At 33.9% G+C, this 57671-nt stretch carries 48 protein-coding genes (2 of these 48 only partly in view); 31 read left to right on the top strand and 17 right to left on the bottom strand.

From position 1 onward, the window contains the following. The 3 genes from Q0828_RS02930 to Q0828_RS02920 all read left to right on the top strand — a co-directional run. Nucleotides 1-996 carry the 3' portion of a BatD family protein gene (locus tag Q0828_RS02930; RefSeq protein WP_298417526.1) on the top strand. It extends 774 nt beyond the left edge of the window, so 996 of the gene's 1770 nt are visible here — the last part of the coding sequence; its start codon lies beyond the left edge, outside the window; the stop codon is at nt 994-996. A 10-nt stretch (nt 997-1006) separates the two neighbouring features. Then, a complete protein-coding gene (locus Q0828_RS02925; protein ID WP_298417524.1) occupies nt 1007-1768 on the top strand; it encodes an SH3 domain-containing protein in 762 nt (253 codons plus the stop codon). Between the two features lie 87 nt (nt 1769-1855). After that, nucleotides 1856-3796: a SulP family inorganic anion transporter gene (locus Q0828_RS02920; RefSeq protein WP_298417522.1), complete on the top strand. Its 1941-nt coding sequence runs from the start codon at nt 1856-1858 to the stop codon at nt 3794-3796. Nucleotides 3797-3981: 185 nt separating this feature from the next. Here Q0828_RS02920 and Q0828_RS02915 read toward each other — a convergent pair whose 3' ends face one another. The 4 genes from Q0828_RS02915 to Q0828_RS02900 form a co-directional block, all read right to left on the bottom strand. Beyond that, complete coding sequence (locus Q0828_RS02915; RefSeq protein ID WP_298417520.1) at nt 3982-4407, bottom strand: hypothetical protein; 426 nt, start codon at nt 4405-4407, stop codon at nt 3982-3984. 15 nt (nt 4408-4422) lie between these two features. After that, nucleotides 4423-7185 carry a hypothetical protein gene (locus Q0828_RS02910; protein WP_298417517.1) on the bottom strand — a complete coding sequence of 921 codons (2763 nt, stop codon included), beginning with the start codon at nt 7183-7185 and terminating at the stop codon, nt 4423-4425. A 613-nt stretch (nt 7186-7798) separates the two neighbouring features. Beyond that, complete coding sequence (locus Q0828_RS02905; RefSeq protein ID WP_298417515.1) at nt 7799-8218, bottom strand: hypothetical protein; 420 nt, start codon at nt 8216-8218, stop codon at nt 7799-7801. Nucleotides 8219-8353: 135 nt separating this feature from the next. Continuing rightward, complete coding sequence (locus tag Q0828_RS02900; RefSeq protein ID WP_298417514.1) at nt 8354-8890, bottom strand: CvpA family protein; 537 nt, start codon at nt 8888-8890, stop codon at nt 8354-8356. Between the two features lie 120 nt (nt 8891-9010). Here Q0828_RS02900 and Q0828_RS02895 point away from each other — a divergent pair, with 120 nt between their 5' ends. The 4 genes from Q0828_RS02895 to Q0828_RS02880 all read left to right on the top strand — a co-directional run bounded on the left by Q0828_RS02895 (nt 9011) and on the right by Q0828_RS02880 (nt 12902). Then, on the top strand, nt 9011-9367 hold the full coding sequence (locus Q0828_RS02895) for a hypothetical protein (protein WP_298417513.1): 357 nt from the start codon (nt 9011-9013) through the stop codon (nt 9365-9367). 160 nt (nt 9368-9527) lie between these two features. Then, nucleotides 9528-11249 (top strand): alkaline phosphatase D family protein, encoded by a 1722-nt coding sequence (locus Q0828_RS02890; protein WP_298417511.1) that lies wholly within the window; start codon nt 9528-9530, stop codon nt 11247-11249. Between the two features lie 117 nt (nt 11250-11366). Further along, complete coding sequence (pheS, locus tag Q0828_RS02885) at nt 11367-12386, top strand: phenylalanine--tRNA ligase subunit alpha (protein WP_298417510.1); 1020 nt, start codon at nt 11367-11369, stop codon at nt 12384-12386. A gap of 120 nt (nt 12387-12506) precedes the next feature. Continuing rightward, nucleotides 12507-12902 carry a hypothetical protein gene (locus Q0828_RS02880; protein ID WP_298417508.1) on the top strand — a complete coding sequence of 132 codons (396 nt, stop codon included), beginning with the start codon at nt 12507-12509 and terminating at the stop codon, nt 12900-12902. Nucleotides 12903-12933: 31 nt separating this feature from the next. On the opposite strand, the gene Q0828_RS02875 is transcribed toward Q0828_RS02880, so the two are convergent. Continuing rightward, the gene (locus Q0828_RS02875; RefSeq protein ID WP_298418210.1) at nt 12934-13941 is read right to left on the bottom strand and encodes an NAD(P)H-dependent glycerol-3-phosphate dehydrogenase; all 1008 of its coding nucleotides are present in this window, start codon (nt 13939-13941) and stop codon (nt 12934-12936) included. Between the two features lie 128 nt (nt 13942-14069). On the opposite strand from Q0828_RS02875, the gene Q0828_RS02870 reads away from it, so the two are divergent. The 3 genes from Q0828_RS02870 to Q0828_RS02860 all read left to right on the top strand — a co-directional run bounded on the left by Q0828_RS02870 (nt 14070) and on the right by Q0828_RS02860 (nt 16369). Then, a complete protein-coding gene (locus Q0828_RS02870; protein WP_298417506.1) occupies nt 14070-15014 on the top strand; it encodes a nicotinic acid mononucleotide adenyltransferase in 945 nt (314 codons plus the stop codon). Nucleotides 15015-15336: 322 nt separating this feature from the next. Continuing rightward, entirely contained in the window at nt 15337-15843 is a 507-nt protein-coding gene (gene lysM / locus Q0828_RS02865) for a peptidoglycan-binding protein LysM (RefSeq protein WP_298417504.1), read from the top strand. A 136-nt stretch (nt 15844-15979) separates the two neighbouring features. After that, nucleotides 15980-16369, top strand: coding sequence for a hypothetical protein (locus tag Q0828_RS02860; protein WP_298417503.1), 390 nt, complete (start codon nt 15980-15982; stop codon nt 16367-16369). Here the strand turns inward: Q0828_RS02860 and nadD are convergent, their stop codons facing one another. The 3 genes from nadD to Q0828_RS02845 are packed head-to-tail and all read right to left on the bottom strand — an operon-like array spanning nt 16370 to nt 18385. Further along, nucleotides 16370-16951 carry a nicotinate (nicotinamide) nucleotide adenylyltransferase gene (gene nadD / locus Q0828_RS02855; RefSeq protein WP_298418209.1) on the bottom strand — a complete coding sequence of 194 codons (582 nt, stop codon included), beginning with the start codon at nt 16949-16951 and terminating at the stop codon, nt 16370-16372. Between the two features lie 4 nt (nt 16952-16955). Next, the gene (gene gmk, locus Q0828_RS02850; protein WP_298417501.1) at nt 16956-17537 is read right to left on the bottom strand and encodes a guanylate kinase; all 582 of its coding nucleotides are present in this window, start codon (nt 17535-17537) and stop codon (nt 16956-16958) included. Further along, nucleotides 17537-18385, bottom strand: coding sequence for a YicC/YloC family endoribonuclease (locus Q0828_RS02845; RefSeq protein ID WP_298417500.1), 849 nt, complete (start codon nt 18383-18385; stop codon nt 17537-17539). Before Q0828_RS02845 ends, gmk begins: the two co-directional genes overlap by 1 nt. A gap of 292 nt (nt 18386-18677) precedes the next feature. Here Q0828_RS02845 and Q0828_RS02840 point away from each other — a divergent pair, with 292 nt between their 5' ends. Both Q0828_RS02840 and Q0828_RS02835 read left to right on the top strand, forming a co-directional pair. Then, nucleotides 18678-19070, top strand: coding sequence for a hypothetical protein (locus Q0828_RS02840; protein WP_298417498.1), 393 nt, complete (start codon nt 18678-18680; stop codon nt 19068-19070). A 104-nt stretch (nt 19071-19174) separates the two neighbouring features. Continuing rightward, on the top strand, nt 19175-19852 hold the full coding sequence (locus Q0828_RS02835; protein WP_298417496.1) for a PrsW family glutamic-type intramembrane protease: 678 nt from the start codon (nt 19175-19177) through the stop codon (nt 19850-19852). Here Q0828_RS02835 and Q0828_RS02830 read toward each other — a convergent pair. Then, complete coding sequence (locus tag Q0828_RS02830; protein WP_298417495.1) at nt 19839-20801, bottom strand: alpha/beta fold hydrolase; 963 nt, start codon at nt 20799-20801, stop codon at nt 19839-19841. The two genes, Q0828_RS02835 and Q0828_RS02830, sit on opposite strands and share 14 nt — an antisense overlap. A 32-nt stretch (nt 20802-20833) precedes the next feature. Here Q0828_RS02830 and Q0828_RS02825 point away from each other — a divergent pair, with 32 nt between their 5' ends. After that, nucleotides 20834-21310, top strand: a complete 477-nt coding sequence (locus Q0828_RS02825) for an acyl-CoA thioesterase (RefSeq protein WP_298417493.1) — start codon at nt 20834-20836, stop codon at nt 21308-21310. A 65-nt stretch (nt 21311-21375) separates the two neighbouring features. Then, nucleotides 21376-21807 carry a DUF1761 domain-containing protein gene (locus Q0828_RS02820; RefSeq protein ID WP_298417492.1) on the top strand — a complete coding sequence of 144 codons (432 nt, stop codon included), beginning with the start codon at nt 21376-21378 and terminating at the stop codon, nt 21805-21807. A gap of 48 nt (nt 21808-21855) precedes the next feature. Here Q0828_RS02820 and Q0828_RS02815 read toward each other — a convergent pair whose 3' ends face one another. The 3 genes from Q0828_RS02815 to Q0828_RS02805 form a co-directional block, all read right to left on the bottom strand. Beyond that, nucleotides 21856-22563 carry a hypothetical protein gene (locus Q0828_RS02815; protein ID WP_298417489.1) on the bottom strand — a complete coding sequence of 236 codons (708 nt, stop codon included), beginning with the start codon at nt 22561-22563 and terminating at the stop codon, nt 21856-21858. Nucleotides 22564-22719: 156 nt separating this feature from the next. After that, a complete protein-coding gene (locus tag Q0828_RS02810) occupies nt 22720-24024 on the bottom strand; it encodes an ammonium transporter (protein WP_298417487.1) in 1305 nt (434 codons plus the stop codon). A gap of 25 nt (nt 24025-24049) precedes the next feature. Beyond that, complete coding sequence (locus tag Q0828_RS02805; RefSeq protein ID WP_298417485.1) at nt 24050-25036, bottom strand: outer membrane beta-barrel protein; 987 nt, start codon at nt 25034-25036, stop codon at nt 24050-24052. Nucleotides 25037-25474: 438 nt separating this feature from the next. On the opposite strand from Q0828_RS02805, the gene gltB reads away from it, so the two are divergent. The 9 genes from gltB (at nt 25475) to Q0828_RS02760 (ending at nt 42240) form a co-directional block, all read left to right on the top strand. Next, nucleotides 25475-29977 (top strand): glutamate synthase large subunit, encoded by a 4503-nt coding sequence (gene gltB / locus Q0828_RS02800; RefSeq protein ID WP_298417483.1) that lies wholly within the window; start codon nt 25475-25477, stop codon nt 29975-29977. A 3-nt stretch (nt 29978-29980) separates the two neighbouring features. Continuing rightward, a complete protein-coding gene (locus Q0828_RS02795; RefSeq protein ID WP_298417482.1) occupies nt 29981-31447 on the top strand; it encodes a glutamate synthase subunit beta in 1467 nt (488 codons plus the stop codon). Nucleotides 31448-32464: 1017 nt separating this feature from the next. Beyond that, nucleotides 32465-33358, top strand: coding sequence for a branched-chain amino acid transaminase (locus Q0828_RS02790; RefSeq protein WP_298417480.1), 894 nt, complete (start codon nt 32465-32467; stop codon nt 33356-33358). After that, entirely contained in the window at nt 33355-35034 is a 1680-nt protein-coding gene (gene ilvD / locus Q0828_RS02785) for a dihydroxy-acid dehydratase (RefSeq protein ID WP_298417478.1), read from the top strand. Before Q0828_RS02790 ends, ilvD begins: the two co-directional genes overlap by 4 nt. 90 nt (nt 35035-35124) lie before the next feature. Next, a complete protein-coding gene (ilvB, locus tag Q0828_RS02780; protein WP_298417477.1) occupies nt 35125-36858 on the top strand; it encodes a biosynthetic-type acetolactate synthase large subunit in 1734 nt (577 codons plus the stop codon). Between the two features lie 116 nt (nt 36859-36974). After that, on the top strand, nt 36975-37508 hold the full coding sequence (gene ilvN / locus Q0828_RS02775; RefSeq protein ID WP_298417475.1) for an acetolactate synthase small subunit: 534 nt from the start codon (nt 36975-36977) through the stop codon (nt 37506-37508). 104 nt (nt 37509-37612) lie between these two features. Further along, nucleotides 37613-39115 carry a ketol-acid reductoisomerase gene (gene ilvC, locus Q0828_RS02770; RefSeq protein ID WP_298417473.1) on the top strand — a complete coding sequence of 501 codons (1503 nt, stop codon included), beginning with the start codon at nt 37613-37615 and terminating at the stop codon, nt 39113-39115. A gap of 271 nt (nt 39116-39386) precedes the next feature. After that, complete coding sequence (gene ilvA / locus Q0828_RS02765; protein ID WP_298417472.1) at nt 39387-40652, top strand: threonine ammonia-lyase IlvA; 1266 nt, start codon at nt 39387-39389, stop codon at nt 40650-40652. Between the two features lie 10 nt (nt 40653-40662). Continuing rightward, complete coding sequence (locus Q0828_RS02760) at nt 40663-42240, top strand: NADP-dependent glyceraldehyde-3-phosphate dehydrogenase (protein ID WP_298417470.1); 1578 nt, start codon at nt 40663-40665, stop codon at nt 42238-42240. Between the two features lie 112 nt (nt 42241-42352). On the opposite strand, the gene Q0828_RS02755 is transcribed toward Q0828_RS02760, so the two are convergent. Genes Q0828_RS02755 through Q0828_RS02745 form a run of 3 tightly spaced genes read right to left on the bottom strand, consistent with a single transcriptional unit; the run spans nt 42353 to nt 44742 of the window. Beyond that, a complete protein-coding gene (locus Q0828_RS02755) occupies nt 42353-43495 on the bottom strand; it encodes a peptidogalycan biosysnthesis protein (RefSeq protein WP_298417468.1) in 1143 nt (380 codons plus the stop codon). Further along, the gene (locus tag Q0828_RS02750) at nt 43495-44388 is read right to left on the bottom strand and encodes a DMT family transporter (protein ID WP_298418207.1); all 894 of its coding nucleotides are present in this window, start codon (nt 44386-44388) and stop codon (nt 43495-43497) included. The genes Q0828_RS02755 and Q0828_RS02750 overlap by 1 nt, the downstream gene beginning before the upstream one ends. Nucleotides 44389-44391: 3 nt before the next feature. Further along, the gene (locus Q0828_RS02745) at nt 44392-44742 is read right to left on the bottom strand and encodes an ArsC/Spx/MgsR family protein (RefSeq protein ID WP_298417467.1); all 351 of its coding nucleotides are present in this window, start codon (nt 44740-44742) and stop codon (nt 44392-44394) included. Between the two features lie 104 nt (nt 44743-44846). On the opposite strand from Q0828_RS02745, the gene Q0828_RS02740 reads away from it, so the two are divergent. From Q0828_RS02740 to Q0828_RS02730, 3 genes are all read left to right on the top strand, one after another. Then, nucleotides 44847-45302, top strand: coding sequence for a DinB family protein (locus tag Q0828_RS02740; protein ID WP_298417465.1), 456 nt, complete (start codon nt 44847-44849; stop codon nt 45300-45302). A gap of 1 nt (nt 45303) precedes the next feature. Beyond that, a complete protein-coding gene (locus Q0828_RS02735; protein WP_298417463.1) occupies nt 45304-46545 on the top strand; it encodes a sodium:proton antiporter in 1242 nt (413 codons plus the stop codon). Between the two features lie 145 nt (nt 46546-46690). Further along, nucleotides 46691-48559 (top strand): cystathionine beta-synthase, encoded by a 1869-nt coding sequence (locus Q0828_RS02730; RefSeq protein WP_298417461.1) that lies wholly within the window; start codon nt 46691-46693, stop codon nt 48557-48559. A gap of 105 nt (nt 48560-48664) precedes the next feature. On the opposite strand, the gene Q0828_RS02725 is transcribed toward Q0828_RS02730, so the two are convergent. After that, a complete protein-coding gene (locus Q0828_RS02725; protein WP_298418206.1) occupies nt 48665-50266 on the bottom strand; it encodes a M1 family metallopeptidase in 1602 nt (533 codons plus the stop codon). A gap of 144 nt (nt 50267-50410) precedes the next feature. Between Q0828_RS02725 and Q0828_RS02720 the strand changes: the two genes are divergently transcribed. Then, a complete protein-coding gene (locus Q0828_RS02720; protein WP_298417459.1) occupies nt 50411-51550 on the top strand; it encodes a cystathionine gamma-synthase in 1140 nt (379 codons plus the stop codon). A 443-nt stretch (nt 51551-51993) separates the two neighbouring features. Here Q0828_RS02720 and Q0828_RS02715 read toward each other — a convergent pair whose 3' ends face one another. Next, nucleotides 51994-52782 carry a glutamate dehydrogenase gene (locus tag Q0828_RS02715; RefSeq protein ID WP_298417457.1) on the bottom strand — a complete coding sequence of 263 codons (789 nt, stop codon included), beginning with the start codon at nt 52780-52782 and terminating at the stop codon, nt 51994-51996. Between the two features lie 247 nt (nt 52783-53029). On the opposite strand from Q0828_RS02715, the gene gdhA reads away from it, so the two are divergent. The 4 genes from gdhA to Q0828_RS02695 form a co-directional block, all read left to right on the top strand. Then, a complete protein-coding gene (gene gdhA, locus Q0828_RS02710) occupies nt 53030-54373 on the top strand; it encodes an NADP-specific glutamate dehydrogenase (RefSeq protein WP_298417455.1) in 1344 nt (447 codons plus the stop codon). A gap of 212 nt (nt 54374-54585) precedes the next feature. After that, the gene (locus Q0828_RS02705; RefSeq protein ID WP_298417453.1) at nt 54586-56892 is read left to right on the top strand and encodes a two-component regulator propeller domain-containing protein; all 2307 of its coding nucleotides are present in this window, start codon (nt 54586-54588) and stop codon (nt 56890-56892) included. Nucleotides 56893-56897: 5 nt separating this feature from the next. After that, nucleotides 56898-57617, top strand: a complete 720-nt coding sequence (gene recO / locus Q0828_RS02700; protein WP_298417451.1) for a DNA repair protein RecO — start codon at nt 56898-56900, stop codon at nt 57615-57617. After that, nucleotides 57601-57671 carry the 5' portion of a TonB-dependent receptor gene (locus tag Q0828_RS02695; protein ID WP_298417449.1) on the top strand. The gene runs 2350 nt beyond the window's last position, so 71 of the gene's 2421 nt are visible here — the first part of the coding sequence; its start codon is at nt 57601-57603; its stop codon lies beyond the right edge, outside the window. Before recO ends, Q0828_RS02695 begins: the two co-directional genes overlap by 17 nt.

Raw genomic sequence — 57671 nt, 5'->3', positions numbered from 1 at the left:
TCATCTACACGCCGAACGGTAAATGTTCAAGCATTGCCTGAAGCCGGGAAACCAGCTGATTTTGGAGGCGCTGTTGGTGATTTTGAATTTGTAGTAACTACAAGTAAAAGCTCCCTAAACGCTACAGAATCATTGCAGGCAAAAGTGGAAGTTGCAGGAAAAGGAAATTTAAAACTATTTGAATTGCCAAAGCTAAACTTGCCAAGTTCATTAGAAGTGTACGATCCTGAATTTACAGAAAGAGTTTCTACTCGAATCAGTGGAATGCAAGGGCGAATTTCCGATAGTTACACCGTTGTGCCGCAATACAAAGGAAAATATCCTATTCCTAGTATTTCGTTCTCATACTTTGATCCAAAAGCAAAAAAGTACAAAACATTAAATTCTGACGAAATTGTCATTGATGTTATTGAAGGTCCTGTAAATTCAGCTACAGCTGAAAACAGTACCGCTAAAAATACAACCCAAAAACAGTCGATTACAACCAATGGTGCGCAATTCAGATTCTTAAAAACGAATGCGAATCTAATTTCAGGAAAATCAGAAGATTTCTTTAAATCGAACTTGTTCTATGGATTGTTATTTGGTCCTTTCCTTTTTATTCCAATCATTTTAATTGTTCGAAGAAAAAAGAGAGCGTTTGACAATGATATTCAAGGAAATAAAACAAGAACGGCAAATCGTTTAGCAAAAAAATATCTATCAGAAGCCAAAAAACGTTTAGGAGAAAAAGAAGCATTCTATGAAGTGCTAGAACGTGCATTGCATAATTATTTACGTGCAAAGCTGAGTATAGAAACTTCTGAATTCAGCAAAGAAAAAATCAATCAATTACTTACACAACGTAATGTAAAAGAAGAAACAATAGGTGATTTTATCACGCTTTTAGAAAGTTGCGAATTTGCACGATACACGCCAGCTTCTAACGTAACAATTAATAAAGATTACGAAAAAGCAGTACAAACAATTTCGCAAATTGACAAACAAATAAAGTAATTAGAAAGAAATGAAAATCAAGATAACATATATACTTCTCGTGTTCATTTCTAGTCTTACACTAGCATTTGGACAAGAAAATTCAACGGTATTCAATTCGGCAAACGAAGCGTATAACCAAGGAAACTATCAGGAAGCAATTACACAATACAAATCTATTTTAGATTCAGGAGAATACTCGGCTGAAATCTATTACAACTTGGCAAATGCGTATTACAAAACCAACGTCATTGGTCCAAGTGTGTACTACTTTGAAAAGGCGTTACAGCTTTCGCCAAATGATGAAGATATTTTGAATAACTTGGCTTTCGCCAGAAATATGACGATTGACGCTATTGAGCCTTTGCCAAAAACACAACTCTCAAAATTTGTGGGAAGTATTACGGGGAAATTTTCATACAATCAATGGGCTTGGATTGCGATAATTTTGGGATTTGTATGTGTTATATCGTTTTTATTATATCAATTTGCATATCAAAGCTTGAAAAAACGAATCTATTTCCTCATTAGTTTTATTGCTTTGATTTGTATGTTAGGAACTGTTGTTGTTGCATATCAACAATATGGAAAAGCGAAAAAAGATCGTCCAGCTATTATATTTGCCACAGAAACTACAGTAAAAGCAGAGCCAAATTTACGAAGTGATGTGGTATTTACATTGCATGAAGGGACAAAAGTACAAGTGCTCGATACCGTTGCTGATTGGAAAAAAATCCGTTTGATTGATGGAAAAATCGGTTGGATTATTGCCGAAGATGTCAATGAATTATAAAAAAATATGCTAACTTTTAGCGTTAAAAATATCCCATTACAAAAATATACAGCTAAAATTTAGATGTATAACAACTGAGACTAACACATGAAAAATTTATTTTCAAATTTCAAAGGCGATGCTTTTGGAGGAATTACAGCCGGAATAGTTGCCTTGCCATTAGCCTTAGCATTCGGAGTTTCTTCAGGGTTAGGGCCAAGTGCAGGATTATACGGAGCTATATTTATCAGTTTCTTTGCTGCATTGTTTGGAGGAACCAGTACACAAATTTCAGGACCAACTGCACCAATGACAGCCGTAAGTATGGTAGTTATTGCAGGAATCATTGCTGCTAATGGTGGAGATGTAGAGAAAGCAATGCCAGCTATTTTAACGGTCTTTCTATTAGCAGGAATCATGCAAGTAGGACTTGGCGCATTAGGCTTAGGAGCCTATATAAAATACATTCCATATCCAGTAGTTTCTGGGTTTATGACAGCCATAGGTGTTATTATATTAATCACGCAAATTTTACCAGCAGTTGGATATTATCCAAAAGAAGATGCAGAATATGTAAATCAATTTAAGCCACAAGCAGAAGAAGTACTTTTAGAAGGTATTCTAAAAGATGAAATGGATGAAGGTATTTTAGTTTTAGAAAATTTTAAGGAAACTATAAAAAGATCGGAAGAAATTACACCTAAAGACATAAAAAAAGAATCAGAAACGCTAGCAAAGAAAAATGCTTCAGGTGTTATTGGTGCATTGAAAGTATTGCCGAGAGCTTTTGAAAAATTGTTTGATGAAATAAAAAAACCTTCAGAATATAACTTTATAAAGGTTCCTGAAGAATCTCCTGAAAAAAAGAAGAAGTCCTTATTGCTAGAAGTTATCTTAGCTTTGGGAACTATTTTTATTATCTATGGTTTTAAACGGATTACCAAAGCCGTTCCAAGTACGTTGGTTGCACTAATTGTTATGTCGGGAATCGCATTCGTATTTGGATTAGATTATAAACCTATTGATCAAATTACTGGAAACTTTCCATTGCCTCGCATGGAAATCTTTACTGAATTTAGTTTCGGAGATATTACACCTTACATATTTACTGCGTTAACTTTGGCGCTTTTAGGAGCAATTGATTCCTTATTAACAAGTGTTGTAGCAGATAATATGACCAAAACAAAACACAAGCCAAACAAAGAATTAGTTGGACAAGGAATTGGAAATTCTATCGGAGCTATTTTTGGAGGAATTCCAGGAGCTGGAGCAACTATTCGTACGGTTGTAAATATCAATTCTGGAGGAAAAACACGCTTATCAGGAATGATTGCAGGTGTGTTGTTATTGATCATTCTTTTAGCACTTGGACCTGTGGCTTCACAAATTCCTGCAGCCGTATTGGCAGGAATCTTAATTACAGTAGGAATTGGTGTAATGGATTATAAAGGACTCAAAGCGATTCCGAGTTTACCAAAAGACATGAAGTTAGGACCAATACGATTAAGTTCAGAAGTATTAATTATGTTAATTGTACTTGGATTATCTACATTTTGGGATTTAATCTACGCCGTAGGAATTGGATTGGTGATTGCTTCATTAATGTTTATGAAAAAAATTGGAGATATTACGGCAAGAGGTTCGGATATTAAAACTTTGCGTGAAGAAGCTTGGGATGATGAAATTGATTTTCCAGAAAACTTAAAAGAAGAAGTATTTATCAAACACATAAAAGGACCATTATTCTTTGGTTCTACAAGTGAAATTCAAGCATTAGCAAAGCAATTGCCTGATACAGCACGTACGGTGATCATACGTATGGGAAGAATGCAATACATTGATCAGTCAGGATTATATGCTTTAGAAGACATCTTAGTTGATTTAAAAAGCGACGACCGAAAAGTACTGTTTGTAGATATTCCGAAACAGCCACGATATATGATGGAGCGTATTGATATCATTCCAGATTTAATCCCGGAAGAAGATTGTTTCAAAACCTTTGAAGATTGCTTACTATGGGTTAAGGAAAATGTAGAAGATACGGTTTAGTAAGAATCACATATAATATATACTAAAAACCCACTTAACTTTTATGGTTGAGTGGGTTTTAGTTTTTCATATTTATTTAAAATTCACAATATCCCAAAAACCATCTTCATCTTTTTCTAGCTTTCCAAGCTTCATTTTATCTTTGAGACACGTTATTAAGTAGTTTTAAAATGTTTTTTGTCCATTTACCTAGTTCTCCTTTGAAAATCCCTTATAGGGACATTGTAGTTTGTCTTCACAAATTCGTAAATTTCTTCAATATCATTTTTACTCAATGACGAATTAAATTCTACATGTTCTTCCTTTAACTTGAAAATATAGTTTAGCTCTGGTATTTTTTCAAATACCAGTTTAAATTCTCCAGAGACCTCTTCAAAAACTTCTTGCGACATAAAATCTCTTTCGTAAATTACATACTTATTAGGGTTAAAATCTGGAAGGTTATGTTCTCTTGGATCTATCCAGCCAAATAAAGCCACAACTCGACTATTAACCACACTTATCTCTATTTCTTTTTTAGCTCTTATTAAAGAGTTATCAGGTTTTGCCACTACTCTATAATCAAAGTTATCAATCATATCAGTTAGTAATTTTTGAATCTTTAAGTCCATAATTTATTGTTTTAATTATTTGTATTCTTTTAAAATGAAGCTAACCATTGCAGCTACAGAGTTATAATTCTCATCTAATGCTACTTTAGCTTCAAGTAAAAATTCGCGTTCTGCAATTCTAGCTCTTAATTCAATTACTTGTCCGTCTGTCATTTTATCTACATAGGATTTCATAGAAATGCCATCATGTGTAATTTGACTAGTTTGTTGTCTTAATGCTACAGAATCATCAAATAAGCCAGCTAATTCATCAAGAGCATGCTGTCCTTCATGCACAATTTCACCAAAAGCCTTATTTACTGGGGAATCATTTCTAATGTATATTTTATCTTTTATTTGAGAAGCAACAACTTTATCTTTTTTTAAACTTTCAATGGTTTCACTAGGTTTTTTAATTGTTTTATAGAATTCTTCTTCATCTAACCTAATTAACTTTATTTCTTTCTTTTGTATAGCTAGTGCAACTTTTTCACCAGATATTGTAGTTTTTAGCTCTTTGAGAATATCATTTTTTCTAATTGCTCCAATTTTTCTTTTTGGATTTCGAGCAATAAAATTATCAATTTTATACCTAACTCCACCAATTTCCTCAACTTCCTTAATCACCCTTGCCCTATCCGCTTCATCAATTTGCTTAGCGGCAACCAACTCATCAAGTTTTTTAGCTAACAGATCAGATTCTTTAGATATAATTTTAGCATTGAGTTTTAAGCCGCCAGAAATTGCATCTGTAAGATCTACAGATAAAGTAAGCATTTCTAACCAAAATAGAAAGTTTGTCAACGCTTTGCCAAACTCTGTATCTTCCAATCCTGTTATTTTTAACAAAATATTGATGGTTCCACTAGAAATTTCAATGGCAGCAGCAGCGCCTTTGGCGGCTTTATATACATAAAATGTATTTTTGAGTCGGATACCATTTTTAACATAACCAGCAGCATCTGCCAGTCGCGCTAAATGTCTAAATTTTGCTAGGTTTCCAAATCCTGAAAGCGATGTAAGTATGTCAAATGTATACGAAGCAGCAGTACCTACATTGTTCCAAAAGCCTTTATCTTCACTAGCTTTAATTAAAAGTGCAGGTGATATTTTTTGTAAACGTATTGCATCTTTGTCGGAAGGATTTGGCAAAGACACAGGATACAACGGATGATACGTAATTTGCCAATCACCTTCTATATATGCTCGTATGCCTCTTGCTTTTTCACCATAAAAAAGTGTAAAAATATCACTAAACCAGTGCGCATCAGGAGTGAATACGATATTATCATTTTCATCAAATTCTGCATCTATATTGCTGGTGTAAAAACCAATTGTTTTATCAGCAGTATAAGGGAGCATTTTCCAAGGTTTTTTCTTTTCCTTTTGATCTTTGTCTGTTAGCTTAGTGAAATACGAAGAGTTTTTATATACTTCATGATCACGTTTGAAATAAGAACTCTTTCTCCATATTTTATATATAAAATGGTTGTAACGAACGAAATTATTTGTGTTCATTTTATGGTAGAAATTAAGTAGATAACTTTTTCCTTCAAATGTTTTAGAAAGTAATTGATCTAATAAATAATCGTTTTTTTGTTTATTCTCTGTGTTCTTATATTGTTGAATAAATTGTAAGATTTCAAAGAGTTTTAATGTAATATCTTCTACATTCACCGTAATATTTGTGATAGGTATTTTTAGAACACTATCAATGGCAAACCAAATAAACTGTTCTCCTAATATTGTATTTCTATCCTTTTGCTGTCTAAATAAGTTTTGTTCTTTGATAAAGAAGTCTAATGGGATATAATAGATGATAGCCAGTATGCCTGTGATAGAGAATTTTGACTTAAAATTGTTAACTCTGTTTTCAAGTTCTTTAGTAACAATTTCTATATATTTTTTAAAACAATCTCTTTTTCTAAAACCTGAACCTTCCCAAAGATCTAATGGAGATACACCATTTCTAAAATAAGTAAGTTCCATAAAGGCGAGGAAGCCTTCTATATGGTTAAATGTGAGCTTTATTGCATGTTGAAAACGTCCATCTGTAAAAGGAATTTCAAAATCATCATTTAGAATTCTATGATATTCATAATACAAGGCTATTTTTCCCTGCTCAACAACAATTTTTGGATACCAATATATTTTTGCGGCTTGTTCATATAGATTGATATTTATTTTTCTAAGTAGATTGGCTTTGCTACCTTGCTCTAGCATACCTAATATTTGATCTGAAACAGCGTTTGTGTAACCCGAAGCATTTTTATAATCTAACTCGTATTCTCCATTAGTAAGTCCTCCCAAATCTTTAGGGTTGTAATCCATTGCTTTATGACCAAAAACTCTAATTTCAGGCATTGCAATCTCTACAGAATATATTTTTTGTTGCTCAGGATGATAATAATGCAAATGCTGTAATGCAATAGGGATAAAAGTCAAATCATTATATGGTAGAAAATGACTTTCATTGGTATTAGGTAATAAAGCATCTTCTAAACTTACATAAGTAGTTATGCCATTTCGTATTCTTTTGAAGTAATATTCAACTTCATCGCCGTTTCTAGTAACAACAAGAGGATATTGAATATTTACAGGAAGAAAACCTCCTGCTAAATCTTCAGCTATTGGAGAACCATATCTAAGAATTTTAGTAACATTTTTTGAAAAAGAAAACTGTTCTTCATCCAAAAAATCACTATCAATTCTAATTAGATAATGTATATCCCTATATCCGCTAGAAGCATCATACTTTTTAGGATTTAGATATGTGGTTAATAAATTTATATTTTCCATTTTTCATTCTTTAAATTTAATTTGTGTATCATTTTTCATTCTTTAAATTACTTCCATAGCGAGTTTGTCATTTATATAAAAATGAGGTTGAAAACCATCTTTGGAAAGTTGATTTTAGGTTTTGATATTGGAGTGCTTATTTTAAAAGCACAGAATGCTTTTTTGAAATAGCCTAAAGTTTATAGGCGTAGACTTTTTTATATAAGCGTAGTGTTTTAACTAAAAATTAAGTTAAGTAAATGCTTGCAAAAGTTTGTATATTCAAAAAACTAGCTTTTTATCATGAGTGCAAGAAAAGAATAAACTGCAAATAAAGTAGTGTGTTTTTTAAATGTAGTCTGTAGTTGCAGTAAGTGTTTTTTTTGAATACTAATATTCAATTTGTTATCTTTAAAAGAAGAAGTATTAAGCATAAAAATTTAAAAACATTCATCATGAAAAAGCGTAGTATAGAAGAAATCAAAACAGAAGGCAGTATTCACATTATTCATCAAATACAATTGATAAAAGGAGGAATGTCTGGTATGACTTCTGAAACAGAAGTAGTAGAATAGATTTTTAAGAATATTATAAAAAAAGAAAGTTATGAAGCAGCTTGTTTGGCAACTTTTTGTTAAAATAGCGCATCAAGTAAAAAATCAAAAAAATTATAAAGCACATATAAAATCAACAGAACAATTAAAAAAATCATTCCTAAACAACATCCGCAACCATTTTTTCCTTTCCACTGAAACGTTTTAAAGCTGCTATTACCTTCATGCTTTAAAGCATTACTTTTTTTAGGCAAAAAATAACCACGCCAAGAATAGTTAGGAGTTGATAATTCCCATTCTTTATTACAAAAAGTACATTGATAAAAAGATTCAACTTCATTTGTAGTATTGGTTTCTACAATCCTTATAAATAAGCCATTTCTGCATTCTTCATCAAGCGTATCCTGAAAAGTTATAAAATCCTGTTCTGAAGAAAAACCTTGTCTTTTAAAAGGCAAGCAATGTTGACAAGGAGATGTTGTAAGTGTAGCAGGAAGCATTTAATTTGAAGCAATCTTTTTAGCTTTTATTTTCCCTTTCAAAGAATTCGAATTAAGCTTTTTTTGAAAAGGTTTTACATCTGTATGTTCAAGATGTTCTAGTTTCGGATTTGCACATTTTTCACACATAAATAATTAATTTTCAGTAGCGGGTGCCGCTTCTTGTTCGTTATCTTCTTGTTCTCCGGTTTCTTTTAAAACATAGGCAAACACAAATCCACCAATCTCTTTTACAGGTTCATATAAAATAGATTCATCAATTTTTTCCTTTGCAACAAATTCCATCGTATTATTGGTTCTATCAAAGAAAACTAATACAGCTCCTAACATTACAGCAATTTTCAATCCGCCAAAAGCGCCACCTAAGATTTTATTTAAGATACCTAATGAGGCAAAATCTGCCATCTTTGTCAATAACTTTCCTAATAACGTAATTGCAACTAAAATCACTGTAAAAGTAATAGCAAATGCTGCCAAATTGATATATTTCTCATCCCAAGTTTCAAATCGATCACTTAAAAAATCACCTGCATAATATGAAAAGTGAATGGCGCCATAAACTCCCGCAATCAAAGCAACTAACGAAGCTACTTCTATAAAAAGTCCTTTCATAAGTCCGCGAACAAATCCAAACAAAAGAAGTCCGCCCAAAATGATGTCAATAAAGTTCATGCGTATCGAATTTTAACAAATATAAAGTTTCTCTAAATAAAAACCTTTTTTAAATAACGAACATATACATATGATTCGTATGAAACTAATTACCTTTGTATCCGAAAAAGAACAAAAACAATGGCAAGAGACGAACAATTAAAGGAACGATGGAACAATGTAGTTGAAAAATTGACGCATCAATTTGCAGAAGGCGATACGTTAGATTTAGATGCGATTATCTATTTAATTGGTGTTCAGGAGTTGGGTCAGATTCATAAAACGTTCAAAAAAGATGAAAAAGTAAACTTAATGCATATCGCTATTTGTCGTTTGTTAGAACCGTATGGTTATTACGAATTTGATTATTTTGATGATGATGGCTGGCCACATTACAAGTTTAAAGAAGCATTGCCTACATTAAAAGCAGGTGAACAAACTGTTTTAATGAAAGAAGCTATTGTAAACTATTTTTTAGAAAAGGAATACATCTCTTAGTATGTGATAAATACAAACTACGTGTTGTTAAAACATCATACACATGTTAAAAAAAGATAATATTTCAATAGTGAAAATTATCTTTTTTTTATGTCTTGAAACTATGCTGTAAAATCTTAATCAGATGCTGTTATTTTGGTTTTTTAAACAATAAAAAGCCATGAAACGTAGAAAATTTATAGTAAACTCTTTATTAGCCATTGGAGGAATAATGGTTGCTCCAAACTTGATAAGTTGTAGTAATGATGATGATACTTTTACAAGCGAACTTCCACCAGATTTAAGTAATGATAATTTTAATGAAGGTGTGGCAAGTTTTGATCCTACATCAAGTGAAGTAATTATATGGTCAAGATATACAACGACCAATGCAAGTGTTGATGTCATTTGGCAAGTAGCTACTGATATAAATTTTCAGAGTATTGTACGTTCAGGAACTGTCACTACAGACGCTTCAAGAGATTATACCATTAGTATTGAATTGCAAAACTTAGAAACTAACCAAAAGCTATACTATCGTTTTGTAAATGTTGCAGACAAAACAGTTTCTATAATAGGGGAAACAATTACGTTGCCACAAAATGCTGCCGAAATAAAATTAGCAGTTTGTTCCTGTGCTAACTTTCAAGCAGGATTGTTCAATTCATACAAAGCAATGGCGGAAAGTGATAGTGATATCATTGTGCATTTAGGTGATTATATTTATGAATACGCTCCAGGCGAATACGGAACAACGCCAGAAACTATTGCACTTGGAAGAATTCATGAGCCAGACAATGAAATTGTAACGTTAGACGATTACAGAATTCGTTACAAACAATACAGGAATGATGAAAATCTAAAACTAGCGCACCAAAAGAAACCTTTTATTTGTGTTTGGGATGATCATGAAATTACAAATGATGCATATAAAGATGGAGCTGAAAATCATCAAACAAATGAAGGAAGTTATGAAGTACGTAAACAAGCGGCAATACAAGCATTTAGTGAATACTTGCCTGTGAGAACAGTTGATATAACAAAAATCTACAGAAGTATCAATTTAGGAAATTTAGTAAACCTACTCATGTTAGATACACGAGTTATTGGAAGAGACGAGCAATTAAATTATACAAACTACATTGATGGAGCAGGAAACTTTGATGCGGTAACATTTCAAACCGATATTCAAGACCCAAGTAGAAGTATGTTAGGAGCCACACAACGCGATTGGTTATTAGGGAATTTAGCTTCAAACACAACAGCTTGGAAAGTACTTGGGCAACAAGTATTAATGGGAAAAATGTTCATTCCTGCAGAAATGATTATCACACTTGGAACTATTTTAGCTGAAATAAGTGCTTCAGGAAGTATCTCTACAGCAACATTACAAGGATTTCAAACGCAATTAGGTGAATTGGTTCAAATAAAGGTAAGAGTACAAGCAAACGATCCAACACTAACTCCACAAGAAATAGGTAGAGTGAGTTTTGCATTGCCATACAATTTAGATGCATGGGACGGTTACCCAATAGAACGTGAAGCTATTTACAGTGCTGTGAGTGACGGACGTTTGGTGTGTTTGGCTGGAGATACGCACAATGCTTGGTGTAGTAATTTGAATTCTGTAGCAAACGAAACAAAAGGAAAGGAATTTGCAACATCATCAGTATCATCACCTGGTTTTGAAGGTCTTTTAGGAAATGATTCTGCACAATTAGCAGGCTTCGAGCAAGCAATGCAAGTACTAATAGACGACTTAAGTTATCTAAATGCTTCACAAAGAGGCTATTTGAAAATGACCTTTACTACTACGCAAGTTGCTGGAGAATGGGTTTTTGTAGACAATATATTAGCAACTACATTTAATGCATCTATAGGGAAAACAGAAACTTTCTCTTAATCAATACAAACAATAAAGAAGTATAAAAACCATCATGTTGATGGTTTTTTCTTTTTAATAAAGAAGTAATAATTAGAGAAATTCTCTAAATTTGCAAGCTAAATCAAGAATATCGTCATGATAGATAAGATCAAGGAACATATTGCGGAGATAGAAAAGTTTACGACGCAAGCCAAAGAAGATATTGAAAACTTCAGAATTAAATACTTAGGTAAAAAAGGATTGTTAAATGAATTTTTTGCGGAGTTTAAAAATGTTCCAAATGAACAAAAGAAAGAATTTGGGCAAACGATTAATAAATTAAAAACGGTTGCACAAGATAAAGTAAACGCTTTAAAAGAAGCATTGGAAAACCAAGCGGAAGAAAAAGGTGTTTACGGCGATTTAACACGTCCGGCTGAACCGATTGAAATTGGTGCACGTCATCCAATTTCATTAGTAAAGAATCAAATTACAGATATCTTTGCGCGTATTGGATTCAATGTGTCAGAAGGACCAGAAATTGAAGACGATTGGCACAATTTTACAGCGTTGAATCTTCCAGAATATCATCCAGCACGTGACATGCAGGATACATTTTTCATTCAAACAGATCCAGATATCTTATTACGAACACACACAAGTTCTGTGCAAGTGCGTTATATGGAAAATAATCAACCGCCAATTCGAACAATATCACCAGGTAGAGTATATCGTAATGAGGCGATTTCGGCACGTTCTCACTGCTTTTTTCATCAAATAGAAGGATTGTATATAGATAAAGAAGTAAGTTTTGCAGACTTAAAACAAACCTTGCAATATTTCACAAAAGAAATGTTCGGAAAATCTAAAATTAGATTGCGTCCGTCATATTTCCCGTTTACAGAGCCAAGCGCAGAAATTGATGTGTATTGGGGATTGGAAACAGAAACTGATTACAAAATCACCAAAGGAACTGGTTGGTTAGAAATTGGTGGTTGTGGAATGGTAGATCCGAATGTATTAACAAATTGCGGAATCGATCCGGCTGAGTATTCAGGATTTGCATTTGGTGTAGGAATTGATCGTATTGCAATGTTATTGCACCAAATTTCAGATATTCGTTTGTTGAGTGAAAACGATGTACGTTTCTTATCACAATTTAAATCTGCTTTATAACAATATAACGTCATTACGAGAAGTTTGCAGCGAAGTAATCTATTACTATAAAACAGATTATCACAGCTTTTCTCAAAGTCTCGGAATGACGTAATTTAAGAACTTTATCAGTAATTAAGTATGAAAAAAGATATTGAAATTCCTAAAGTAGAAGGTGTATATATGGCTGTTGTAGAAGAATACAATGAAATATACAAAACAGACGATTGGAACGCCTATATCATCAATGAAAACGATGTTGATTTGGAAATGATATTGATTGTTTCTCGCGGATACGATGCAGAGAGAGAAACGTCATTAATGCGTCATAAACTAGACAAACTACCTGCAAAATCTTATGCAAAAGCAGAATGGTTACAAGAAGATGTATTTTCATTAAACAATGAATTTAGAGTTACCTTTTTTCAGGATGGAAAAATGTATGATAAAAAGTATTTGTTCAGAAAAAACACGATTAATAAAAATGCATTTCAACCACTTCCGTTAATGAATACAAAGGGGATTTTAGTTAAATAACCATTTTGTTATGATATAACACATTGAAAAGCTAATCCAATTTATCAGTTAATTTTTTAAATACTTTCTTAGGATCTTTATTCTGATATAAAATTGAATACACCGCATCAATAATTGGCATATTTGTCTTTTTATCATTCTTCTGATTCAACAAATATGCACTTTTTGTAGCGTAATAACCTTCAGCAACCATATTCATTTCCATTTGGGCAGACTTTACAGTATAGCCTTTTCCTACCATATTTCCGAACATACGATTTCGAGAAAAAACGGAATAACCAGTTACTAATAAATCGCCTAAATAGGCAGAATTATTAATGTTACGTTTCATTTTATGAACCTTCTTAATAAAACGTTTCATTTCACGAATGGCATTACTCATCAAAACACTTTGGAAATTATCTCCATAACCCAATCCATGTGCAATTCCAGCAGCAATAGCGTAAATGTTTTTCAACATTACGGCATATTCAGTACCAATAACATCATCACTAACTTTTGTTTTAATATAACTGCTAGATAATTTATCAGCTATATTTTGAGCTTTAGCTTCATCAGCACATGAAATTGTTAAGTACGACAAACGTTCAAGTGCAACTTCTTCAGCGTGACAAGGTCCTGCAATCACAGCAATATTCTCAAACGGAATTTTATAAATATCATGAAGATGCTCTCCTACTAACAATCCCGATTCAGGAATAATTCCTTTCACGGCAGAAACTACTATTTTATTAGAAATATCTATATCTGCATTAAATTTTTGCAATTCTCCATAAATAAAAGCAGATGGAATCACAAAAATTAAAACATCAGCATACGTTGCAATTTCATTAATATCATTGCTAATTTTTAGCTTATCAACATTAAATTCAACCGAACTCAAATAACTAGGATTGTGTTGTTCTTTTAGCAAATGTTCTTTTGTATAAACGCTTCGCATGTACCAACCAACTTCATCTAAATTTTCACACAGCATTTTTACAATTGCAGTTGCCCAACTTCCTGCGCCAAAAACAGCATATTTTAATTCTTTGTCCATACAATAGATATCCATAATCCAAAAATACATAAAATATTACTCTTATGGTATGCTTGAAAATCAAGGTTTTACTTTTTTGGCATGCGTTTTGAAAGTAGTATTTATATCAACATTAAAACGATTGGCTTATGAAGACGCTAAAACTACTCTTATCGATTACATTATTTAGTACACTATTAAGTTCATGTTATACAGAAGTACTGGTAGAAGATCCTATCATTGACGAACCGGGCATTAGCTTAGCAGAACTTTTAGATTCGTATGAACTTTGGTACGTAAATATTAATGAAACAACAGGAAACGGAGAAGTTCCTTTTTTGCAACGTGCATTTACAGTTTCGTTCAGAAATGGAACCTTGTATGCAAATAACAATATCTCAGGAATTGGGAACAATGGAAACGGTTATGGAATTGATGTTGGAGCATACGGAACAGATTTTACGTTTGTAGACATAAATCATGATATTGATGGATATTATCCATTACGTGTAGATCAATTAGGAATTAATAGAATCCGTTTGGTAGATACATCAACAAATACAAGTTATTATTTAACAGGATATCAACGTTCAAACTTTGATTACGATTTCGTATTCTATGATAACATTCACTACTTTTTACAAGAATTTACAGCTTGGAAAAAAGTATATACCAGTCAAGCTGGAATGTTGAATGCATTTGATGAAGAAAATTTCTTAACGTTTTTATCAGGTGGAAACGATGATACGTTCCTTTCATCTAGAGATACGGTTGATACACCAATTGCAAACTTAGTATACGATTACGAAGGAATTTATACGATTTATGATGTGGAAAATGATCCGTATTTAAAAGTTTTAACATTAGATTATGATTACCTAGACAATGAATACTTCGAATTAAGCGTTATAGATGACGGAACCATACAATTATTTCACCCAGATTCGGGAACAACCTATGAGTTTGAAGGAAGAGGATACATTCAGTACTTACGATCTTCTTCAGATGGAAGCTTTGCAAAATCGAAGCAAACAGATAAAAAACGTAAAAAAATAAAAAATAAAGTGTTCAATAAGGACGACTTTAAAAAGTAATAAAGACTTAAAGACTTTGGTTGGTTATTTAGTTTAGAAACAGTTTTTGCATTCGTGTAAAAACTGTTTCTTTTTTAATTTATAATAGTGTGAGTTGAATTAATTCCTTCGCAGGAAGGAATCTTTTTTAAAGTCAACTGAACTTTATTTATGATATGAAAACCACTTCAAAACCAAATTATTTTACACGTTATAGAGACTTTTTGCAGTACATCGTAAAGTTGTATAAATAGTATGCAATCTTTGCAAATTGCATGATAATTCGTACTTTAACAACACAATAGAAAACCTCAATTAACAATAATAAAAAACAAAAAGAATTATGGGATTATTTTCATTTATCAAAGATGCTGGAGCTAAATTATTTGGTGGAAAAACAACAGCAGAAGAAGCAGCGGAAGTTGCGGCAGAAAAAGCTGCAGAAGTTGCAGAAGCGGCGGCAATTGCCAGAGCAAATGCAGAAGCATCAATTAAAGAAACAATTGGAGATTTAGATTTACATGTAGAAAACTTAGAAGTTTCACTTGAAGGAGATACAGCAGTTATTTCCGGAAAAGCACATGACCAAGCTACAAAAGAAAAAGTAATTTTGGTAGTTGGAAATACACAAGGTATTGCTATGGTTGATGACAGAATGGAAGTTGAGCATGTAGAGCCAGAAGCACAATTTCATACAGTAGCTAAAGGTGATACTTTAGGTAAAATAGCAAAACAATATTATGGAAATGCGATGAAATATCCTGTGATATTTGAAGCTAACAAGCCAATGTTAAAAGATCCAAACCTAATATATCCAGGGCAAGTATTACGAATTCCAGGACTTGATTAAATAAAAAAGCCACAAAAACTCCTCAATTTTGAGGAGTTTTTTTGTTTTACGTCTAAAAACCTACAAAAAAGGGGAAAAGTCCCCTTGTTCCGTACTGCTTAAATCTCCTAATATTGCTGTCTAAACAGTGAATGTCATGAGAAGCAAACGCGCATTAATCATCTTACCACTTTCTTTAATCCTTTTAATTTTAATGGGAATTACTTCCTTTACAACTCCCAAAAAAGAAATCATTGGAACGTGGATTTCACAATCAGATCCTGATTACAAATTAGAATTTTCTAAAGATGGGATTTGTAAATATTATTACATAGGTAAAGAATATAAAAAATGCGCTTACAATATTTCTACAGCGTATGATAAAAATAGTGAAGATAGCGGGTTATTTCTTGAAATGTCAGATGAAAACGGTGAAACGCTAAGTTATTATGAATTAAGAGACATAAATGAAAGTGATGACGACGTCTTAGTTTTAGGTGATGTAGAAAAAGGGGAAGAATACTTTTATGATAAAGTATTGAACTAATTACTTCTTGTAAAAATTCATCAAATCAATATAATCCCAAACGTTTTTAGGTAACAAAGGTTTTATATTCTTCTTTTCTTTAATTGCATTTCTAATAAATGTAGAAGAAATTTCCATAATTGGCGCTGTTACTTTGTGTATTTTTGGATGATCTGTAAATTGATGTTCTACGGTTCCAGTTGAAATTCTTGGATATACGTACACATCATGATTTTGAAGTATCACTTCATAGTTTTTCCACTTGTGCAATCCTTTTAAATTATCTTCACCCATAATGAGACAAAACTCATGTTGCGGATATTTTTCTTGTAAATGAGCTAAAGTATGTACTGTATAATTAGGTTGAGGTAACTTAAATTCAATATTACTTGGCTGAATTTTAGGATATTCTTCTGTAGCAATAGTAACCATCTCATAGCGATGATGGTTATCCAATAATGTACTTTTCTTTTTAAATGGGTTATGTGGTGTTACAACCATCCAAATAGCGTCTAAATCACTATATTCTGCCATATGATTGGCAATTGCCAAATGTCCAATATGAATAGGATTAAACGTGCCAAAATACAAACCAACTTTCATTCCATTACTTTTTTTCAATACCAATAAAATTAGCAACAACTTTTTCAGCTTCTGCTTTAGCAGTTGCTAAATCGTCGTTCATAATTCTAACATCAAATTGTGGTGCATTTGCCATTTCAGCAGGAGCTTTTGCAATGCGCATATTAATTTTTTCTTGACTTTCGGTTTTTCTATTCTTCAAACGTTGAATTAATTCATTGATATGTGGTGGTTCCACAAAAACGGTCAAGGTTTCTTTGGGAAATTTTCCTTTAATTCGCAATGCGCCTACAACATCAATATCAAAAATAACATTCCTTCCGGCATCACAAATACGGTCAACTTCCGTTTGTAATGTACCGTAATAGTTTTCAGGATATACTTCTTCCCATTCTAAAAACTCTTTATTCTTGATCTTCTGTCTAAAATCTTTAGGGGATAAAAAATAATAATCTTTTCCGTCAACTTCATTTCCGCGCTTTTCGCGTGAAGCTGCCGAAATAGAAAATTCTAAGTTTAACTCTGGAATTCCTAATAAGTGATGCACAATAGTCGTTTTTCCTGCGCCAGACGGTGCTGCAAATACAATTAACTTCCCTCTTTTCATTACAGAACGTTTAATAGTTGTTCTTTAATTTTTTCCAGTTCATCCTTCATCTGAACAACCAATTGTTGCATAGGTGCATAGTTAGATTTAGAACCTATAGTATTGATTTCACGACCAATTTCTTGTGTAATGAAACCTAATTTTTTTCCGTTAGATTTTTCAGAGTGTAATGACTTTGAAAAATAATCTAAGTGATTTGCCAAACGAACCTTCTCTTCTGTTATGTCAAATTTCTCCAAATAATAAATCAACTCTTGTTCAAAGCGATTTTCATCAACTTGTTCTTTCAAATCGTCTAACGCTTTGCGAAGTCGTTGCTTTACAGAAGTCATTCGTTCATCGTCAATTCCGATAACATCGTTTAATAAAGTAGAAATATTATTGATGCGTAATAAAAAGTCTTCTTCTAACACTTTTCCTTCAGCGATTCTGTATTCGTTTAATTCTTTAATTGCATGATTTAATGCAGTAAGAATTACTTCATATTCACTTTCGTCAATCTCTTCGCGCTCTGTTTTTAAGGCGTCTGGCATTCTAACGGCCATTTTTAACAAATCTAAATCACTAGCACTCTGCTCTATTTGACGCATTTGATTCATGTATTCAGTAACAACAGCTTTGTTAATTACTGTAGATGTTTCTTCAGCAGTCACTTCTACATATAACGAAAAATCAACCTTTCCTCTTAGTAAAGAAGACGCGATTAATTTTCGCATTGACAACTCTTTTTCTCTATAATAAGAAGGAATTCGAGCGTTCAAATCCAAGCTCTTACTATTCAGTGACTTTAATTCAATTGTTATTTTTTTTGACGGAAGTTGTTCTACAGACTTTCCGAAACCGGTCATAGACTTTATCATACGGCAAAAATAGTAAATTTACTGACATTGCTTACGTTTCTGGATAGCTATTCTAAATGTTTTCAGGACATTTAATAAAATTATTTTTTGGCTTTCGCCGAATATTTCATAGACTATATAAATGATGAACGAGTATGCGTTTACTATTTAGTACAAATCCTTTGGGCAACTTTGATGTTGGATGGGAAAATTGTAGCTTTAACTTCAATTAAACCTATGCTAAAATAAGCTTAGTTGTATTAGAAGTAAGCAGAATCTCTGTGGTTGACAACATTTATACATGAAAATTAAAGAACCTGAATTTAGATTTGGAAAAAATTGGGATGAGTTGGCAACACTATTCAATTATAAAATTAATGAACACGATCAAGATTGGACGTATATAATTGCTGAGCCGACAAGAATAGATGAATATATTAGTGCTTACGGTACTACTGTTATTAATGAAGACACCAAATTTTCATTGCTGGAAATGATAATACAATCATTAACAGATCAAGCTACAGAAGAACTAATACAAGAAAAGTGGAAAGAGATTAAACCTCTATTAATAAAAGACTTTGAATTGCATAAATACACTATTTTTTATTGGTGTTGTTGGGATAATGAAGACATTAATGATTGTTGGAGAGTTACTCCTTTATTCAGAGAATTTTGGTTAAATAAAAAATAGGCGCAAAATTTTATTTCGACAAAGTTTATGTCTAAATCTTAAGTTAAACTAAGAGAAATACTTCATTATATCTTTCGTTTTTTTATTTTTGACAAAACTACCGAATGCCTTTAGTATTATTATCCATTGCACCAGCGCTTTTGATTATAATTTATATTTATTACAGTGATAAATATGATAAGGAACCAAAGTACTTGTTATTTATTTGTTTTTTGTTGGGTGCTATAGGTAGTATTTTAATTGCTTCTGTTTCGCATTTATTCGTTTCACAATATTATCCAGATATAGATAAACAAGTTATTTGGATTCAATTTTGCAAAGCATTTATTGTAGTTGCCTTAGTAGAAGAGTTTAGCAAATATATTTTTGTACGCTACTTTGCACAACGACACAAAGAGTTTGACGAACCGTATGACGGCATCATGTATGCTGTAATGGTTTCTATGGGTTTTGCCGTGACGGAAAACTTAGCATATGCGTTTCAGGGCGGTGTTGAAGTTGCATTATACAGAGCTTTTACGGCAGTTCCTGCGCATGCAACTTTCGGGATTATTATGGGATACTACATGGGAAAAGCCAAGTTTTCTCGCTACAGAGTAAAATTTAACCTTATAGGGTTAGCGTTAGCAACTTGTTTTCACGGGATTTATGACTTCTTCTTATTTATCAATTACATTCCAGGAATTTCTATTGGTGCGTTTGTATCTTTAGCTGTTGGATTGTTACTATCACAAAAAGCCATTCGGCTGCATCAGCAAAATTCAAATTTTAGACCGAAGTAGCAAAACTCAATGCTTGTGCTTCCGTATGATAAATTTGACCAAATTCAAAAAAGCCAACATGCCCGCCATACTTTGGCATTTCTAAATACAAATCATTATTCGCTTCAGCTTCTTTAATTGGAAAACAATCCTGTGACAAAAAAGAGTCATTAAGCGCATTAATAACCAATGTTGGCGTTTTGATATATTTTAAAAACTGTAACGATGAGCATTTTGTATAATAATCCATAGCGTCTTTATAACCATGTGCTTTGGAAGAATACAAATTGTCAATCTTTAACAAAGTATCAGCATTTTTAATATCTTCTACACTTAATAAAGATGGAAAAGCACGCTGTTTTTCCATGAGCTTTCCTTGTAAATGTTTAATAAAACGATTGCTATATAAACGATTTTCAAGCTTTTCCATTTGTTGTAATGAACCATGCAATGAACACGGAACAGAAATAGCAATGCCTGCTTTTACTTCTTTTGGAACACGAATAGGCTCGCCTAAATATTTCAATAACATATTTCCGCCTAAACTAAATCCTTTAATAATAATATGATTATATTTAGTATGATTGTTCAATACATGTGTTACAACTTCGCGTAAATCTTCCGTTGCACCAGCATTATACGAACGATACAAACGATTGGGTTCTCCACTACAACTTCTAAAATTCATCGCAATGGCGTCGTAATTATGATCATTAAACAACTTTGCAGATCGTGTAATGTACGCACGTTGCGCATTTCCTTCCAAACCATGCAATAGAATAATGAGTTTGTTGGTTTTTTTCTTGGCGAAACTCCAATCTAAATCGACAAAATCACTATCACTTAACGTAAGTCGTTCTCTTTTTTGTTCAATTTTTGCGCCAGTTCGAAACAAACCTGAATATACTGTTGAAATATGACCGTTTTTAAAAATAAGTGGCGGATCGTAATACGTATTTAATATTGGCATGCTATTTTTGATAAATAAAAAATAAATATACAATGTATTTTAAAGAATTTGACATCCGTTGGAGTGATTTAGATGCAAATAGACATTTAGCAAACTCAGCATACATAAATTTCATGAGCCATACACGTATGGGGTTTCTTATTGAAAATGGTTTTTCACAAAGAGAACTAGCTAAACACAATATAGGACCTGTTGTGTTTTATGAACACATGTACTATTTCAAAGAAGCCTTTCCTGGGAAACCTGTAAAAGTATCTTTAGAAGTTGGAGGGTTAAGTGAAGATGGAATGTTCTTTGAATTTCTACATAATTTTTATGATGCGAATGGAAAAAACTTTGCAAGCTGTGAAATGATGGGTGCTTGGATTGATTTAAAAACACGTCAACTAATCGGTTTGCCAGAAGAATTTAATACTACTTTGCGTAATGTGCCTCGTGCAAAAACCTTTAAAATATTAACCAAAGAAGATACACGTCGTTTTGGGAAAAAGCCTGAAAATTTAAAGTAACTATTTGATTGTTAGTTAAAAAGAAGTATATTTAAAACAACCTTTATTAACTAACATCAAAAATTATGGAAAACATTAATTGGATTGCACTTGTGGTGGCAGCTTTGTCTACACTTGTGATTGGATTCGTATGGTATGGACCTTTATTTGGAAAAGCTTGGATGAAAGAAACAGGAATAACCGAAGAGCAAGCACAAAAAGGCATGCCTTTACGATTTGGACTCAGCGTTGTACTCGCTTTTTTTGCGGTATTTTTTATCTACGCAATATCAGTGCTTACAGGTGGCGAACCAGGAGACCCACACGGGCAAGACAAGTTTTTAACCTTTGGTCATGGAGTTGTGCATGGAATATCAGTAGCATTATTTATTGCAATGCCAGCTTTGGTTACCAATGCTTTATTTGAGCAAAAATCATTCAAATACATGTTAATCAATGTCGGTTATTGGATGGTTACTTTTGCCATTATGGGCGGAATTGTGAATGCTTGGACATAAAAATCTATTCTATATAAATTAAAAAGAGGCTTAATTAAGCCTCTTTTTTTATCCTTTCCAAATTCCATTATTCAACCCAATAATATAAGGAATTCCTCTGTAGACAGAAATATCGACTGCTTTTCCGCCACGTCCATATTCGACCCATCTATTAAATCTGTGACGAAAAATTCCGTTATTAACTCCTATAACCCAAACGGTTCCATCTCGATCACAAGTAATCTTTTGTCCAATTCCTCTTCCACGAAGTTGTATCCAACCCATTCCGTTTCCTCGCCAAATACTTCCATCTTCGGCTATGATATAAGGAATTCCACGATGCGCAGCAATATCTACAGCTTTTCCATAACCAGGATATAAATTCCAGTTTCTGCCATCAAATGAAAATATATTATTGTTTATACCAATAATCCATAATTGACCATTATCACTGTAAATTCGTTTTCCGAGTCCATTCCCAGGCATGGGAACCCAGCCAGAACCTGTTCCTTTCCAAATTCCATTATTCAATCCGATAATATAAGGTGTTCCATTATGTACCGCAATATCTATAGCTTTTCCACGTCCTGGATATTCTTGCCATCTACTTCCGTTATATGAAAAAATACTGTTACGCATTCCAATTACCCAAGCAGTTCCATTGTCATTATAAATAGCTGTTCCTTGTCCGCCACCACGCAATTGTTTCCATGTTTGCGCATTTCCAAAAGCAACACAAAAAAGTAATAAGATAAAAGTGTATGTGATTTTTTTCATAATAGAAATCATTAAAATGATATGTTTAAAAGTACAAATTTAATGCCATTTATAATGGTAAGCACTAATTGCATAAAATACAAAACCTTCGAAACTTTCGCTTCGAAGGTTTTTAACAATTAAATATATGGAAAGAAATTATTATGTTTTCTTGTGTTAACCTCTATCACGCTTTCCAGGATATGCAATTGTCCCATGCTCAGCTAAGTCTAAACCTTTCTCTTCTATTTCTGCACTAACACGCAAGCCAATTGTTTTCTTAAGTGTAAATAAAACGATAAACGATAAAGTAATTGCCCAAGCAGCATACGCTAAAACACCAATAGCTTGTGATCCTAATTGTGAAGCGCCACCTCCATTAAAAAGACCAATGCCTTTATCACCATCAACGCCCCAAAGACCAATAACTAATGTTCCCCAAGCACCAACAACACCGTGTACAGAAACGGCACCAATGGCATCGTCAATTTTAAGTTTCTTCTCAATAAATTCGATAGAAACTACCACTAAAATACCACCGATTAAACCAGCTAATACAGCGCCACCACTAGTCATGTTTCCACAACCGGCTGTAATACTTACCAAACCAGCAAGCGCACCATTTAACGTTTGTGCTAAGTGAGGTTTTCCATACCATATCCATGTAGTGATTAATGCTGCTAAACCGCCTGCAGCTGCAGCTAAATTGGTAATTAAAACTACATTAGAAGCACCGATTGCATCAGCTCCGCCCCAAGCAAGTTGCGATCCACCGTTAAAACCAAACCATCCTAACCAAAGGATAAACACACCTAAAGTTGCCATAATTTGATTGTGTCCAGGAATCGGCATTACTTTCCCATCTACAAATTTACCAATACGTGGACCTACTAAAATAGCAGCTACTAAGGCAGCCCAACCACCAACAGAATGTACAATAGACGATCCTGCAAAGTCAATAAAACCAAGTTTGGTTAACCAGCCTTCGCCTTGCCATTGCCATCCTCCAGAAATAGGATAAATAACTGCTGTCATTACTAAAGAGAAAATGATATATGTAGAATATTTTGTTCTACCTGCAATAGCTCCTGAAACAATTGTAGCAGCAGTAGCAGCAAACATAGTTTGAAAGAATAAGTCAGCGCCTTCTCCTTGGAATAAACCACTCCAAAAGAACCAACCGTTAGACGTATCTCCATACATTAACGAATATCCAACAATCCAATAAGTTAATGACCCAACACAGATGTCAAGAACATTTTTCATTGCAATATTAACTGCATTTTTAGAACGCGTCATACCTGATTCTACAAGAGTAAAACCAGCTTGCATAAAGAATACTAAGATACCTGAAAGTAACATCCATAGCATTCCCATGTCTGTATTAATTGCCTCTATTGCTGCTTCAAGGTCTTTAGTGGAAGCAGGTACAACTTCTTGAATTGCAATTAGGTTTGGTAAAATTGTTAAAAAATTATCCATCGTAATTATGTTTAATATTTGTTAGTTAAAATTGATATATAGCGGCAAGAACAAAAGAACCTAAACTTTTAGTTGCCATTAAATCGGTGTCAATAAAAATGTCTTCAGAACCACTATCAAGTCGAAATTCAGGTTTGATAATCAGATCTTCTTCAACAACATAACTTCCCGTAAGTGTTATAGAAAAAATGCTTGGATCATCAGGTGTGGCATCGCTTTGTGTTTGGAAGTACTCACCTCTTAAACCAACAGTTAAAGCTTCCGTTGTTTTATATTGAGGATAAATAGCTGCACCGTAAAAACCTTCACCTTTATTATCTGCATACGCAGCATTAATTCCTATAAAGAAATCTTTAGTAGCATCAAAACCACCTGTATAATCTATTTCAAAGCCTAATCCTGCTTTGTCATATAATAAGTTCAAAAATTGACCGCTGTAACCTAATTGTGCACCAACGGCGTAACTTCCATCAGGATTGAATTCGGTAACATCTGTTTGATTAAATACACCAAGCATTAAGCTAAAATCTTCAGAAAGTGTAAAATCGGCTTTTAAACCAGTATGAGAAAAAGGTCCGTTTGAAAATAAATAAGATGTACTATAGTTGAAGTTTCCTGTTGGAGCAATCACTTCGTAGCCTAAAAATGTATTAAATTTTCCTAAAGTAAGTTTTGTGTTTTCACTTATGTTGTAATAAGCGTATAACTGATTTAATTCGGTAGCACTTGCTGCTTCTCCTCTTGGACCAAAAACTAAATCGGCAACGGCACCAACTTTCCCTTTTTCATAAGAAGCGATAATATTTCCCATGCCTAAAGAGAAACCTGCTGTATCAGCAAAAGAAGTTGCAGGTGCAATTTGATTTTCGTCATTTGGCGCAGTAAAATTTGTTCTGTAATACGCGTCTAAACTTCCTCCAAAAGTGAATTTTTTTTCAGGAGCATCTGACTTTTCTTGTGCACTTAAAACAAAAGTTGTTAAAAGTAACATTAGTGTAAATAAATTTTTCATAAATCTCGAAAATTGACTGTTAGTTACTTTCGAAACTATGTAAAATTTGAATTAACCCTGTAAAAAATAGGGGTAAAAGTTTAATTTTTATGAATATTTTAATTTATACCCTAATTTTTTTAGGGTTATACTTTTTTTGTTTGCTTTTTTAACAAATTAATAATTTCGATTTTGCATAATTGTTATTATTTTAATAAAATCAATAACTATTTTTCAATAAAATGACTTTTTCGCAAACGTTTTCGTAATAATTGATGTTTTAAAATAAGATAATTTCAATTGCATTTTTGTTAGAATATGCGCTTAAAATTGCTGATTTATCATTTAAAAAGGTTTTAATTATCGATTTACGAAAAGTGCTTTCCCTTTTTTTATTATAAAATTCTTGCTTCTATATTAGACAATAAATAAAGGAGTAAAAACCCCTAAAATTATTTGATGATGTTAAAGAAACAAGGACTCTATTTGCCAGAATTTGAACATGATAATTGCGGAGCAGGATTTATCTGTAGTTTAACAGGGAAACGTTCAAACGATATCATTCATAAAGCACTTGAAATTTTAGTAAAACTTGAGCATCGTGGTGCAGTAAGTTCAGATGGTGTCACAGGAGATGGTGCAGGTATTTTAATTGATATTCCTCATACGTTTTTTAAGAAATTCTGTGACTTCAAATTACCAAATGCTGGCGAATACGCGGTAAGTAATGTATTTCTTCCCCAAAAAACGAATCAACGTGAATTCTGTATTGAAGTCTTTGAAAAAGAAATTAAAAATCAAGATCTTGAACTTATTGGTTGGAGAGATGTGCCTGTAAATAGCAAGATTTTAGGAGAAATTGCTAAAGAAACAGAACCGTTTGTAAAACAATTATTCATTGGGAAAGCAAATAAAAAACAATCGGATAAAGACTTTAACCTAAAACTATTTGCTGCGCGTAAAATCACAGAGCATATTATATATGACTCTAAACTGTCTGAATCACAGTTCTTCTATGTGCCAAGTTTATCAACAAAAATTATCATTTTTAAAGGTTTACTAAAGCCTGAACATATCAATGAATATTACTTAGATTTATATGACTCCGTATTAGATACACGTTTAGCACTAGTACACCAACGATTTTCAACCAATACATTTCCAACGTGGGATTTAGCACAACCTTTCCGATATATTTGTCATAATGGAGAAATAAATACGCTTCGCGGAAATGTGTCTCGTATGTTTTCTCGAGAAGAAATTATGGAAAGTCCATTATTTGGAGAAGACATCAAAAAAATAATTCCAACAATACTAAAAGGAAAGTCAGATTCTGCAACTTTAGACATGGTCGTAGAATTATTACTCATGACAGGTCGTTCATTGCCAGAAGCCATGATGATGTTAGTGCCGGAAGCTTGGGAGAAAAATCCAAACATGTCTGATGCTAAAAAAGCATTTTATGAATACAATGCTTGCCTGATGGAACCATGGGATGGACCAGCGTCTATTCCGTTTACAGATGGTAACTTTATTGGTGCCGTTTTAGATAGAAATGGATTGCGTCCTTCACGTTACACAGTTACTAAAAATGGAAACGTAATCATGTCTTCCGAAACTGGAGTTGTAGATATCAAACCTGAAAATGTTGAATTTCATGGTCGTTTAGAACCAGGAAAAATGTTTTTAGTAGACATGAATGAAGGCAGAATTGTAAATGATGAAGAACTCAAAGAAGAAATAGCTTCTAAATATCCATACAGAAAATGGCTTGATGAAAATTTGGTACACCTGCGAAATATTTCAGCAAAAAAAGGACCAATCAAATATGACGAAATTGAACTCAAAAAACGGGAAGTTGTTTTTGGATATACACAAGAAGATTTAAATACAATCATTCGTCCAATGGCGCAAAATGCCAAAGAACCAATCGGATCTATGGGAAGCGACACGCCAATTGCCATTCTTTCGGAAAGACCGCAATTAGTCTACAACTACTTCAAACAACTATTTGCACAGGTTACGAATCCTCCGTTAGATGGTGTTCGTGAAGAATTAATCACAGACATCAGCCTCACACTTGGAAGTGATGTGAATCTATTTGACATCAATGCAGCACATTGTAAAAAGCTAAAAATTCAAAATCCAGTCATCTCTAAACACGATTTAGATAAAATTAGAAACTACGATAGCAATCCAAACTTCAAAGTAGCTTCCATATCAATGTTATATGAAGTAAACAGAGGATTAAATGAACTTGAAGTTGCATTAGAAAACCTAATGCATAAAGCTTCCAAAGCTATAAATAATGGAGCAAATATTATCATTCTATCTGATAGATATGTAGATGAAAAACATGCGCCAATTCCTGCATTATTGGCATGTTCCTATGTTAATCATGCATTGCATAAACTCAAAAAGCGTTCAAGAATTAGCTTAATTATTGAATCGGCAGAACCAAGAGAAGTACATCATTTTGCATTGCTATTTGGTTTTGGAGCAAGTGCCGTAAATCCGTACATCGTAAACGAAATTGTAGAAAAGCAAGTGCTAAATGGTGATATAACGGATTTAGAATACTTACCAGCCATTAAAAATTACAACAAAGCAATTGGAAAAGGAATTCTAAAAGTGATGAACAAAATAGGAATCTCAACCTTAAACTCTTATCGAGGTTCGCAACTATTTGAATGTATCGGAATCAATGCTACAACAGTCAAAAAATACTTTCCAAACACACCAACACGTATTCAAGGTATTGGCTTACGCGAAATAGAACGCGAAATAGTAAAACGTCACAAAAAAGCATTTCAAGTCAATGATGTCAACGCAGAAATTGAAGTTGGTGGAGAATACAGATGGCGACGTGGACAAGAAAAACATATGTTCAATCCGTTAACGGTAGCAAAACTGCAAGAATCTGTTCGAACGAACAAAGCATCAACTTTCAAAGAATACTCTGAATTGGTAAACAATCAGTCTAAAAATCTAATGACAATCAGAGGTTTATTTGAATTTGATCAATTTGACCCAATTCCGTTAGAAGAGGTAGAGCCTTGGACAGAAATCGTAAAACGTTTCAAAACTGGCGCTATGTCATATGGTTCTATCAGTAAAGAAGCACATGAAAACTTGGCCATTGCAATGAACAGAATTGGTGGAAAATCTAATTCTGGTGAAGGTGGAGAAGATCAAGAACGTTTCTACAAAAGCTCACAAGGCGATTGGAAAAATTCAGCCATCAAACAAGTCGCTTCAGGACGTTTTGGTGTGACGTCAAACTATCTCACAAGCGCAAATGAAATTCAAATAAAAATTGCACAAGGTGCAAAACCTGGCGAAGGCGGACAATTGCCAGGTCCAAAAGTAAATCATGAAATAGCAAAAACACGAAACTCTACACCATATGTTGGACTCATTTCGCCACCGCCTCATCACGATATCTATTCCATAGAAGATTTATCACAACTAATATATGATGTAAAATCTGCAAATCGTGAAGCACGTATCAATGTAAAATTAGTTTCAGAAGTTGGTGTAGGAACAGTCGCGGCAGGAGTTGCCAAAGCAAAAGCAGATGTCATACTCATCTCTGGTTTTGACGGCGGAACAGGAGCTTCTCCATTAACATCATTAAAACATGCAGGCTTGCCTTGGGAATTAGGAATTGCCGAAGCGCAACAAACCTTAGTCATGAACGATTTACGAAATAGAGTGGTTCTAGAATGTGATGGACAACTAAAAACAGGTCGTGATGTTGCCATTGCATGTTTGCTTGGCGCAGAAGAATTTGGTTTTGCAACAGCACCATTAGTAGCTTCAGGTTGTATCATGATGCGTGTATGTCACTTGAATACCTGTCCTGTTGGAATTGCAACGCAGAATCCAGCATTGCGTAAAAAATTCAAAGGAAAGCCAGAACATGTAGTAAATTATATGTATTTCGTCGCACAAGAATTACGAGAAATTATGGCAAAACTCGGATTCAAAACAGTCAACGAAATGGTTGGGCAAGTACATAAATTAAACAGAAACAAAGCCATTGAACATTACAAAACTACTGGAATCGACTTAACGCCTATTTTACATAAAGTAGAAGTTGCAGACAATGTAAAAGTGTACAATACAGAAACGCAAGATCACAACCTAGAAACACATTTAGATTTCAAAATCATCAAACAAGCGCATCAAGCATTGTTTAGAAGACAACGAACAGATTTACAACTAGACATAACCAATATTGATAGAGCTGTTGGCGCGATTGTAAGCAATGAAATCTCAAAAATATATGGTGCAGAAGGTTTGCCAGAAGATACCATTAATATAGATTTTACAGGTGCTGCGGGACAAAGTTTTGGTGCATTTACAACCAAAGGAATTCGTATGACAGTTCATGGGAATACGAATGATTACTTAGGGAAAGGACTTTCTGGCGGAAAACTCATCATAAAAGTACCATCGGCATCAACCATAATTCCCGAAGATAATATCATTACAGGAAACGTAACGTTGTACGGAGCAACTTCTGGCGAAGTATACATCAATGGAAAAGCAGGAGAACGTTTCTGTGTTCGAAACTCAGGAGCAAAAGCAGTTGTAGAAGGAATTGGTGATCATGGATGCGAATATATGACTGGCGGAGTTGCTGTTATTCTTGGAAAAGTTGGACGAAACTTTGGCGCGGGAATGAGCGGTGGAATTGCCTATGTATTAGATATCGAAAACACATTTCTGCAAAACTGTAATGGAGCCGAGTTAAACATTGATCCAATTGAATTGGAAGAAGACAAAGCAACATTAAAACAACTCATAGAAAATCATTACGAAGCTACATCAAGTCCATTAGGAAAACGAATACTAGAAAGCTGGGAAATCTACCTTCCGAAATTCATAAAAGTATTGCCTGAAGAATATAGAAAAGCATTAGTGCGATTAGAACAAGAACAACTTGAAACGGTATAAGATATGGGAAAAATAACAGGATTTTTAGAGCACAAACGTCAAGATGAAGCATATCAAGTTGCAACGGAACGTATCAAAAATTACAAAGAATTTACAATTCCATTAGAAGAAACTGAACTCAAAAATCAAGGTGCACGTTGTATGGATTGCGGCATTCCGTTTTGCCATAGTGGCTGTCCGTTAGGAAATCTAATTCCAGACTTTAATGATAAAGTATACAAAGGAAAATGGAAAGAAGCAGCAGCAATTTTACACGCTACCAATAACTTTCCAGAGTTTACAGGTCGTTTATGTCCAGCTCCGTGTGAAGAAGCCTGTGTATTAGGTATTAATGAAGATCCGGTAAGTATTGAAAACATTGAAAAAAACATTGTAGAAACCGCTTTCGCAGAAGGTTGGATTATTGCAAAACCGCCAACAATACGAACTGAAAAAACGGTTGCAATCATTGGTTCTGGACCAGCAGGTTTAGCGGCAGCACAACAACTCAATCGTGCAGGTCATTCAGTCACTGTTTTTGAACGAGACGAAAAAGTTGGTGGTTTATTGCGTTATGGAATTCCTGATTTTAAAATGGAAAAACAAATCATTGACAGACGTATCAAGGTTTTACAAGAAGAAGGAATTACGTTTAAAACAAATGCGCATGTTGGTGTAAATGTAAAAGCGAGTCAATTAAAAGAAAATTTTGATGCCATATTGCTGTGCGGAGGCGCAACCATCCGAAGAACCATTCCAATAGACGGAGCAGATGCAAAAGGTGTACATCAAGCAATGGATTTCTTAAAAAAGAACAATCAATATGTAGATGGTTTGCTAAACTTTGATCAAATCATTTCAGCAAAAGATAAAAAAGTCATCGTAATTGGCGGTGGCGATACAGGTTCAGATTGTATCGGAACCAGCAATCGTCATGGTGCAATATCCGTCACAAACTTTGAAATTTTGAGCAAACCAACTATTGGTCGTCCTGCACATCAACCGTGGCCATATTGGCCAATGAAACTCAAAGAAACATCATCACATCAAGAAGGTGTAGAGCGTTTCTTTAGCATCTCCACAAAAGAATTTATAAAAGACAAAAAAGGAAATCTAACAGGTTTAAAAACGGTAGAAGTCGAATGGATTTTCAAAGAAGGAGAACGTCCACAACTCAAAGAAATATCAGGTACAGAAAAGCATTGGGAATGTGACTTAGTATTACTAGCATTAGGTTTTACAGGAGCCGAAAAAACCTTAGCAGACGAGTTTGAACTCGAAATGGATTTCAGAAACAATATCAAAGCGACGACAAAAAACTATGCCACCAATCAATCAGGAATATTTACGGCTGGCGATATGCGCAGAGGACAATCATTAATCGTTTGGGCAATCTCAGAAGGTCGCCAAGCGGCACATCATGTAGATGCCTTTCTAATGGGAACTTCAAACCTTCCACTAAAAGATAATAGTGATTTGCCACGTATTTAGGTTAAATTTTTTTAATGATTTCTAAAATGGCGATCTTAAGAAATAATGAGCGAAAAACAGAATTGCAAAGCGAAGCTTTAAGCATGAAGTGCATGAGCGAATGTTGCATAGCAATTTCCTATAGATCGTCTTGACTTTTTTGACTCGTTTTTGTGTCAAGACAAAAATGAGTGTTACTAAATGACTGTCTTGTAATCTTAAATTATAATTTTTTTTAAACAGATTATATTAAAACATATTTAAGAAGAAATAAATCTATAATTGATAACAAAATTCCCTGCAAAGACAGAAAAAACAACAATATTTTTCAACAATACATTAGGAATCTAAAAAAACTTTTACAATATTTGATATAACAAATGAACAAACAAATTATAAATATCATTGCTATCAACGTCATTGTGATTCGCTCACAACGATAAGGAATGCTATCTATAATTTCACTATAAAAATTACAAAGCCTTCCTTTATCGGAAGGCTTTTTTTATTTCAAATCACACCAAAAAATGTGAGTTGAACTCATCCCGCTGAAGAGCGAGATCTTATAAAAAACAGTAAAGAAACTTTTATATTTTTTCAAACAACAAACAAAACAATGAATCAAACCATAATCAGCATTATCGTCATCGTCATTATAATTATGAACTCCACCTGAGTTGATACGATTTGCTATATAAAAATATAAAGCCTGTATCAATTGCGATACAGGCTTTTTTTAGTGAAACTCAGTTTTAAGAAATCCGAAGGATGCGCTTAAAACTGTAAGTTGAACTAATCCCGCTAAAGAGCGGGATCTCATAAAAAACCAAAAAACAATCGAAACGACGAAAAACAAAGAATAAATAACAAAAAACACAGTAAAAAACAACACGTTGAGCATTGTATTTGAATAATAGTAATAACCTAATAATCAGTATATTAAATAAAAAAATTAACAATTGATTCTAGGGGAATCATCAAAACAGAATACACAAAAAAAAACAATAAAATTAATTTCGAATAATAATAACTATGAAAATGTATTATACTAAAGACAGTATCATCTATCACAACGGTACATACATGCATCCAGAAAGCGCGGCTGGAAACATGTACAGTCAAGCATTGCACTATGGAAATGGTGTATTTGAAGGAATCAGAGCGTACAAAACAAAATTTGGCACAAAAATATTCAAAGCCAGAGAACATTACGAACGCCTTCAATATGGAGCTGAGGTCATGGGAATTCCGTTCAACTATTCTATTGAAGAATTAGTAAACATCACCTACAAACTACTAGAAAAAAACAACTTACAAGACGCATACATTCGACCAATACTGACAACAGGCGCAAACATGAGCTTGCTAACGTCCGACGAATCATTTTTAACGATTCAATGTTGGGAATGGGGAAAATACATGGGCGACAAACTCCTAAAAGTAAAAACATCTCGTTTTGAACGTCCAAATCCAAAATCGTGCTTTGTAGAAGCGAAAGTTACAGGACACTATACTAATTCAATTCTATCAACAAACGAAGCCAAAAATGCAGGATATGACGAAGCATTACTATTAGACATGAACGGAAACGTAGCAGAATGTTCTGGAGCCAACGTATTCATGGAAAAAGATGGAAAACTCTACACGCCAAAACGCGGACATATCATGGCAGGAATTACACGTTCAACCATCATAGAAATCTGCAAAGAAGAAGGTTTCTCAGTAGAAGAAACAGAATTTACGTTAGCAGAGTTAAAACAAGCAGACAGTGCATTCTTTACAGGAACTGCCGCAGAAGTAGTTGGGTTGGCGTCTTTAGATGCATATACATTTCCACTTTCGTGGGAATCGTCTCTGGGTTACAAACTAATGAAAATATACAAACAAGAAGTGCTTTGCGAACGCGCTAAAAAACTATCAAAAGCAGGATGAACAATCTGAATAAATACAGCAAAACAGTCACACAAGATCCTACGCAACCAGCGGCGCAAGCCATGCTACATGCAATCGGTTTGACAAAAGAAGACTTTTTCAAACCTATTATCGGAATTGCAAGTACAGGTTACGAAGGAAATCCATGTAACATGCACTTAAACGATTTGGCAAAACTGGCAAAGCAAGGAACCAAAAATGAAGATGTGGTTGGACTAATCTTCAATACGATTGGTGTAAGTGACGGAATCTCTATGGGAACTCCAGGTATGCGCTATTCGTTGCCTTCACGTGATATCATTGCCGATTCTATGGAAACGGTTGTGCAAGCCATGAGTTATGATGGATTAATTACGGTTGTAGGTTGCGATAAAAACATGCCAGGTGCTTTAATGGCAATGATTCGCTTAAATCGCCCAAGCATTTTGGTCTATGGCGGAACAATCGATTCTGGTTGCCACAATGGAAAAAAACTCGATGTTGTTTCCGCGTTTGAAGCTTGGGGAAGTAAAGTTGCGGGTACAATGGACGAAACGGAATACCAAAGTATTGTTGAAAAAGCATGTCCAGGTGCTGGCGCTTGTGGCGGAATGTATACAGCAAACACCATGGCTTCTGCTATAGAAGCTTTAGGAATGACTTTACCTTTTAACTCTTCAAATCCTGCATTAAGTGATGCTAAAAAGCAAGAATCTGTTGCAGCGGGAGAAGCGATGCGAGTACTACTAGAAAAAGACATCAAACCATCGGATATCATCACGCGAAAATCATTAGAAAATGCAGTTCGTTTGGTCACGATTTTGGGTGGATCAACAAATGCGGTATTACACTTTTTGGCAATTGCCAGAGCTGCACAAATCGATTTCACACTCAAAGACTTTCAAGAAATAAGTGATACAACGCCATTTCTAGCTGACTTAAAACCAAGTGGAAAATACTTAATGGAAGATGTACATGCGGTTGGTGGAATTCCTGCGGTATTAAAATATCTCCTTAAAAAAGGATTAATTCACGGCGATTGTATGACGGTAACAGGAAAAACGATTGCTGAAAACTTATTAGATGTTGATGACTTAAAAGAAGGTCAAGATGTGATCAAACCCATTGAAAATCCAATCAAAATATCAGGACACTTACGTATGCTATATGGAAACTTAGCAAGTGACGGAAGTGTGGCAAAAATAACAGGAAAAGAAGGATTAAAATTCTCTGGAAAAGCCAAAGTTTTTGAAGGAGAATACGAAGCAAACGACGGAATCCGTGATGGAAAAGTAGAAAAAGGAGATGTAGTCGTCATTCGCTACGAAGGGCCAAAAGGCGGACCAGGAATGCCAGAAATGCTCAAGCCAACAGCCGCAATTATGGGTGCAGGTTTAGGGAAAGATGTCGCACTCATTACAGACGGACGTTTCTCAGGAGGAACACATGGTTTTGTCGTCGGACACATTACACCAGAAGCACAAGAAGGCGGAACAATTGCACTGGTAAAAGATGGAGACATCATCACAATTGATGCAGAAACGAACACGATACGATTAGAAGTCTACGAAGAAGAACTTCAAGAACGTAGAAAACAATGGAAAGCACCAGAACTCAAATTTGAACGCGGTGTATTATACAAATATGCAAAAACGGTTTCATCCGCATCCAAAGGTTGCGTAACTGATGAGTTCTAATTAGAATTCATCATTCCCACGAAAGTGGGAATCTCATAAAAAACTAGTTGTCATTCCTGTGTAGACAGGAATCTAAAACAATAAAAAACTATGGAAACAAACACCATAAAACAAACACAAGAAACACTTCAAAAAACTGAACGTATCTCAGGTAGCGAAGCTATCGTACGATGTCTGTTGGCAGAAGGTGTAAGTACATTATACGGTTATCCTGGTGGCGCAATTATGCCCGTATATGATGAATTATACAAATATCAAGATCAAATTCATCATGTACTCACACGTCACGAACAAGGTGCTACACATGCAGCACAAGGATACGCACGAATCTCTGGAGAAGTTGGTGTGGCAATTGCAACATCAGGTCCAGGAGCTACCAACCTAATTACAGGTATAGCGGATGCGCAAATTGATTCTACACCAATGGTTTGCATTACTGGGCAAGTCGCTTCACATTTACTAGGAAGTGATGCGTTTCAGGAAACAGATATTGTTGGAATCTCTACGCCAGTAACCAAATGGAATCATCAAATTACGAAAGCTTCTGAAATTCCAGAAGTCATGGCAAAAGCATTTTACATTGCTAAAAGTGGTCGTCCAGGTCCTGTATTGATTGACATTACAAAAGATGCGCAATTTGAAGAATTTGACTTTTCATATGAAAAATGCAAAGGTGTTCGTAGTTACAAAGCAGTTCCTGAAACAGATGAAAACTCGTTAAAAGCTGCTGCAAAATTAATTAATGCTGCAAAAAAACCTATGGTTGTTTGGGGACAAGGCGTGATTTTAGGCAAGGCTGAAGCCGAATTTAAAGCGTTTATTGAAAAAGCTGGAATTCCATCTGCATGGACCATTCTAGGTGTTTCTGCAATTCCTACAGCACATCCACTAAATGTTGGAATGGTTGGAATGCATGGAAACTATGCGCCAAATGTGTTGACAAACGAATGTGATGTATTAATCGCTATCGGAATGCGTTTCGATGATCGTGTAACAGGAAACCTTGCAACATATGCCAAACAAGCAAAAGTGATTCACTTTGAAATAGATCCTGCGGAAGTTGACAAAAATGTAAAAACTGATGTAGCTGTTTTAGGCGATGCCAAAGCGAGTTTAGCAGGAATTTTACCATACATCCGTAAAAAGTCACATTCTATATGGAGACGCGCATTTGATGATTTGTATGCAATAGAATATGAAAAAGTCATCAAAAACGATTTACATCCTACTAAAGAAGGGTTGACAATGGGTGAAGTAATGAAAGAAATCAACATTCAAAGTAAAGGTGAAGCAGCCATTGTTTCTGATGTTGGTCAGCATCAAATGATTGCCTGTCGTTATGCAAACTTCAACCAAACAAAAAGTAACATTACTTCTGGTGGTTTAGGAACGATGGGATTTGGTTTGCCTGCAGCAATTGGAGCAAAAATGGCAGCGCCCGAACGTGAAGTAGTTTGTGTGTGCGGAGATGGTGGTTATCAAATGACCATTCAAGAATTAGGAACCATTTTTCAGCAAAAAGCAGCCGTGAAAATTGTGGTTTTAAACAATGATTTTCTAGGAATGGTACGTCAGTGGCAACAATTATTTTTTGACAAACGCTACGCATCTACCGAAATGACAAATCCTGATTTTGTAGCTATTGCTAAAGGATATCATTTAAATGCACGACGTGTAACCAAACGAGAAGAATTAGCGGAAGCAGTACAAGAAATGATGGAAAGCAAAGAAGCATATTTCTTAGAAGTATGCGTAGAAAAAGAAGATAACGTATTTCCAATGATTCCAACAGGAGCATCGGTTTCAGACATAAGATTGAGTTAATTTAATAAAAAAAGGAGTCAAGAATATAGAACCGAGAATATAGACAGGGAAAAGAGATTTTTATTACTCAAAACTGTCTATGTTCTAACATCTAGATTCTATAATCTTTTAAAAATATGGAACAAGAAAGCAAACAATTTACGGTTTCGGTATATACCGAAAATAACATCGGATTGTTGAATAGAATTTCAGCAATATTCCAACGAAGACATATCAATATTGAAAGCATTAACTCGTCTGTTTCAGAAATTGAAAACGTTTCAAAATGGACCATAGTTGTGAATCTGACCGAAGAACAAATGAAAAAAATCATCGGTCAAATAGAAAAGCAAGTTGAAGTCATTAAAGCATATTATCATACAGAAGAAGAAATCATATATCAAGAATCGAGCATCTTTAAAATGAAATCTGATTTATTGTTTGATGAACGTCAAATTCAAAATATTATAAAAGATAGCAATGCGCGAATCGTCACGGTAAACAAGCAATTTTTTGTCATAGAAAAATCAGGACGTAAAGAAGAAATCGAACTATTATACCGAGAACTCAGTTTCTTTGGAATCATGCAATTTACACGTTCTGGACGAATTGCAGTCAGCAAAGAAGAAATGAAAATATCAAAAATGCTTGAAGAAGCATTCAATCATTAAAACCAAAATTCTAGACGAATTTAAATAAAACAAACAAAAACACATACGAGTAAGCAAAGTCCAGATTCTTGTAGTCTTGACTCTTACTTCAAAAAAAAGAAATCATGTCAAATTACTTTAATACACTATCATTACGAGAACAACTCGCACAACTAGGAAAATGTAGATTTATGGATGCTTCCGAGTTTGGAGAAGGAGTCAAAGCACTTACAGATAAAAAAATTGTCATTGTAGGTTGTGGTGCACAAGGTTTAAATCAAGGACTAAACATGCGCGATTCAGGATTAGATATTTCATATGCATTACGCCAAGCAGCTATTGATGAAGAACGTAATTCATATCAAAATGCAACATCGCACGGTTTTAAAGTTGGAACCTACAAACAGTTGATTCCAACAGCAGATTTAGTCTTAAATCTTACACCAGACAAGCAACATACAAATGTTGTGAAAGCGGTTATGCCTTTAATGAAAAAAGGAGCAACCTTAAGTTATTCGCACGGTTTCAATATTGTAGAAGAAGGCACTAAAATTCGTGAAGATATCACGGTAATTATGGTAGCGCCAAAATGTCCAGGAACGGAAGTGCGTGAAGAATATAAACGAGGATTTGGCGTGCCGACACTTATTGCTGTGCATCCAGAAAATGATCCAGAAAACAAAGGTTGGGCACAAGCAAAAGCCTATGCAGTTGCCACTGGTGGACACAGAGCTGGTGTATTAGAATCATCTTTTATAGCAGAAGTGAAAAGTGATTTAATGGGAGAACAAACCATACTTTGCGGTGTATTGCAAACAGGTTCAATATTAGCTTTTGATAAAATGGTCGCTGACGGAATTGACGCTGATTATGCTGCAAAATTGATTCAACTAGGTTGGGAAACTATCACAGAAGCGTTGAAACATGGGGGAATTACCAATATGATGGATCGTTTATCGAATCCTGCAAAACTGAAAGCATTTGAACTTTCGGAAGAATTAAAAACCATTATGAAACCATTATTTGAAAAACATATGGACGATATTATTTCGGGTCATTTTTCAAAAACGATGATGGAAGATTGGGCAAATGATGATAAAAACTTACTCAAATGGCGTGCAGCAACAGGAGAAACTGCTTTTGAAAAAACGGCTTTGACCACAGATCATATCTCGGAACAAGAATACTTCGATCATGGAGTATTATTAGTTGCCTTTGTAAAATCTGGTGTAGAACTAGCATTTGAAACGATGGTAAGTGCAGGAATTATTGAAGATTCTGCTTATTACGAATCGTTGCACGAATTACCATTAATCGCAAATACAATTGCGCGTAAAAAACTATTTGAAATGAATCGAGTAATTTCTGATACAGCCGAATATGGTTGCTACTTATTCGATCATGCATGCAAACCATTGCTTGAAGATTTTATCAAAGACGTTTCTACGGAAGTGATTGGAAAACCATTTTCAAGTTCAAATGCAGTAGACAACTTAGATTTAATTGCTGTAAATGATGCCATTCGAAATCATCCAATAGAAGCTGTTGGAAAACGACTCAGAGCCGCAATGACAGCTATGAAAACAATAAAAACAACTGTGAAAACAGAAAAGGCTGTTACCGTATAGACCTGACTGTATCTCGACTGCGCTCGATGTGACAAAGAAGGATAATACTTTAAAGCTAAGTTCTATTGGTTTTGAGTATGTACTGTCTGTGTTCAGAAATAATGAACTAGCAAGCGGAATTGCGAATCGCAGCTTCAAGCATGTAGCTTGGCTAGAGAATGGTGTGTAGCAATTTCCTATACACAGACTTGATTTTTTGGTTCGTTTTTTATCAAGAAAAAATGAAATTAAAAGAACCAATAATAGTTAAAAATAATTATAAAAAAACACTTTGCAAACAACCACAAAAACATACGCTCCAACGTTAGCAGCCATTAAAACAGCTGCAAAAACACTCAAAGGCATTGCTTCGGTAACGCCTTTGAGTTATAACGACTATTATTCAAAACAATGGAATTGTAATGTCTACTTAAAGCGAGAAGATTTACAACAAGTTCGATCGTATAAAATTCGTGGTGCATACAACAAAATAGCATCGTTGACTTCAAGTCAAGTTGAAAATGAAATTGTGTGTGCAAGTGCTGGAAATCATGCACAAGGTGTTGCCATATCGTGTAAATTATTACAAATAAAAGGAACGATATTCATGCCAACACCAACACCAAATCAAAAGATTGAACAAGTCAAAATGTTTGGAGAAGACTATGTTGAGGTTGTATTAATTGGCGATACATTTGATGATGCATATGATGCCGCAATCTCAGCATCGGAACGATTAAACAAAACATTTATTCATCCGTTTAACGATAAAAAAGTCATTGAAGGACAAGCTACTATTGGTTTAGAAATACTAAATCAGCTTGAAACTCCAATTGATTATGTGTTTGTGCCTGTTGGCGGTGGCGGATTATCTGCCGGATTGTCTTCAGTATTCAAAATGTTATCTCCAAAAACAAAAATTATTGGTGTAGAACCCAAAGGTGCGCCATCGATGTCAACATCAATTCAAAAAGATAGAAATACCAGGCTAAAAAGTATTGAAAATTTTGTAGATGGAGCTGCTGTAAAGCGTGTTGGCGATTTAAACTTTGCCATCTGTAAAGAAAATTTACACCAAATGATTACGGTTGATGAAGGCGAAGTTTGTCAAACAATTTTAGATTTATACAACCGACAAGCAATTGTTGTTGAACCTGCAGGAGCTTTAAGTATAGGCGCATTATCGCAATATGCAACTGAAATAAAAGATAAAAATGTTGTCTGTGTTGTAAGTGGAAGTAATAATGATATTACACGAACCGCCGAAATCAAAGAACGTGCATTATTATATGCAAACTTAAAACATTACTTCATTATCAAATTTCCACAGCGCGCAGGAGCTTTGCGCGAATTTGTTGCAGAAATATTAGGTCCAACAGACGACATTACACATTTTGAATATACCAAAAAAACCAATCGTGAGAACGGCGCAGCAGTTGTAGGATTGCAATTAAAAAATGCGGATGATTTAGAAGCATTAATCACGAAAATGAAATTAAGAAACTTTTACGGCGACTACTTAAATGATAAACCCGATTTATTTCAATTCTTAGTTTAAAAAAAACCTTATGAACATTCCCGAACAGTATCAAATAAAAGAAACAATAACTCAAAATACATATTTAGTAGATGGTAAATTAAAAGAATGGACAGGTACAACATCTGAAGTGTATTCTACCATTTCTTCTACTGAAACCTATCAACCCACATTACTCGGAACCATTCCTACGTTAGGAGAAACGGAAGCGCTAGAAGCACTAGACGCAGCCGTTAATGCCTATAGCAAAGGACAAGGTTTGTGGCCAACAATGAAAGTTGTAGACAGAATTGCGTGTATGGAAAAATTTGTAGAACAAATGAAAACCAAACGCGATGAAATTGTAAAGCTTTTAATGTGGGAAATAGGTAAAAACTTAGCCGATTCTGAAAAAGAATTTGACAGAACGGTTGAATACATTTACGATACCATTGAAGATTATACACAAATGGATCGTGATAGTGCCAAGTTTGAAAAACACGGTGGCGTCAACGCGCACATTCGTCGTGGACCATTAGGTGTTGTATTATGTCTTGGACCGTATAACTATCCGTTAAACGAAACTTTTGCCTTGTTGATTCCTGCCATTATTATGGGAAATACAACCATTTTCAAACCTGCAAAGTTTGGTGTTTTATTACTCTCTCCTTTATTGGAAGCGTTTCAAAATAGCTTTCCAAAAGGTGTTGTAAATATTATCTACGGACGTGGAAGAACCGTTGCATCGCCAATTATGAAAGATGGTCGTGTAGATGTCTTGGCTTTAATAGGAAACAGTAAATCTGCCAATGCTTTGCAAAGTGTACATCCAAAAAGTAACCGTTTGCGAATGGTATTAGGCTTAGAAGCTAAAAATCCAGCAATTGTACTCAAAGATGCAGATTTAGATTTAGCAATCAGCGAATGTATTGCGGGAACCACTTCGTTCAATGGGCAACGTTGTACGGCTTTGAAAGTATTATATGTGCATGAAGCTATTGTGGATGAGTTTAACAAGCGTTTTTCTGAAAAAGTTGATGCGTTACAATTTGGAAATCCTTGGGAAGCTGGCGCAAAATTAACACCATTGCCAGAACCTGATAAACCTGCATACATTCAAGAATTGATAGATGATGCTACCGAAAAAGGTGCAAAAATCATTAATAAAAAAGGAGGGAAAACAACTGAAAATTATATTTTTCCAGCAGTATTATATCCGGTAACGAAAGCGATGCGTGTATATGAAGAAGAACAATTTGGACCTGTAATTCCAATAATTCCTTTTTCAGATATTGAAGAACCTTTGGATGATATGGCAGCTTCCAACTACGGTCAGCAAGTAAGTTTGTTTGGAAAAGATGTAAACACCTTAGCGCCGTTGATTGATACCTTGGTTAACTTGGTATGTCGTGTAAACTTAAACAGTTCGTGTCAGCGTGGACCAGATGTATATCCGTTTACGGGAAGAAAAGATTCTGCGGTGGCTACATTAAGTGTACATGATGCGTTGCGTTCGTTTTCAATCAGAACCTTTGTGGCTTCAAAAGACAACGAGTATAACAATGCAATTTTAACCGAATTGTTACAAACCAGAGCTTCCAATTTTGTAAGTACTGATTATATTCTGTAAGCAGAGCGTCATGCTGAACTTGATTCAGCATCTCACATCAAGCACTAAACTTTATATATAAAGTTTAGTGCTTTTTTTCATGTTGTTTTAAGAATACCCAAGCAAGTCTAAATTACTCTTTAAAAGGCTTATGCTCTTTAAAAGATTTGATCTTAATGTTTTTGATGAAAGGTCGCATGGCAGCGTTTAAAAGTGGTTTTTTATGACGAATGTAGCAGGTCAAATCTTGTGGTTTCGCGCCAAGTGTACTTTTAATTTCAGAAGCAGTTCTTCCCAAATTGATACGTGTTGCCTGGTGCTGAATTCCTAAACGTACATAGTCATTTAAAATACGTGGATAAATAGCATATTCTTTATTCATAGAATAATCCAATCCGATAAAATGTGCATCCAAGTTTTCCTGATTTACCATGGCAGACAAGAAACCAATGAGTTTATCTTCTAAGAAATATCCTTTTACAATAAATTGATCACCATAGCTTGCTTTTAAGTGTGTATAAGTATTTAAATTTAATACTTGCGCATTGAAATTGGCGTTGGCAATCGTGTTTTCATACAATGCTTGCAGTTCACTTTTGTGATTTTCTATTTCTTGTGCAGTAAACTGCTTTACGATAAGATTTTTACTTTTTTTATCTGCCTTATTCGCTTTGACTCTATATTTAGATTTTAAAGCATTTTTATAATCATCAAAAGATTTCCATTCAGGTTGTAATGTAATGATCATATTTGGTTCCACTTTCATGGGGGCATATTTATAATCTTGTAATTGATCTGTAAGTGTTAAGGACGATTTTTTAAAGTCTTTTACAAAGACAGCTTGTAACCTTTTGGTGTTTTTCATCAACTTTTTCAATGCTTTTGCAAGTGCATGAAACATTATATTGATATCTTCTCCATCTTTTATAAAAGTTCCATACTCACCACTCAAAAAGATATTTCCACAAAATAAAATACGTGCAGTACTATTACAAAACAATCCGTTAAGTCGTTTTTTAAACGTATCAGAGATCTTAATGTTTTGTGTAATAGTTTCTATTGGAATCGTTACTAATTGTGTAATGGCAAACGCTGTGGCTTCTTGCTTTTTATTCACAATAACAATATATCTACACACAATATCATCGTTTGCAATTTCGTATGCATGCAAAAATTCAGGTGTATAATATGTGTTTTCTGTGCATTGTAATTGTTGCCAATATTCTTGCGGAATATCATTTACGGCATTAAAAAAAAGTGCGTTTGTATTACTCATTAGCTAGCCTTGGCTTTGTTCATTGAAACGAGATAGACTCCAGCAAAAATCAACGAAGCCGCTACAATTTTAATGAAATTTAGGGAATCACTACCCATAATTATAGCAAAAATCCCTGCAATTACAGGTTGAATGTACAAAAATGTACTTACAGTAGATGCTTTTAACTGTTTCAGTGCTAATGGGTTTAGTAAATATGTCGCAAAGGTAGCACCAATAATTACAAATAAAGTTTCGAAAATAATATATGGTGAAAATGTGGTCCAATCAACTGCTTTTAATTCTGAAAAACCGAATGGTAATACTAAGATGCTTCCAAATAAAAACAACCATTTAATAAACGTAAATGGATGATACTTTACGCTTAACTTTTTAATAATAATGATGTAAATACTATAAGAAACCGCATTGATGAATACCAAGAAATTTCCAAGCAAAATATTATCTGAACCTACTGCAGACTTACCATAAACACTTAATACAACAGCGCCTGAAAGTCCTAAAATAATTCCGATTATCTTTTTAGGGATAATCTTTTCTTTTAGAAAAATTGCAGATAGTATAAGTACAATAATTGGTACAACTACCATAATTACCGAAGCATGAATAGGTGTTGTGTATTTGAGTCCTTTAAAAAAGGTAAGCATGTTAAGTGCAATTCCGAAAATAGACGCTAAAAAGAAGGTGATATAATCTTTTCTGTCAATCTTTTCTTTAGGAGCAAAAATGCTAAAAATCCAAAATAAAACAGCAGCACCAACTACGCGCAGCAAAATAAATCCGAACGGTTTTATATAACCGCCTTTTAGTACATCAGCAGCAAATGTAAATGTAACGCCATAAAACACTTGAACCATAAAGGCTGCAACAAAAGCAAAGTTTTTTTTTGACATCATTTATGAAATGGCTTCTTTGGCAGCTGCGACAGTTTTTGCAGAATTTCCAATGAAAATTTGATCATCTACAATAATTACTGGACGCTTTAAAAAAGTATAATGTTCTAAAATATACTGTTTGTAATCTTCCTCAGTCAAATTTTGATTCTTTAAATCCATTTTTTTATACAACTGTGCACGTTTGCTAAACAAAGCTTCGTAGCTACCTGAAAGGGCATGCATTTCTTCCAATTGTTTTACGGTAATTTCCTCTTCTTTAATTCCTTGAAGCACAAAATCGGAAGTTGGTTGAATTTCTTTAAGGATTCGCTGACACGTATTACAGGTCTTTAAATGATATATTTTCTTCACAGGTTTGAAATTTTAAAAAAAGATGATACAAATGTGTTGTAAAACTTATGCAAAGAAAATTCATTTCGACTAAAAAAATACTACTTTTAAGAAAATTATACCAAATGAATTTTACACGAACGATTACACAAAAGAACAGAGCAGTTATAAAACGATTTTTAACAGAATTATCACTAGATGACTTAAATAAAATACCAGAAGGATTCTCAAACAATATCATTTGGAATATTGCTCATATTTTGGTGACACAACAATTATTAGTGTACAGATTGTCAGGTTTGCCAACGTATGTTTCAGAAGAAATGATTTTGAAATATAAAAATAAAACAAAGCCTGAAGGCAATGTGACGCAAGCAGAAGTAAATGAAATCACAACCTTGATGGACAGCTTACTACTTCAGTTAGAAAAAGATTTGGAAGCCAAAATTTTCAAAACATTCAATGAATATACGATTAGCACAGGAATTGTTTTAAATAGTGTAGAGGAAGCTATTGAATTTAACAATGTTCATGAAGGTATTCATTTTGGATACATTTTAGCACTTAAAAAAGCATTATAATATGGACTATTTTTTAATCATTACAATCCTTGTTTCGCTAGCTGCAATTTTTGGATACATCAATGTTCGTTTCTTAAAACTTCCGAATACAATTGGTTTAATGTTAATAACCATTGTATTTACGCTTGCGGTATTTGGGTTAAGTTATTTTGATGCAACGCTACTAAATGCGGAAAAATATATCATCACACAAATAGATTTTAAAAGTGTATTACTCGATATTATGCTGAGTTTTTTACTCTTTGCAGGTGCGTTACATACCAACTTTGAACAACTAAAAGTACAGCGTTGGCCAGTATTAGTATTTGCAACTTTAGGCGTATTGGCTTCAACATTTTTGGTAGGAATTGTCATGTATTATGTATTAATGTTGACAGGTTTAGAAGTTAACTTTATCTATTGTTTACTCTTTGGTGCATTAATATCTCCAACGGATCCAATTGCGGTGTTGGGAATCTTAAAAAAGGCAGGTGTTCCTAAAAAACTAGAAGTCAAAATTGTGGGCGAATCTTTGTTTAATGATGGTGTTGGTGTGGTTATTTTTCTAACTATATTTCAAATTGCGTCCTCAGGAGCTGGAAACGTAAGCGTTGCAGATGTTGCCAAATTGTTTGGTTTGGAAGTGATTGGAGGAATTGCATTAGGAGGTTTTTTAGGTTGGATTACCTATAGATTATTAAAATCGATTGACGATTATGATATTGAAGTTATCATTACATTAGCCGCTGTAATGGCAGGAACTGCAATTGCACATAAATTACACGTATCTGCTCCGTTAGCAATGGTTACTGCCGGATTGATTGTTGGAAATGACACAGTTCGTGGAACGGCGATGTCAAGAGTAACAGAAACCTATGTAGATAAATTTTGGGAGTTAATAGATATCCTATTAAACACAATTTTATTTGTATTGATAGGAATGGAAATGTTAGTAATTGTCTTTGAAGTAAAATATGTGGTTGCCGGATTAGTTGCCATTCCAATAGTGTTAGCTTGTAGATATATATCTTTATTATTCCCAATAAAATTCTTTGAAAAACGACTCGATTTTGTCCCAAAAACAAATCTTATTATGACTTGGGGTGGATTGCGTGGTGGAATCTCTATAGCGCTTGCTTTAGGATTAACAGCGGAAATGCACCGCGACTTATTTTTAGTGATAACGTATGTTGTAGTAATATTTTCTATCCTAATTCAAGGGTTAACTGTTGGAACCTTGGTTAAGAAGTTGCAAAAGAAATAGTTGTAAAATGGTAATGCTGAATATTCTATTTTAAAGCTATATTATTAATGTAAGAATACAAAGATTACTTCGACAAAACGTCCCGTAACGCTTTTAAAAAAAGTCTAATTAATGTAACTTGCCAACTTATCTAATGAAGGAAATTATGCAAGACACTAAAGTGCTCAATTATATCAATGATGTAGTAAAGAATATGCCAGAAAATTGGTTAAAATTAACAACGCATCGTCTAGATATTTATACTGAAAAATTAGCTAAAGTTGAGTTTTTAGAACAGTTTGAAAATTTATATAAAAACAATAATGCTGAAGCTACAACACTTAATGAGTTACCAACAGCTTATGATTACATTCGTTTAGGACATCCATTATCATGTGTGTTAGAATGGGGAATTGCTAATTTGCATAATGTCAATGCTCAAAACGTCATTAGTTTTTCGTCAAATACAACGCCTATTCTGGCAATTCTGAGAAGAAACTTATTAGATAATAAAAAGACGCAAATTGTTTACACAGATGCATTGCCAAATGCTTTCAATACTGAGCTATTGAAAAACATTTATGGTTACCAGTTTGAAGTAAAACAAATTGAAAATAAATCAAAAATTCCTGCTTTTGATGGAAGTACTATTTTCTATTCAGAAGAAGAAACGATAGCTAGTTTTGATCTTAATTCAAATATTGATTTCTACATTAAATCCTATAATTCGCTTGGTAGTATTTTGCTAGTCAATGGCGAAGAAAATGAGCGTTATATTTCAGAAATTCAACATGTTCGTAGAAGAGAAACCATTGCAATGACACCTGCTAATTGTTTAATTGCTTTAAAAGCACTCATAGCAGATTCTTCTATTCAAAAAGTGCAAAACAATGCGGAAGCGAATACTGTTGCTAAGTTGAGTGAAAATAAATCATCAGTGTTAGCGTCAATAAAAGAAATTACAGGCACCAATATAAATCCGCAAGTAGGTTCTAGCGGATTGTCTATTCAATATGCCATTATGATGGGACTTGTGCACGATGCATTAGAAAATCATAAAGGAAAAGATATTAAATTTATTGTACCTCCAAATTGTTACGGTGGAACGAATGATCAGGCAAGACGTGTTGCAGCATGTATTGACAATGTTGAAGTAGTAGATTTGCCTGTAGATGGTGATAATGATATGGTAAAAAGTATCAATACAGTACTGGATAAAGTTGCCGCTGAAGATGCTGTTCCATACATCATTGCTGAAATTCCAACAAATCCAAGAGTCGAAGTTCCGGATTTAGTCAAACTAAAAGAGGCTTTAGAAAAAGAACGCGCAACTAAAAATGGTAACGTAGCTATTGATCCTGTTTTTATCTTAGATCAGACTTTTTGTCCTAATGTACTTTTCTTAGCGGTAGGCGAAATACTTTCAACAGTTAGGGCTATTTCATATGCAAGTGGATCAAAATTTCCAAGTGGAGGTTTGTGTACGGCGGGTTATTGTGTTGGAAATGAAAAAGCTGCTAGTTTAATGACAAAGATTGAAACACACTTGCAATTGTGCGACAATGAAGCGACTACGTTACAATATGAAATATTAGCAAAGCAATTACCTTCAATGAATCAAAGAATTGCCGATGCGTACACGAATACACGTGAATTCGTAAACTTTATTCAAAAGGTATTACCAAAGGCAAAAATAAATTTTGTTTCTGAAGAATTGGCAAATCAAGGATTTACGCCTTCTGTATTTTCATTAGATCTTCCGACAAAAGGAAATACGGATGAAGAAAGAGAAGCTTACAAAAGAGCTTTAAATCATAAATTAATCAAATTAATGATTACCGAAATTCCTGATGAAAGTAAATACTGTGTAAGTTACGGGCAGCTTAAAGGTTGTTATTGGACAATCCCAGCAACGTCAACACAAGGAACAACCAAAGAAGGTGACAAAGATTATATTGCACGTGTAGCGCTTTCTGCAAACATGGACTTAGATCATCATAAAGAAGTATTTACAGACTTCGTTCAAAGCATGTAACTAACTGAATTGTTTAGTTAGTTTGTTTCGGCGTTTGTGTTAAAAAATAAGGAGAGCTCAGTTATGTAGTATTAGCTGAGCTTGACTCTGAATTTTCAATTTAAATCACTTAGAATTATCTTCAGTTTTTACATAAAAGTTTTCATTTACTTCAAAAGATTTTATAGCATTCATTTGCATTTTAGTATTCCAAGAAGTTGTCGGTGTTAACCAAATTTCTTGTTTGTTTAAAACCACTTTTACGGGCATATTGAAATGATCTACACAGTTTCGCCAACGGTATTTTAAAACATTCCCTTCAATAGCATAAGAAAAAACAGGAATGTCCGTTATTCGTAAATATTGATCAAATACAGAAGATAAATCAATTCCAGATTTCTCACTAATATAATTTTCAATCTGCTCGGTTGTCACTGTTTGATGATAAAAGTCGCTGTTCAATCCGCGTAAAATTTGACGCCATTTTTCATCATTATCAATAATTTGGCGAATCGTATGCAACATATTTGCTCCTTTATAATACATATCGTCAGAGCCGCTATGATTTACATTATAAATTCCAATAATAGGTTTATCGTTTTGAATTTTTTTTCGCGTGCCAATTACATACGCAGCGCTTGCTTTTTTTCCATAAAAATAGTTCAAAAACAAATTCTCTGAATAGGCAGTAAAACTCTCATGAATCCACATATCAGCAATGTCAATATTGGTAATATTATTGGCAAACCATTCGTGTCCTGATTCGTGTACAATAATAAAATCAAACTTCATTCCCCAACCCGTTTTGCTTAAATCTTTGCCTTGATAACCATTTTTATAACCATTTCCATACGTTACCGAACTCTGATGTTCCATGCCTAAATATGGTGCTTCAATCAACTTGTAACTGTCTTCATAAAACGGATACGGACCAAACCAGTGTTCAAGGGCTTCCATAGTGCGTTTAGCATCTTTAAATTGTTCTTTTGCTTTCGCTAAATTATCACGCAATACATAATAATCCATATCTAAAACACCTTTTTCACCTGTGTACTTTTCACCAAAGTGAACATAATCTCCAATATTAATATTTATACCATAATTATTAATTGGGTTTTGTACATTCCAATGATAAGTTTTTGTGTTTTCATCACGTTTTTCAGTCTTAATTAAACGCCCATTAGAAACGTTCATCAAGTTTTTCGGAACGGTTACACTAATCTTCATGCTATCTACTTCATCGTACATATGATCTTTGCATGGCCACCAAACACTTGCGCCCAATCCTTGGCAAGAAGAAGCTATAAAAGGCAATCCGTTATTGTCTTTTTTCCATGTAATTCCGCCATCCCAAGGTGGGTTTTTAGCAACTTTAGGTTTTCCTTCATAAAAAACTATTACACTATATACTTTTCCTAATTGTTGCGCTTCCGCGAGATGAATAAAGTGCGCATTTCCATCATGAGTAACTTCTAATTCGGTACCATTCTGAACTGCTTTCGTAATTTGTAAAGGCGATTGTAAATCAATTTGAAGTGTCTTTTTATTAGAAGAAACTACTTTATACTGAATCGTATTACTTCCAGAAATTGTTTGTTGAGTTGGTTTTACTTCAATATCTAAATGATAATGTGTCAAATCCCACCAAGCACGTTCTGTCGTAATAGAACCGCGCAATGTATCTTGTTTGGTGAAATTTTGTGCAACCACTTGCGTGCAAACTAACATAAGCAAACCGACAAGATATAGGAGAGAATTGTTATTTTTATGCATCATTTCGACTAAAAATTAAGTATTCATAAAGGTACATCTATAATTGGAAAACTAACAAATGAAACTAAAAATTTGTGTCATATATAAAGAACAGAACACATGAAATTTAATACAAAAACAATACATGGTGGACAACAGCCAGACAAAGCTTATGGAGCAGTTATGCCACCAATTTACCAAACATCTACCTATGCGCAAAGTACGCCAGGTGGACATAAAGGATATGAATATTCACGAACCCACAATCCTACGCGTACTGCTTTAGAAAATGGATTGGCAAGTATTGAAAATGGAAATTATGGATTGGCTTTCGGATCGGGTTTGGCGGCAATTGATGCAATACTAAAACTATTAAAAACTGGAGATGAAGTAATTTCTACAAATGATTTATATGGAGGGACCTATCGATTATTTACGAAGATATTTGAAAATTATGGAATAAAATTTCATTTCATCGGTATGGAGAATGCTGCAAATATTGAATCGTATATAAACAAAAATACAAGATTGCTTTGGGTAGAAACACCAACGAACCCAATGATGAATATTATTGATATCGAAGCAACTGCTGCAGTTGCTAAAAAACATAATGTTATGCTGGCAGTTGATAATACTTTTGCAACGCCTTATTTGCAAAGACCCTTGGATTTAGGTGCCGATATTGTAATGCATTCAGCAACAAAATATATTGGAGGACATAGTGATTTAGTAATGGGTGCTTTGGTTGTAAAAGACAAAGAAATTGCAGACAAACTCTACTTTATTCAAAATGCGAGTGGCGCTATTTGTGGACCAATGGATAGTTTCTTGGCATTAAGAGGAATTAAAACATTGCATGTGCGTATGCAACGCCATTGCGAAAATGGAAAAGCAATTGCTGAATATTTGGAGCAGCATCCGAAAGTAGAAAAAGTGTATTGGCCAGGGTTTTCTAATCATCCAAATCACGACATTGCAAAAAAACAAATGGACGATTTTGGAGGCATGATTTCTTTTGTAACTAAAGGAAGTAATTACGAACAAGCCATTAAAATTGTAGAAAGTCTAAAAGTTTTCACATTAGCAGAATCTTTAGGTGGTGTTGAATCTTTAGCGGGTCATCCGGCAAGTATGACACATGCAAGCATTCCTAAAGAAGAACGAGAAAAAGTAGGTGTTGTAGATTCGTTAATTAGATTAAGTGTTGGTATTGAAGATATCGATGATTTAATTTCGGATTTAGCGCAAGCTATAGGTTAGTATTGAGTTGTGAGTATTGAGAAATTCACCACTGAAAAATTGTTAATCCTTTCTTTTATATTTAATATTCTAAGTTTTCTTCTTTGCTAAGCTAAACTTGATTTTTATCAAGGAAAAAGGTGAAAATGCATATGAAGAAGCTTATTTCTAAGTAAAAACTGCTATCGCTTAAACTACTGATAGTTAGATTTTTAAAAGCGCGCCTGCTTCGACAAATTCAGAGATAACGAGTTCAAAATTCAAAGAAAAAACAGTTTAGAATGACGAACTGAGGTAAAAATACTTTGCTCCTTAGCTCAAAATCTGAGCACAGGAGTACAAATTACTTTGCACAGGTGCTTAGATTTTTTGCTGCTGTGTAAAACATGCGCTGCACAGGTGTAAAATGGGCATAAAAAAAGCCATTCTCAACAGAATGGCTTTTTTTTGTAAAATATGTATGTTTAGAAATTCAAATAGTAAATGTATCCTACATTAATAATGAATCCCCAATCATTTGCTTTATTTTCAGGATATAAATTTTCATCAGGATTTAATCCGTCAACCCAGTTTGAAAAATAATACCTCCAACGTAAATCGAGTAATAAATCGGATGTTTCTGTAAACTTATAGCGTGTTCCAACACTTGCTACAATTGACCAAGTTGATGCAGATTCATTTTGATAAGCATTTTGATATTTTACAGGAAGTACGCCAGGATCTGTAAGTCGTCCTAAATCAGATTCTACACTTGGTGTAAAGTAATTATACTGAACACCTAAAGCTGCATAAGGAGCTAATAAATAACCGCCACTTTCAAACTCACGAATACTTCTAGGGAAAAATTCTAGCTGTGTTCCTAAATTTAATACACGTGTACTTCCAGTCATGGCACGTAATTGATCAGCAACTAAAGAAACTTTATCATCACCTACATATCTTCCAAAGTGTTCTAAATTAACAGTTGTATATGTTAATTCGTTTCTAACTTTAAAATGATCATTGAAATAAGTGTACCTAGTAAAGCAATTACACTCTGCGCGATATGAAAAGTTGAGGTAATGTACAATTCCGAATTCGAGTCCAACATTTCCTATATTCGTCTCAAAATCACTACGTTCACCGTAATCTGACTGAAACGCATTAGGTCCTATGACAAACCCTAATTCATGAGAAAATCCGAATTGGGCATTAGCTGTGCCAACAAAAGTTAACAACAGAAGAAGGAAAATAGGATAGATTTTTTTAAACATGTCTAACCAAGATTTTTTGAGGCTACTCAGCAAATATATAAAAACCGTTAAAACAAAAAAATAAAAACTGTATTAAGTATTCTTTATTAAGTTAAGTTGTAGTATTTATATTAAAATAACGCCATATAAAGCGAAAACGTATTCGTATTATCAAATTGTAAAAAAAAAGGTATTTTTTTTTAATTAAATGTATATTTGTACGGTCAAATAATGATATTAATAAAAATTTGTTAATCAAACTTCGTTTATGGAAGCAAAAATAAAAGACTTTTTAGACTTGGTAAAGCAGACAAATGGTCACGAAGCTGAATTTCTACAAGCAGTTCAGGAAGTTGCCGAAGCTGTAATCCCTTATATTGAAGGAAAAGAAAAATATAACGGAACAAAAATACTCGAAAGAATGGTAGAGCCTGAGCGTGTAGTAATGTTCAGAGTTCCTTGGGTAGACGATAAAGGTGAAACTCAAGTAAACCGAGGATACAGAATTGAAATGAATTCTGCAATTGGACCATACAAAGGAGGGTTGCGTTTTCATCCAAGTGTAAACTTAAGTATTCTTAAATTCTTAGCCTTTGAGCAAGTATTTAAAAATAGTCTTACAACATTACCAATGGGTGGTGGAAAAGGTGGATCGGATTTCAATCCAAAAGGAAAATCTGATTTAGAAATTATGCGTTTCTGTCAAGCTTTTATGTCGGAGTTATTTAGACATATTGGGCCAAACACAGATGTTCCTGCAGGAGATATAGGTGTTGGTGGACGTGAAATCGGATACATGTTCGGAATGTACAAGAAACTGAGAAATGAATTCACAGGAGTATTGACAGGAAAAGGAATTACTTGGGGAGGATCATTAATTCGCCCAGAAGCAACAGGATACGGAAATGTATACTTTGCTCAAAGTATGTTAGGAACACAAGGAACTTCTTTTGAAGGAAAAACTGTGGTAATCTCTGGATCTGGAAATGTTGCGCAATACGCAGCAGAAAAAGCAACAGAATTAGGTGGAAAAGTAGTAACAATGTCTGATTCTTCTGGATACATTCATGATGCTGACGGAATAGATGCTGATAAGTTAGCATTCGTCATGGAATTAAAGAATGTAAAAAGAGGTAGAATTCATGAATATGTAAATCAATATCCTTCTGCAACATTCCACAAAGGGGAAAGACCTTGGGGAGTTGCCTGTGATATTGCATTGCCATGTGCTACACAAAATGAATTAAACGGAGACGAAGCAAAAACATTGATAGCTAACGGATGTGTATGTGTAAGTGAAGGAGCAAATATGCCTTCTACACCAGAAGCTATTGAAGCATTCCACGAAGCAAAAATATTATTTGCGCCAGGAAAAGCATCAAATGCTGGTGGAGTTGCAACGTCTGGTTTAGAAATGACACAAAACTCATTACGTTACAATTGGACGCGTGAAGAAGTTGACGCTAAGTTGAAGCAAATTATGATTGATATTCATCAAGCTTGTGAAGAGTACGGTACAGATGAAAACGGATACATTGACTACGTAAAAGGTGCAAATATTGCAGGTTTTGTAAAAGTAGCTGATGCTATGATCGCACAAGGAGTTGTGTAAATTATTACCGTTAAAACTAAATAAAAAGAAAGCTTCCTATTTATAGGGAGCTTTTTTTATTACAATAATATATGATAAACAATTCATTTACGTTATTATTAAATATATTTGATGAAATATTCTAAAATACACGAAACATATTGGTGAAATTACAACATTTGGTATCTATACATTTGTTATTTCATTAACCGGAATCAATAAAATAAACAATAATGAAAAGAAGTTTGTATTTGCTATTACTGCTCTGTTGTATATCAGTTAATGGACAATCTTTTGAAAATTCTTGGCAAGGACATTATTCATATAACAATGTAATTGACCTATCATTTAGTTCTGAAAAAATATATGGAGCTTCTGAAAATGCATTTTTCACTTATGACTTACAATCAAATGAAATAAATAAAGTATCTACAATAAATGGTCTTTCAGGAGAAAGTATTACGACAGCATATTTTAGTGAAGCCGCTCAGAAATATATACTTGGATACGAAAACGGTCTTATAGAAATATATTTTGAAGACACAAAACAAGTGCAAAAAGTAGTGGATATCGTAAACAAGCCTACAATTCCGCCAAATAGAAAAAGACTAAACCATATCCTAGAGTACAACGGAATCCTATATATTTCAACAAACTTTGGAATTTCATTATATGATATAAATGCATTGGAATTTGGTGATACGTACTTTATTGGGGCAAATGGTAGCCAAATAGAAGTAAGACAAATTACCATTTTTGGCGAGTACATTTATGCAGCTACAGATTCAGGTATTTTTAGAGCAATGATCAATAACGATAACTTAATCGATTTTGATCAGTGGGAATCTGTGATAAACTTCAACTGGGCAGGAGTTATTGCTTTTGGTGACGATTTATATGCAGTAAATACTAACAGAAGACTTTATAAATACAATGGAAATAGTTTTTCATTACAAACGCAAGTAGCGCAATATCCAAGACCTCTTGAAGATTTAAGAGTAAACGGATCGTATATGGTTGTCGTGAATGAAGATAAGGTTCATGTGTATGATGATCAACTTGTGGAAATCTTAGAAATAGATGCTTTAGAAGAATATCCAGACATAGAATTTAATGCAGCGATGATTCTGAATAATGTTATATATTTAGGTACGAAAGCAGAAGGAATGTTAGAAGCTGCTTTTCCAACGCCTACGACGGCAACTCAAATATTGCCTGACGGACCTTTGCTAAATAATACATTTGCGCTAAAGGCAATACCAAATGAATTATGGGTTGTATATGGAGATTACAATGTAGGTTACAATCCTTATCCGTTAGATAATAGAGGAGTTAGTCATTTGCAAGAGATGTCTTGGGTAAATATACCATATACTGAAGAATTTGATGCAAAAAGTTTGGTGCATGTTACTGTAAATCCTTCTAACACAAGCCAGGTATTTGTAAGTTCATTCTTTTCAGGAATACTGCAAATAGAAGATAACGAGCCAGTAAACATATTGAATACAACCAATAGTGATTTAGAATCCTTAGATATTGGTATTCCAACATATATAGATATTCGAATTGGTGAAACTAAATACGACAACAATGGTGATTTATGGGTGTTAACATCTAAAGTTGATAATGGAGTCAAAGTATTAAGAAGTGGAGGTCAATGGGAATCTTTTCCAGTGTCAGAGATTATTGGAGATTTTTTAAATGGAGAAAACGCACTCTCTAAGCTTGAAATTACAGATGGTGGAATTAAATATATTGCAACGCAATCACACGGAGTATTGGCTTTTGATGAAACGCGTAGTCAAGGATCGCGTTTTATATCAATGATAGAAGAAGAAGAAGGAAACTTACCATCTACAGATGTTAGAGCACTAGCGTTAGACAAAACAGGGAATCTCTGGATTGGAACGAGCAATGGAATTCGTGTATATTTTGGTGCAGATAATATTTTCAATGATAACAATCCACAAACAAACGAAATTATCATTGTTGAAGAAGATGGTGTGCCAAAAGAATTACTATTTCAACAACAAGTAACAGATATTGAGGTTGATGGATCTAACAATAAATGGATTGCAACGTCCTCATCAGGTGTGTTTTTCATGTCACCAGATGCAACCGAAACCTTAGCGCATTTTACAAAAGACAATTCACCATTACCAAGTAATACAATTACTGATATAGAAATTGATTCAGAATCAGGGCGTATATACATGGGAACTACTAAAGGAATCGTTTCATTTCAAGGAACGGCTACAGGACCAAAAGAAAGCCTAGAAAATGTATATGCATTTCCAAACCCTGTTCGTCCAGGATTTAGTGGAAACTTGTCAATTACGGGGCTTACCAATAATGCAATTGTTAAAATTACAGATATTGAAGGAAACTTGGTGTACGAAGCTACTTCTGAAGGCGGAACATTACTGTGGGACTTAACAGCTTTTGGACGACACAAAGTTGCTTCCGGAGTATATTTAATTCTAATAGCTAATGAAGATGGTTCTGAAACCAAAGTAACCAAAGTAATGGTTGTTCGTTAAATGTTATGTTAGTCACTACAAAAGCAATTGTAATTTCAACCATAAAATATGGTGATGCAGGTGTAATTGTAAAATGTTTTACCGAGTCAGACGGAATAAAAAGTTACTTGCTTCGCGGAATTCTCAAATCAAAAAAAGGGAAACTCAAAATAGCGTACTTTCAACCATTAATGCAATTAGAAATAGTTGCCAATCATAAAAACAAAGGAAGTTTAGAATACATAAAAGATGTAAAATCAGTATATCCGTACACATCTATACATACCAATATTTTCAAAAGCGCTATTGTACTATTCTTGTCAGAAGTACTCAATTATTCCATTCAAGAAGAAGAAAAAAATGATGCGTTATTCAGATTTATAGAAAATGCGCTACAATGGCTAGATATTCATGATGAAATTGCAAACTTTCACTTGTTATTTTTGGTACGATTAACAAAATACTTTGGGTTTTACCCTGAAACAGAAAACATGCATAAAAATTATTTTGATTTGCAAGAAGGGCAGTTTTTTGATGATATCACTTTAAATGAATGCGTTACAGGGGAAACTTTAACATCCTTTAAACAGCTGTTGGGCACAAAATTTGATACACAGCATACCATAATGTTGTCTTCTTTCAGAAGAAATGAAATTCTTGCGATATTCATTCAATATTTTAAATTACATTTGCAAGGGTTTAGGCAACCAAAATCAATGGAAGTGTTACATGAAGTATTTAAATAAAATAAAAGGTATTGCGTTTCTAATTTCTTTTATTTTTTCAACAGCTCTTTTTGG

It is taken from the genome of uncultured Kordia sp., from assembly GCF_947496985.1.
Taxonomy (GTDB): Bacteria; Bacteroidota; Bacteroidia; order Flavobacteriales; family Flavobacteriaceae; genus Kordia.
Note: the sequence above shows the minus strand (reverse complement) of the source record. Positions and strands in the feature narration are given on the sequence as shown.

Coding starts and splice junctions, on each gene's coding strand:
- gltB (WP_298417483.1), top strand. CDS start 25,475: ATGATGTTAAAGAAACAAGGACTCTATTTGCCAGAATTTGAACATGAT.
- Q0828_RS02750 (WP_298418207.1), bottom strand. CDS start 44,388: ATGTCAAAAAAAAACTTTGCTTTTGTTGCAGCCTTTATGGTTCAAGTG.
- Q0828_RS02815 (WP_298417489.1), bottom strand. CDS start 22,563: ATGAAAAAAATCACATACACTTTTATCTTATTACTTTTTTGTGTTGCT.
- recO (WP_298417451.1), top strand. CDS start 56,898: ATGTTAGTCACTACAAAAGCAATTGTAATTTCAACCATAAAATATGGT.
- Q0828_RS02725 (WP_298418206.1), bottom strand. CDS start 50,266: ATGTTAGTTTGCACGCAAGTGGTTGCACAAAATTTCACCAAACAAGAT.
- Q0828_RS02925 (WP_298417524.1), top strand. CDS start 1,007: ATGAAAATCAAGATAACATATATACTTCTCGTGTTCATTTCTAGTCTT.
- ilvB (WP_298417477.1), top strand. CDS start 35,125: ATGGAAACAAACACCATAAAACAAACACAAGAAACACTTCAAAAAACT.
- Q0828_RS02905 (WP_298417515.1), bottom strand. CDS start 8,218: ATGCTTCCTGCTACACTTACAACATCTCCTTGTCAACATTGCTTGCCT.
- Q0828_RS02835 (WP_298417496.1), top strand. CDS start 19,175: ATGCCTTTAGTATTATTATCCATTGCACCAGCGCTTTTGATTATAATT.
- Q0828_RS02735 (WP_298417463.1), top strand. CDS start 45,304: ATGGACTATTTTTTAATCATTACAATCCTTGTTTCGCTAGCTGCAATT.
- Q0828_RS02860 (WP_298417503.1), top strand. CDS start 15,980: ATGAGAAGCAAACGCGCATTAATCATCTTACCACTTTCTTTAATCCTT.
- gmk (WP_298417501.1), bottom strand. CDS start 17,537: ATGAAAAGAGGGAAGTTAATTGTATTTGCAGCACCGTCTGGCGCAGGA.
- Q0828_RS02845 (WP_298417500.1), bottom strand. CDS start 18,385: ATGACCGGTTTCGGAAAGTCTGTAGAACAACTTCCGTCAAAAAAAATA.
- Q0828_RS02790 (WP_298417480.1), top strand. CDS start 32,465: ATGTATTATACTAAAGACAGTATCATCTATCACAACGGTACATACATG.
- Q0828_RS02755 (WP_298417468.1), bottom strand. CDS start 43,495: ATGAGTAATACAAACGCACTTTTTTTTAATGCCGTAAATGATATTCCG.
- Q0828_RS02740 (WP_298417465.1), top strand. CDS start 44,847: ATGAATTTTACACGAACGATTACACAAAAGAACAGAGCAGTTATAAAA.
- Q0828_RS02875 (WP_298418210.1), bottom strand. CDS start 13,941: ATGGACAAAGAATTAAAATATGCTGTTTTTGGCGCAGGAAGTTGGGCA.
- Q0828_RS02730 (WP_298417461.1), top strand. CDS start 46,691: ATGCAAGACACTAAAGTGCTCAATTATATCAATGATGTAGTAAAGAAT.
- Q0828_RS02760 (WP_298417470.1), top strand. CDS start 40,663: ATGAACATTCCCGAACAGTATCAAATAAAAGAAACAATAACTCAAAAT.
- Q0828_RS02870 (WP_298417506.1), top strand. CDS start 14,070: ATGAAGACGCTAAAACTACTCTTATCGATTACATTATTTAGTACACTA.
- Q0828_RS02820 (WP_298417492.1), top strand. CDS start 21,376: ATGGAAAACATTAATTGGATTGCACTTGTGGTGGCAGCTTTGTCTACA.
- Q0828_RS02805 (WP_298417485.1), bottom strand. CDS start 25,036: ATGAAAAATTTATTTACACTAATGTTACTTTTAACAACTTTTGTTTTA.
- pheS (WP_298417510.1), top strand. CDS start 11,367: ATGATAGATAAGATCAAGGAACATATTGCGGAGATAGAAAAGTTTACG.
- Q0828_RS02705 (WP_298417453.1), top strand. CDS start 54,586: ATGAAAAGAAGTTTGTATTTGCTATTACTGCTCTGTTGTATATCAGTT.
- Q0828_RS02890 (WP_298417511.1), top strand. CDS start 9,528: ATGAAACGTAGAAAATTTATAGTAAACTCTTTATTAGCCATTGGAGGA.
- Q0828_RS02920 (WP_298417522.1), top strand. CDS start 1,856: ATGAAAAATTTATTTTCAAATTTCAAAGGCGATGCTTTTGGAGGAATT.
- ilvC (WP_298417473.1), top strand. CDS start 37,613: ATGTCAAATTACTTTAATACACTATCATTACGAGAACAACTCGCACAA.
- Q0828_RS02900 (WP_298417514.1), bottom strand. CDS start 8,890: ATGAACTTTATTGACATCATTTTGGGCGGACTTCTTTTGTTTGGATTT.
- lysM (WP_298417504.1), top strand. CDS start 15,337: ATGGGATTATTTTCATTTATCAAAGATGCTGGAGCTAAATTATTTGGT.
- Q0828_RS02830 (WP_298417495.1), bottom strand. CDS start 20,801: ATGCCAATATTAAATACGTATTACGATCCGCCACTTATTTTTAAAAAC.
- Q0828_RS02825 (WP_298417493.1), top strand. CDS start 20,834: ATGTATTTTAAAGAATTTGACATCCGTTGGAGTGATTTAGATGCAAAT.
- ilvN (WP_298417475.1), top strand. CDS start 36,975: ATGGAACAAGAAAGCAAACAATTTACGGTTTCGGTATATACCGAAAAT.
- Q0828_RS02895 (WP_298417513.1), top strand. CDS start 9,011: ATGGCAAGAGACGAACAATTAAAGGAACGATGGAACAATGTAGTTGAA.
- Q0828_RS02915 (WP_298417520.1), bottom strand. CDS start 4,407: ATGGACTTAAAGATTCAAAAATTACTAACTGATATGATTGATAACTTT.
- Q0828_RS02715 (WP_298417457.1), bottom strand. CDS start 52,782: ATGTTTAAAAAAATCTATCCTATTTTCCTTCTTCTGTTGTTAACTTTT.
- nadD (WP_298418209.1), bottom strand. CDS start 16,951: ATGAAAGTTGGTTTGTATTTTGGCACGTTTAATCCTATTCATATTGGA.
- Q0828_RS02810 (WP_298417487.1), bottom strand. CDS start 24,024: ATGGATAATTTTTTAACAATTTTACCAAACCTAATTGCAATTCAAGAA.
- Q0828_RS02910 (WP_298417517.1), bottom strand. CDS start 7,185: ATGGAAAATATAAATTTATTAACCACATATCTAAATCCTAAAAAGTAT.
- gdhA (WP_298417455.1), top strand. CDS start 53,030: ATGGAAGCAAAAATAAAAGACTTTTTAGACTTGGTAAAGCAGACAAAT.
- Q0828_RS02720 (WP_298417459.1), top strand. CDS start 50,411: ATGAAATTTAATACAAAAACAATACATGGTGGACAACAGCCAGACAAA.
- Q0828_RS02795 (WP_298417482.1), top strand. CDS start 29,981: ATGGGAAAAATAACAGGATTTTTAGAGCACAAACGTCAAGATGAAGCA.
- Q0828_RS02840 (WP_298417498.1), top strand. CDS start 18,678: ATGAAAATTAAAGAACCTGAATTTAGATTTGGAAAAAATTGGGATGAG.
- ilvD (WP_298417478.1), top strand. CDS start 33,355: ATGAACAATCTGAATAAATACAGCAAAACAGTCACACAAGATCCTACG.
- Q0828_RS02880 (WP_298417508.1), top strand. CDS start 12,507: ATGAAAAAAGATATTGAAATTCCTAAAGTAGAAGGTGTATATATGGCT.